36 protein-coding genes (2 of these 36 only partly in view) are annotated in these 57671 nt (G+C 42.5%); 28 read left to right on the forward strand and 8 right to left on the reverse strand.

What is annotated here, in order from left to right; genetic code table 11:
- The 3 genes in view from QM738_RS12550 to QM738_RS12560 are tightly spaced (at most 10 nt apart) and all read right to left on the reverse strand, a layout consistent with a single transcriptional unit that may run on beyond the window.
- Window positions 1-283 carry the 5' portion of an NAD(P)/FAD-dependent oxidoreductase gene (locus tag QM738_RS12550; RefSeq protein WP_462277070.1) on the reverse strand. 962 nt of this gene lie to the left of the window's left edge, so the window shows 283 of its 1245 coding nt (coding positions 1-283); the start codon lies at window positions 281-283; the stop codon falls past the left edge of the window.
- A 2-nt stretch (window positions 284-285) separates the two neighbouring features.
- Window positions 286-2253 carry a glycoside hydrolase family 127 protein gene (locus QM738_RS12555; protein ID WP_462277071.1) on the reverse strand — a complete coding sequence of 656 codons (1968 nt, stop codon included), beginning with the start codon at window positions 2251-2253 and terminating at the stop codon, window positions 286-288.
- 10 nt (window positions 2254-2263) lie between these two features.
- Window positions 2264-3277: a LacI family DNA-binding transcriptional regulator gene (locus QM738_RS12560; protein ID WP_462277072.1), complete on the reverse strand. Its 1014-nt coding sequence runs from the start codon at window positions 3275-3277 to the stop codon at window positions 2264-2266.
- A gap of 170 nt (window positions 3278-3447) precedes the next feature.
- Between QM738_RS12560 and QM738_RS12565 the strand changes: the two genes are divergently transcribed.
- The 14 genes from QM738_RS12565 (at window position 3448) to uxuA (ending at window position 26282) form a co-directional block, all read left to right on the forward strand.
- Window positions 3448-4338 (forward strand): inositol oxygenase family protein, encoded by an 891-nt coding sequence (locus QM738_RS12565; RefSeq protein ID WP_462277073.1) that lies wholly within the window; start codon window positions 3448-3450, stop codon window positions 4336-4338.
- Between the two features lie 90 nt (window positions 4339-4428).
- On the forward strand, window positions 4429-7428 hold the full coding sequence (locus QM738_RS12570; protein WP_462277074.1) for a SusC/RagA family TonB-linked outer membrane protein: 3000 nt from the start codon (window positions 4429-4431) through the stop codon (window positions 7426-7428).
- 21 nt (window positions 7429-7449) lie between these two features.
- On the forward strand, window positions 7450-8406 hold the full coding sequence (locus QM738_RS12575; RefSeq protein ID WP_462277075.1) for a RagB/SusD family nutrient uptake outer membrane protein: 957 nt from the start codon (window positions 7450-7452) through the stop codon (window positions 8404-8406).
- On the forward strand, window positions 8396-9124 hold the full coding sequence (locus tag QM738_RS12580) for a RagB/SusD family nutrient uptake outer membrane protein (RefSeq protein ID WP_462277076.1): 729 nt from the start codon (window positions 8396-8398) through the stop codon (window positions 9122-9124). The genes QM738_RS12575 and QM738_RS12580 overlap by 11 nt, the downstream gene beginning before the upstream one ends.
- A 78-nt stretch (window positions 9125-9202) precedes the next feature.
- Window positions 9203-10183 (forward strand): purple acid phosphatase family protein, encoded by a 981-nt coding sequence (locus QM738_RS12585; protein ID WP_462277077.1) that lies wholly within the window; start codon window positions 9203-9205, stop codon window positions 10181-10183.
- 20 nt (window positions 10184-10203) lie between these two features.
- Window positions 10204-11967, forward strand: a complete 1764-nt coding sequence (locus QM738_RS12590) for a hypothetical protein (protein ID WP_462277078.1) — start codon at window positions 10204-10206, stop codon at window positions 11965-11967.
- Window positions 11967-13193, forward strand: coding sequence for an acyltransferase family protein (locus QM738_RS12595; protein WP_462277079.1), 1227 nt, complete (start codon window positions 11967-11969; stop codon window positions 13191-13193). Before QM738_RS12590 ends, QM738_RS12595 begins: the two co-directional genes overlap by 1 nt.
- Before the next feature lie 51 nt (window positions 13194-13244).
- On the forward strand, window positions 13245-14876 hold the full coding sequence (locus QM738_RS12600) for a sodium/sugar symporter (RefSeq protein WP_462277080.1): 1632 nt from the start codon (window positions 13245-13247) through the stop codon (window positions 14874-14876).
- A 34-nt stretch (window positions 14877-14910) separates the two neighbouring features.
- Entirely contained in the window at window positions 14911-17127 is a 2217-nt protein-coding gene (locus QM738_RS12605; RefSeq protein ID WP_462277081.1) for an alpha-N-acetylglucosaminidase, read from the forward strand.
- A 9-nt stretch (window positions 17128-17136) separates the two neighbouring features.
- Window positions 17137-18690 (forward strand): glycoside hydrolase family 28 protein, encoded by a 1554-nt coding sequence (locus tag QM738_RS12610; RefSeq protein WP_462277082.1) that lies wholly within the window; start codon window positions 17137-17139, stop codon window positions 18688-18690.
- A 129-nt stretch (window positions 18691-18819) separates the two neighbouring features.
- Window positions 18820-21150, forward strand: a complete 2331-nt coding sequence (locus tag QM738_RS12615) for a GH92 family glycosyl hydrolase (protein WP_462277083.1) — start codon at window positions 18820-18822, stop codon at window positions 21148-21150.
- An 18-nt stretch (window positions 21151-21168) separates the two neighbouring features.
- Window positions 21169-23637 (forward strand): glycoside hydrolase family 95 protein, encoded by a 2469-nt coding sequence (locus QM738_RS12620; RefSeq protein ID WP_462277084.1) that lies wholly within the window; start codon window positions 21169-21171, stop codon window positions 23635-23637.
- 5 nt (window positions 23638-23642) lie between these two features.
- Window positions 23643-25085 carry a glycoside hydrolase family 28 protein gene (locus QM738_RS12625; RefSeq protein WP_462277085.1) on the forward strand — a complete coding sequence of 481 codons (1443 nt, stop codon included), beginning with the start codon at window positions 23643-23645 and terminating at the stop codon, window positions 25083-25085.
- A gap of 30 nt (window positions 25086-25115) precedes the next feature.
- Entirely contained in the window at window positions 25116-26282 is a 1167-nt protein-coding gene (uxuA, locus tag QM738_RS12630) for a mannonate dehydratase (RefSeq protein ID WP_462277086.1), read from the forward strand.
- Window positions 26283-26380: 98 nt separating this feature from the next.
- Here uxuA and QM738_RS12635 read toward each other — a convergent pair whose 3' ends face one another.
- Together QM738_RS12635 and QM738_RS12640 are read right to left on the reverse strand one after the other, a co-directional pair.
- Window positions 26381-27394, reverse strand: coding sequence for a 4-hydroxyproline epimerase (locus tag QM738_RS12635; RefSeq protein WP_462277087.1), 1014 nt, complete (start codon window positions 27392-27394; stop codon window positions 26381-26383).
- Between the two features lie 78 nt (window positions 27395-27472).
- Window positions 27473-28582 (reverse strand): glycoside hydrolase family 130 protein, encoded by a 1110-nt coding sequence (locus tag QM738_RS12640; protein WP_462277088.1) that lies wholly within the window; start codon window positions 28580-28582, stop codon window positions 27473-27475.
- Between the two features lie 93 nt (window positions 28583-28675).
- Here QM738_RS12640 and QM738_RS12645 point away from each other — a divergent pair, with 93 nt between their 5' ends.
- The gene (locus tag QM738_RS12645; RefSeq protein ID WP_462277089.1) at window positions 28676-29947 is read left to right on the forward strand and encodes a sterol desaturase family protein; all 1272 of its coding nucleotides are present in this window, start codon (window positions 28676-28678) and stop codon (window positions 29945-29947) included.
- Window positions 29948-29969: 22 nt separating this feature from the next.
- Here the strand turns inward: QM738_RS12645 and QM738_RS12650 are convergent, their stop codons facing one another.
- Window positions 29970-30866 (reverse strand): dihydrodipicolinate synthase family protein, encoded by an 897-nt coding sequence (locus tag QM738_RS12650; protein WP_462277090.1) that lies wholly within the window; start codon window positions 30864-30866, stop codon window positions 29970-29972.
- Window positions 30867-31014: 148 nt separating this feature from the next.
- Here QM738_RS12650 and QM738_RS12655 point away from each other — a divergent pair, with 148 nt between their 5' ends.
- Complete coding sequence (locus tag QM738_RS12655) at window positions 31015-32760, forward strand: glycoside hydrolase family 13 protein (RefSeq protein WP_462277091.1); 1746 nt, start codon at window positions 31015-31017, stop codon at window positions 32758-32760.
- A gap of 46 nt (window positions 32761-32806) precedes the next feature.
- On the opposite strand, the gene QM738_RS12660 is transcribed toward QM738_RS12655, so the two are convergent.
- A complete protein-coding gene (locus tag QM738_RS12660; RefSeq protein ID WP_462277092.1) occupies window positions 32807-33793 on the reverse strand; it encodes a LacI family DNA-binding transcriptional regulator in 987 nt (328 codons plus the stop codon).
- Window positions 33794-34058: 265 nt separating this feature from the next.
- Between QM738_RS12660 and QM738_RS12665 the strand changes: the two genes are divergently transcribed.
- The 6 genes from QM738_RS12665 (at window position 34059) to QM738_RS12690 (ending at window position 48921) form a co-directional block, all read left to right on the forward strand.
- Complete coding sequence (locus QM738_RS12665; RefSeq protein ID WP_462277093.1) at window positions 34059-37028, forward strand: SusC/RagA family TonB-linked outer membrane protein; 2970 nt, start codon at window positions 34059-34061, stop codon at window positions 37026-37028.
- A 34-nt stretch (window positions 37029-37062) separates the two neighbouring features.
- Entirely contained in the window at window positions 37063-38736 is a 1674-nt protein-coding gene (locus QM738_RS12670; RefSeq protein ID WP_462277094.1) for a RagB/SusD family nutrient uptake outer membrane protein, read from the forward strand.
- Between the two features lie 92 nt (window positions 38737-38828).
- Window positions 38829-42152 carry a VCBS repeat-containing protein gene (locus tag QM738_RS12675; protein WP_462277095.1) on the forward strand — a complete coding sequence of 1108 codons (3324 nt, stop codon included), beginning with the start codon at window positions 38829-38831 and terminating at the stop codon, window positions 42150-42152.
- A 19-nt stretch (window positions 42153-42171) separates the two neighbouring features.
- Entirely contained in the window at window positions 42172-45567 is a 3396-nt protein-coding gene (locus QM738_RS12680; protein WP_462277096.1) for a VCBS repeat-containing protein, read from the forward strand.
- 50 nt (window positions 45568-45617) lie between these two features.
- On the forward strand, window positions 45618-47378 hold the full coding sequence (locus tag QM738_RS12685; RefSeq protein ID WP_462277097.1) for a CRTAC1 family protein: 1761 nt from the start codon (window positions 45618-45620) through the stop codon (window positions 47376-47378).
- An 82-nt stretch (window positions 47379-47460) separates the two neighbouring features.
- Entirely contained in the window at window positions 47461-48921 is a 1461-nt protein-coding gene (locus QM738_RS12690) for an FG-GAP repeat domain-containing protein (RefSeq protein ID WP_462277098.1), read from the forward strand.
- A gap of 192 nt (window positions 48922-49113) precedes the next feature.
- On the opposite strand, the gene QM738_RS12695 is transcribed toward QM738_RS12690, so the two are convergent.
- On the reverse strand, window positions 49114-50049 hold the full coding sequence (locus QM738_RS12695) for a hypothetical protein (RefSeq protein ID WP_462277099.1): 936 nt from the start codon (window positions 50047-50049) through the stop codon (window positions 49114-49116).
- Window positions 50050-50209: 160 nt separating this feature from the next.
- On the opposite strand from QM738_RS12695, the gene QM738_RS12700 reads away from it, so the two are divergent.
- The 6 genes from QM738_RS12700 to QM738_RS12725 form a co-directional block, all read left to right on the forward strand.
- Entirely contained in the window at window positions 50210-52273 is a 2064-nt protein-coding gene (locus tag QM738_RS12700) for a glycoside hydrolase family 65 protein (protein ID WP_462277100.1), read from the forward strand.
- A gap of 92 nt (window positions 52274-52365) precedes the next feature.
- Window positions 52366-52929: a hypothetical protein gene (locus tag QM738_RS12705; protein ID WP_462277101.1), complete on the forward strand. Its 564-nt coding sequence runs from the start codon at window positions 52366-52368 to the stop codon at window positions 52927-52929.
- Window positions 52930-53001: 72 nt separating this feature from the next.
- A complete protein-coding gene (locus QM738_RS12710) occupies window positions 53002-54330 on the forward strand; it encodes a vanadium-dependent haloperoxidase (protein ID WP_462277102.1) in 1329 nt (442 codons plus the stop codon).
- Window positions 54331-54378: 48 nt separating this feature from the next.
- Window positions 54379-55446, forward strand: a complete 1068-nt coding sequence (locus QM738_RS12715) for a hypothetical protein (protein ID WP_462277103.1) — start codon at window positions 54379-54381, stop codon at window positions 55444-55446.
- Window positions 55447-55458: 12 nt separating this feature from the next.
- Window positions 55459-56415, forward strand: coding sequence for a hypothetical protein (locus QM738_RS12720; protein ID WP_462277104.1), 957 nt, complete (start codon window positions 55459-55461; stop codon window positions 56413-56415).
- A gap of 1 nt (window position 56416) precedes the next feature.
- A protein-coding gene (locus QM738_RS12725; RefSeq protein WP_462277105.1) for a phosphatase PAP2 family protein crosses the window boundary here: on the forward strand, window positions 56417-57671 show its 5' portion. The gene runs 293 nt beyond the window's last position; only the first 1255 of its 1548 coding nucleotides appear in the window; its start codon is at window positions 56417-56419; the stop codon falls past the right edge of the window.

The following is a 57671-nucleotide window of genomic DNA, read 5'->3' on the forward strand; positions in this document are numbered from 1 at the left end:
TCTTCCAGAAATGATAACCCCATTTCATCAGGTCAATATTCAGCCTGGGTTTAATGTAGAAAGGAGAAGTGGAGCTTAGCATCCATTTTAATCCCTGCGATATGATGCCAGGGCTTGCCAGCGGCACAAAATGACTGGGCAAGATATAGCCCATATTACCAAAAGAACATCCATCTGTAATATCACCCCGTTCGATCACTGTAACAGTGTAACCAGCTTTGTTCAGGTAGTAAGCGCTGCATAATCCAATTACACCGCCACCAACAACTGCAACATCATTCATAATCAATTATTAATTTTTATATCCTTAATTTTTGTGGGCAACCAAACCTGCATGGGGTTACTGCCACGGTTGCACCAGGTATAATAAGGAATTGCTTTTACCTGCTGTACACCTGTATTTACAGAAGCGCCGTCTGCGCTTATATTTACAACCGGCAAATTACTAACTAATGCAATTACATTTTCATCTTTAACGGTAAAATTTTGCGTAGTAAATTCCGCATTGGCGGGCAGCAGCATGTTCCAGGCCTTACCATTATTATCAGCGCCTTCAAAGCAATAGATCAACGGCCCACGCTGCAATGCCATACGGTCATTGTCCTGTTTTAATTCGTTGCGGGCGAGTATTTTTTTAACGGTTAAAGGAATGTTGAATTCCACAACATCGTTGTTCTTCCACTCTCTTTCAATGATGGCATAACCTTTTTCTGTTTTATAAGGTACACTTACACCATTTACGGTAAGTGTGTAAGGAGCAATAATATTATCCGGCTCCACAAAATTGTACAGGTTGCCCGGCACTGCAATGCCATTGATATAACCCGGTATGCGGATGTGCATGCTGTACTTTATTTTTTTTGCAGTGGTCACATTTATTTTTACGTTGCCATCCATGGGGTAGTTGGTCTGCATATTTAAACCAATACTGCCTTTTGCAAGATCAATGCTGGTATTGCTGCCTACAAATAAATTGATCCACACCCCATCACTGCTTTGCGCATAAATATAATTGCCCAGTGATGCGATGAGCCTTGCAATGTTGGCCGGGCAACAGGCGGTACCGAACCATTCTCTTCGTGTATGCCTGCCGTTAGATGCTAAAGGGTTGCCATAAAAAAAGCGGGTGCCATCCAGCGAGAGTCCATCCAGTGCACCGTTGTACAAACTTTTTTCCAGCACATCTATATACATGCTTTCGCCGGTGAGTGCATTCATGCGCTGGTTCCAGAACACCATGCCCACGCTGGCACAGGTCTCACAATAAGCATTTTCATTCGGCAGATCGTAATCGGTGCTGAAGCCTTCATTGCCGCCACTGCTGCCGATACCGCCGGTGATATACATATTACGGTACACCACATCTTCCCATACTGTTTTCATAGCGTTCATATAACCTTTGTCGCCGGTTATTTCCGCTACATCGGCTGCGCCGGTATACATATACATGGCACGTACTGCATGGCCTGTTATTTCTTTTTGTTCTTTTACCGGTACCACATCCTGTGCATAGGCAGTGTCTTTCCAGTCGGTCCAGGTATATCCTTTGGCCAGTTTATGTCCGCGTTCGCTCAATAACCAGTCGGATAATTTTACATAAGTGGAATCGTGTGTTGCTTTAAATAATTTTACCAGCGCCAGTTCCAGTTCCTGGTGGCCTGTTACCCAATCTCTTTTACCGGGGCCGAATAAACTGTTGAAATGATTGGCCCATTTTATAGCCACGTCCAGTAATTTTCTTTTGCCGGTTACATTATAATATGCAGTAGCCGCTTCTATCATGTGGCCGCAGTTATAATCTTCGTGCATGCTCATATCGGTGTAGCGGTTCTGCGGTTCGTTCAATGTGTACATGGTATTTAAATAACCATCCGGCTGCTGTGCTGCTGCTATCTTATCGATCCATTCATCTGCTTTTGCTTCCAGTGTTTTATTAGGATGTGTTTTTAATGAATAAGCAATTGCTTCAAGCGCTTTGTACACATCGCTGTCATCATAAAAAATGCCTTCATGCTTTTCGCCTTTGTTGCGGGCCACTTTTTCAAAATTGCGGATGCGGGGCGTTTTTACTTCTGTCTGATCGATACATACCGGGATGGTCACTACCGCCACTTTATCGATCTTGGGCTTCCAGAAATTATCTGTGATATTTACTTTGGAAAAATTTACGAACTCTATCTTTTCTGCATTGTTTTGCGCTTGTACCGAAAAACTTTGCGCCAGCAATGCAACTGCTATTATTTTATCTTTCATAAATGAGCATTTAATTTTTTGTGGACTTTCTAACGGTGAGTACCGAAGGTATCACGATGCGTTCGTTGGTGATGGTGTAACTCTTTTTTTCCAGTGCTTTCACCAAAGTGGCTGCAGCGGTCTTACCAATTTCGTACGCTGGTTGTGTAATAGTGGTGAGTGGTGGATTTAAAAAAGATGCCGTATCCAGGTTGGAGAAGCTGATGATCTGCAATGCTTCCGGTATTTTTATCTGCAGGTCCTCGCACACTTTATAGATGATGATGGACAGGTTTTCGATGGAACATAAAATGCCGTCAGGTTTTTTTGCCGACTGTAATTTTTTAAGCAGTGTATTATAATTATGATCCCCGTTGGTAGTGCAGCTGATCACCGATGCAGCATCGAATGGTATATCATGTTCTGACAATGCTTTTTTAAATCCTTCCATGCGGCAATTAATGATATCGAGATTGCCATCGATAGCAAGGAAGGCGGGATTTTTACAACCACCTGCTATTAAATGTTGGGCTGCAGCATAGGCGCTTTCAAAATCGTTGGTGGTTATTTTTACCGTATCAATTTCATTGAACACCCGGTCGAAAAAGATCACCGGTACTTCTTTATTGATCAGTTCGCTGATATGATCGCTTTCAGTGCTCGATCTTGATACCGACATCAGCACACCATCCACACGGCCGCTTTCAAAGTCTTTTAAAATGGCTTTTTCATTTTCAAAATCCTCGTGTGTAAGATATATTAGTACATGATAGCCTTTTTCCTTGGCCACCGATTCAATACCATTGATGGCCTGTGAAAAAAAACTGTTCACTACTTCCGGTATCACCACGCCGATGGTCTTGCTTTTTCTTTTGCGCAGGCTGCTGGCATAAGGATTGGGCGTATAGTTCAACTGTTCTGCCAGTGCCAGTACTTTCCGTTTTGTTTCGGCACTGATCTCATGACTGTCCCTTAACGCTTTTGATATAGTAGAGACAGAAAGTTGTAATTCCTTAGCTAAGGTTTTAATAGTGAGTTTATCCATTTTTTGAGCGGCAGCAGCGTGTTAATTTGATTGTAAGCTACACCATTTTTTCAGTAAAAAAGCGAAAACGGTTGCGTAAATAAATAAAGTTAAATGCATCATTTCTACCTTTTTAAACCTCAATTTAGTGTTGCGGTTTCCAGATCAATCACTAAAAACTATTGCACTATATGGCTTCCACAGCTAATCAATTGCTTCCCGGCGAAGCAAATCCCCTGCACAGTTTAGACGAATGGGAAGAGGACGTTTTAGAACGTTATCCTGACCCCAACGCTATTGCAAAAGACAAATCAACCGAGGCGTACAGGAACTATGAAGCCCCTGCCAGGGATACGGTAAAGGAATTTTATCGTTTGAATCATACGTATCAAACCTTTGATTTTGTAAAAGAAAAAAGAGAAAATTTTTTACAGTTCAATAAAAAAGAAATGCCGGTTTGGGATGCCTTCCAGTTTTTGAATCAGCTGGTGGATGATTCCGATCCTGATACGGACCTGGACCAGTTCCAGCACTTATTACAAACCTCTGAAGCTATAAGAAGAGATGGGCATCCCGACTGGATGGTGATGGTAGGCCTGATGCATGATATGGGAAAAGTATTGTGCCTTTTTGATGAACCGCAATGGGCAGTGGTGGGTGATACTTTCCCTGTAGGATGCGCTTATTCCGACAAGATCGTTTATCCTGAATTCTTTAAGAACAATCCTGATTATAACAACGAAAAGTATAACACTAAATATGGTGTTTACGAACCCAACTGCGGACTGCGTAATGTTACTATGAGCTGGGGTCATGATGAATATGTATACCAGATGATGAAAGATCATTTGCCTGAAGAAGGATTATACATGCTGCGCTACCATTCTTTTTACAGCTGGCACCGCGAAGGCGAGTACAGTCATTTACTGGACGACCATGATAAAGAAATGCTGAAATGGGTAAGCCTTTTTAATCCTTATGACCTCTATTCAAAAAATCCCACACCACCCAACTGGGAAGAGTTGAAACCTTATTACCAGCAGCTGGTGGCAAAATATTTACCCACTACTTTAAAATTCTAAAAGCATTTGAGTACTGACCATTAAAAATAAAAACCAAAACAACCAATTATGCGATTGCCTTTCAAAAAATTCCGAAAAAGCAGGATTGCTATGTTACTGCTTTTGTTTGTACTGCCATTTTGTGCAATAGCGCAGAACAGGACGATCTCCGGTATTGTAAAAGATGCCAAAGGAGCGCCTGTTGCTAATGCAACCGTGGTGGTTAAAGGAAGTAAGACCGGTGTTGCGACCGCTGCTAACGGATCGTTCACCATTAATGTTACTCCCGGCGCCACGCTGGTTTTTTCTGCTGTAAATTTTGAGACCACGGAAATAAGAGTGGGTACGGCTAACAGTTATGAAGTGATGTTAACCGAAAAACAAACCATTCTTACCGACGTTGTGGTGGTGGGATACGGTAAAGGTTCCCGTAAAACATTATCCAGTTCCATTACTACTATTAAACCCGAAGACCTGAACAAAGGTGCTATTGGTGATATCGGGCAACTATTACAGGGTAAAGTACCCGGCCTTAACATTACTGCAAGTGGTGACCCTAACAAACCTGCTGCTGTAATAATGAGAGGTGCAAGTACGGTAAACAGTCCCGGCGCTCCTTTCTATGTAATTGATGGTGTGCCCGGTGCGGATATTGCTGCCATTGCACCTGATGATATTGCTTCCATTGATGTATTGAAAGATGCTGCTGCTACGGCCATTTATGGTAACAGGGCATCGAGCGGTGTTATTATGGTAACTACCAAAAGAGGAAGGAAAGGGCAAAGTTCCGTTACTTATAATGGTTATGTAGGCGTAGAAAAAGTAAGTAATAAATTAGACCTGATGGATGCCAGCCAGTTAAGGGCTTATGTAACGGGCAATGGTGGTTCCTTCTCTCCGCTGAACGATCTTGGCGCCAATACCGATTGGCAGGAAGCGATTGAAAAAAGTTCAGCTGTATCACAAAATCACAATATCTCCTTTAGCGGTGGTGGCGAGCACAGCACTTACAGTGCCAGCCTGAACTACCTGGATAAAGATGGTATCTTGATCAGCAGTAATTTAAAAAGAGTGAATGCCCGTGTGAGTTTTGAGCAAATGGCATTGAATGATAAAGTAAAATTTGGTTTTAATGTTGCCAACTCCAGCAGCAATGCCAACTATATGCCTTTGCAGAACATCGTGTTGCTGCAGGCTGCAAAACATTTACCAATTTCTCCTGTAAAAAATACCGATGGTACTTATTTTGAAAACCTGAGTGCTACAGGATATTTTAATCCGGTAGCTATAGTTGATAATGCGCAGGACCAAACAAAATACAATACACTGATCGGTGCATTTACCATGGAAGTGAAACTGCCGTTCAACCTGCAGTACAACACCAACCTGTTCTATCAAAAATCAACTTCGCTGCATGGTGAATTCTACAGCAGCTATTATTCAAAATATCCAACATCCAACTTTTATAATAACCCTGATCCGGGTATCGGTATAGCACACACGCTGATCGGAAGCTTATTCGGCAGCAATGGTTCTGCATTGCGCAGCACCTTCAGCAATACTACTAAAACGGTGGAATCTTATTTGACCTGGAACAAGAAGATACAGAACCATACTATCAATGCTGTGGTAGGTTACTCATGGCAGGATAATGTGTATGGTGATGGATTCCAGACTTCCAGCACCAACTTTCCTGCGGATAATTTAGGTTATTACAATTTGGTATTGGGCAATCCTTATGCTATTCCTTCTTACAGGATCAACCTGGGTAATGACCTTACTTATGGAGAAACAAAACTGATCTCTGATTTCTTCCGGTTGAATTATAATTATAAAGACAAATATTTATTGCAGGGATCTGTCCGCAGGGACGGTAGCTCAGTTTTCGGTGATAACAATCACTGGGGATACTTTCCTTCTGTAGGCGCTGCATGGAGGATCACCCAGGAAGCTTTTATGGAAGATCAAAAAATATTCAGCGATCTGAAACTGCGTGCCAGCTATGGTGTTGCAGGTAACTCCAATGGTATCGGCGCTTACACAGCAAAACTGGTGTATGGCATTACCGGTACTTATTATAATAATGGTGTGCAGGCTGCAGCTTATGCGCCGGTACAAGGTTCTAACCCCGACCTGAGATGGGAAAAAACAAGCACTACTAATATCGGTTTGGATTTTGCTGTGCTGAAAGGCAGGTTGAGTGGTTCGGTTGATGTGTACGATAAAAAAACTTCTGACATGTTGTTCCAATACAGTGTTTCCGCTTCACTGGTACCTGGTGGAAGGATATGGGCAAATGGTGGCAGTATCAGCAATAAAGGTATTGAACTGAGCCTGAATGGTACCATCATTAATACTTCAAAACTCACCTGGAATTCATCACTGAACCTTGCACATAACAAAAATGAGATCACCAGCCTGCAAGGGCCGTACAGCAATGGTGATTCTGTACGTTATTCTGATCCTGAAGGTGGTGGACAAACCAACAGTACTTTACAATTGTTGAAAGTAGGTAAACCACTGGGCCAGTATTTTACATTGAACTATGCAGGTAAAGATGCAAATGGTATGTCTCAATTCTATAAAAGAGATGGAACAATAACTACTGGTACTGCAAATCCTTTGATCGGTACAGATTACTGGTACCTCGGCGATCCGCAGCCAAAATTACTGGCAGGCTGGAGCAATACATTCCGGTACAAACAATTCGATCTGAATATATTCCTTCGTGGGTCGTTCGGAAGTAAATTGTTCAACGCCACGAGAGCTGATCTGTCGCAGGTAGTGGGTGCTACGCAGAATAATATTCTCAACAGCGCCAATAGCGATAAGATCACCGATACAAAGAACTCTTTCTATTCCAACAGGTATATCGAGAGCGGCAACTATGTACGTTTAGACAATGCAACATTAGGTTATAACTTAAAAGGTGATGGTAAATATGTAAAAACGATCAGGATATATACATCTGTAAACAACCTGTTCACTATTACAAAATACAAGGGCATCGATCCTGAAATTAACCAGGGTGGTGTGTCTCCCGGTATTGATTACAACAATTTTTATCCAAAAACACGTACATTCTTATTGGGCGCAAATGTATCATTCTAATTATCTTTTAAATTTTATATAATGAAAAATATAATCAAACTTTTAACAGCCTCTTTTATAATGGCGGGAGTATTTGCCTCCTGTCATAAAATAGACGTGGCAGTAAAGGCGGAACTTACGCCTGACACTTATCCGCAAACTGCGGCCCAGCTTACTTCTGCGTCGGGTCCGGTATATGTAAGCTTACGAAGCGCTTTTGCTGTAGACTACTGGTTTACACAAAGCTGCGCCAGTGATGAAGCGGTATTGCCTACTTATGGTCCGGACTGGATCGATGGTAATAAATACCTGGAACTGCACCGTCATACCTGGACAAAAGATAATGCATGGGTAAACTCCTGCTATTCATATTGCGCCAATATGATCGGTACTGCCAATCAAACTATTTCAATTGTAAACAGTACAGCGCCTCCAAGCGATTCTAAAAATACCGGTATCGCCGAATTAAAAACCATGCGTGCATTGGCTTACTGGATGATGCTGGATATGTACGGTAATGTGCCGCTTGATACTGCTTATGGCAGCACGGTGTTAAATAAAAATGCTACAAGGTTACAGGTATTTACTTTTATAGAAAGCGAATTGAAAGCATCTATCCCTTATTTAAAAGCAACAGCCGGTACAGCCACTTACGGCCTGCCTACAAAATACCTTGCTTTTTCTTTGCTCGCAAAATTGTACCTGAATGCAGAAGTATATACCGGTACACAAAGGAATAACGATTGTATTGCAGCTTGTGACAGCGTGATCAACAGCGGACTGTATGCAATAGAACCAAGGGCTACTTACTTACAGATGTTCTATCCAACCAATGGACCATCTATGAAAGAATTTATTTTCGCGGTGCCATTTGATCCTGCTACATCCAACGGTTATATGTTCTATGCACGTTATGACCTGAACAGGAATTTAGGTATCCGTTATTTATATTCCGGTTCTACTCCCGGTGCTTTTACAGAATCCTGTTATGAATCTTAATTCAGGTAATGGATTGGTGAATAATAAACCAAGCGGACCAAGGTGTACCACCAACGAATATTACGCCTACTTTAATGATGCAAATGATATCAGGAACAAACAATGGTTGTCCGGTTTGCAATACTGGCAGGATGGAGCACCTATCATGGTAAGTACCACCAATAAAGGTTACGACCAGTTTTATGCAGGTGCAAGCCCAAGCGCAGCTTATACCTACCAGTTGAATCTTACACCATTGGCACCATCAAGGCTGGCAGCAGGTTCTTTTGACCTGGGTGCAGATGAAATTGCATGGAACACCGGTGTAAGGAACATTAAATTTTTAGCTGATTATTCCAATGCTATCAGCAGGAACCAGAATAATGATTGCCCGCTTTTCCGATATTCCGATATTATATTAATGAAAGCCGAAGCCATACAAAGAGGCGGCACTGCCACATTGGGCGCTACTGCACTTTCGCTGGTGAATGCAGTAAGGAACAACCGCACCACATCTGCTGCATTATCATCCGTAACACTGGATGATATTTATGCAGAACGTTGCCGCGAATTTGCATGGGAAACATGGCACAGGAATGATATGATCCGCTTTGGTAAATACGAAAATGCTTATGGTTTAAGCAAAACCAATACGGACACTTACAGGAGGATCTTCCCGATACCAACCACTGCGATGGCATCTAACCCTAACCTGGTGCAAAACCCCGGTTATAATTAGTCTCTTTTCATAATAGCATATTAAAGCCCGGAGTATTTTACTTCGGGTTTTAAATTTAAATTGTAGAAAATATACAGTATGAAACGCCTACTTATTTTCAGTCTTGTTATTGCATGTTTATTTTTTACAAAAATTAATGCGCAGGTTCATATTAAAAACAGTGCTCATTATGTTGCGCCGGAAAAATTAACATTGGCCCCCGGTGGATTGAATTTTATTGCTATGGGGGATTGGGGCCGCAACGGTGCCGATCACCAAAAGCAGGTGGCCGATCAAATGGGCAAGACGGCTTCGGAAATTAAAGCGCAGTTCATTGTTGCCACGGGGGATAATTTTTATCCCAGTGGAGTGGTGAGTGAATGGGATCCATTGTTCCGCTATTCCTTCGAAGATATTTATACAGCGTTTTCATTGCAATGGGACTGGTATCCTGTATTGGGTAATCATGATTATAAAACCAATCCTGATGCAGAGATCGCTTACAGCAAAATAAGCCGCCGCTGGAAAATGCCTGCACGCTATTATTCAAAGATCATCCCGGTACCGGGTGATACGGCCAGCAAGATCCTGATCTTATTCATCGATACCAATCCATTGATACCGGAATATTATTCCAATGTGGAGTATGGCCCCAATGTAAAAGTGGCCGACAGCAGCAAACAAAAAAAATGGATCGCCAAAGAATTAAGCAATGCTTCGCCGAACATAAAATGGAAGATCGTGGTGGGGCATCATCCCATGTATACCGGGGGCAGCAGGTACGAAGGCTATGATACAAAAGCTATTCGCAATTCATTAAAACCTTTGTTTGATAAATATAAAGTAGATGTTTTTTTAGCAGGGCATGAACATAGTTTACAGCATTTAGTGAGTGGAAAGATGCAGCATTTTATTTCCGGCGCTGCATCCGAAAAAACGGCTGCCAAACTGGTGCCTGAGAGCGAGATGGCTGCATCAGAATATGGCTTCATGGTTTTTTCAGTTACCGGTAAAACGCTTATTGCATATACGCTCGATTACACAGGTAAAATAATTTACAGTACCACTATTACCAAATAGCGGACAATTATTTCTTGCTGATGAAAAAAATTAAACGGGATGCTTTTATTAAAATGAACGCATTGGCAATGCTGGCGCCATTGGGCAGTAAACTGTTTGCCCGAGTGTCTATGCCGGAGCAGGATACGGCCATGATGCAAAGGCTGGTAATTGTGAATGATAAACAGGTGGCTGCATTGCTGCAATCGGTAACAGCTGAAAATTTTAATTTTGGCAGAAGGGCCGGTTCGGATCTTGCATGTCTTAGTGCATCGTATTGTTATACTGCATCCCAATATTATCAAAGCGCACAAATAATCCCCAAGCTGCGGGTAATTGTAGACGGACTGGAAAAATACCAGACAGAAGATGGTACGGTCAATATCGGTAACCTGGAATCACCGCCCGATACCGCATTTTTACTGGAACCGCTTACCATCGCAGCAGGCCTGCTGTTAAAAGATAATACCGGGGCAACAGCGACTATACAGGAAAGGCTGAAGAAATTTATAGTAAAAGCAGCCGAAGCAATTACTACCGGTGGCGTACACACGCCCAATCACCGGTGGGTGGTTTGCGCTGCATTGGCAAGAGTGAATGCATTATACCCTGCAAAAAAATATACCAACAGGATAAACGACTGGTTAGGAGAAGGCATTTTTATGGATGCAGATGGGCATTACCCTGAAAGAAGCCGTTTGTACGGAGGCGTGGAAAATAATTCTTTGCTCACCATGGGCCGCTTATTACATCAACCTGCATTGTTCAATTACGTAAGAAAGAATTTAGCATCCACTTATTATTATTTAGAGCCCAATGGCGAGTTGGTTACCACCGATTCCCGCAGGCAGGATCAATATATTGGTAAAACGGTGAACTCTTATTATCCCTATTACCGCTACCTAGCCATACACGATAATGATAAGAATTTTGCCGCTATTGCAAAACTGATCGAGCAAATGAAAGGATTTGAGGAGGATATTGTCAATCGTTCTTTATGTTATTTTTTAGAAAATGAATTGTTGCAGCAGCAATTACCTGCGCCTGCACCACTGGAGGAACACTACGAAAAATTCTTTACAACCTCGCAATTGTTACGGGTAAGAAAAGGGAACAATACCACTACTTTATTTGGCGGCATCGACTGGCCCATCATTATTGCGTCGGGCAGGAGCAACAGCCCCAACTTTTTTTCTTACCGGAAGGGGAATGCCATTTTAAAATACCTGCGTTTATCATCCGGCTTTTTCAGTATGGGATATTTTTACAGTGAAGGCATTAAAAAAACGAGCGGTAAGTATATACTGCATAAAAAAATAGCTGTTCCTTATTACCAGCCATTGCCAAAAAATAAAAGAAAAGTTGACGGCGATTATAAACTGTCGCCCAGCATTGATGACCGTTTCTGGAATAAAATGGATTTTGCAGACAGGCCGGTAAGTAATGTAAAAACACTGGACACCACTATCAGCTTTTCGCAGGCGAATGATACCAACGAACTGGAATTCAGCATAACAGGGCTGAACGGTGTACCCGTAACAATTGAACTTTGTTTTGCCGAAGGCGGCACACTCACAGGTGTTATCACCAATGCCGAGGGAAATAATTTTTTAGAAACCGGTACAGGCAAATATGAATCGGGCGGTGATACGATCACATTTGGTCCGGGTAATGTAACACATAAAAACGTCACCAATTTGGAAGGGGAAAGATACAGCACGCATTTTGGTAATTTAAAGACCAAGGGCATGTATGTGTACATCACCGGCACCACTCCCTTCAACCATAAACTGGTGTTCAGTTAATGATGGAGCAGCAAAACGATACTATTAAACCTGCAAAAGCAAGGCTGCTTTCACTGGATGCATTGCGTGGCTTCGATATGTTCTGGATCATCAGCGGCGAAGGTATTTTTCATGGCCTGGCAAACGTAGTTCAAACAAAACATCAGTTGTACCGCGATCCAGCTAACTGGCAGATAGCAACTGATAACACTTTAAATTTGGGGGAACGCATTTCGGTAGGTATCAGCAATCAGCTCCACCACAGCCCCTGGAATGGCTTTACATTCTATGATCTCATTTTTCCTTTATTCATTTTTATAGCAGGTATTTCTATGCCATTTTCTTTTGGCAAAGAAAAATACAATAGTAACGATACAGGATATACGCAAAATAACAGCCCAAAGAAAAATATCTACCGGTCATTAATAAAACGAACCCTTATTTTGATCTTTTTGGGTATGGTGGTGAATGGTTTGTTCAAATGGCAGGGATATGAAAATACAAGGATCGCAAGCGTACTTGGAAGAATTGCATTAAGCTGCTTTTTTGCCGCCATTATCTATTTGAATTGTTCATTGCGCTCACAGATCATTTGGTTTGCAGCTATATTACTGGGCTATTGGGCTGCCATGATACTGATACCCGTACCCGGTTATGGTGCAGGTGTATTAACACCCGAAGCAAACCTGGAAGCCTATATCGACCGGTTATTTTTGCCAGGCAAGCTGCACCGAAAAATATACGATCCGGAAGGATTGTTATCCACGATACCAGCGATCGCTACTGCTATGCTGGGCATTTTTACAGGACAGTTACTGCGGCTGCAACAACTAACTTCAAAAAGAAAAACTGTATGGCTGCTGGCGGCAGGTGCAGCAATATTGTTGCTGGGATGGCTATGGGGCTTTGTTTTTCCTGTAAATAAAAATATGTGGACCAGCTCTTTTGTTTTGGTTGCAGGCGGATGGAGTATTTTATTATTTACACTATTCTATTTTGTCATTGATGTGATAGGCTTTAAAAAATGGTGCATGCCTTTTGTATGGATAGGCTGCAATTCTATCCTGATCTATATGGCGGCGCATGGGCTGGTAAATTTTGAAGCCACTTCCGTTTTTTTATTTGGCGGAATGTATGATAAACTGCCGGAGGTATGGCATGATGCAATGCTGTGGACCGGTGTAGCGCTCATACAACTGGCAATATTATATTTTTTGTACCGGAAAAAATGGTTTTTGAAAATATGAGGCCTGCATATTTATTGCAGTACTCTGTATAACGATTGCAAACAGAAACGAATGAATACATTACAAACAGCAGACTACATTGTTTTCTTCATCTATTTTATCCTGGTGTCGTTTTACGGCATTTACATTTACAAACGGAAGAAGAAAGCAGCGACGAGTTCCAAAGATTTTTTTCTTGCAGAAGGATCATTAACATGGTGGGCCATCGGGGCGTCACTGATCGCTTCCAATATATCTGCCGAGCACTTTATTGGTATGAGTGGATCAGGGTTTGCTCTGGGGCTGGCTATTTCCACTTACGAATGGATGGCTGCTGCAACATTGATCATTGTGGCAGTATTCATCATTCCCATGTATTTGAAGAATAAGATATTTACCATGCCACAGTTCCTGGCGGCCCGGTATAACGGTACCGTTAGTACGATAATGGCGGTAATATGGTTGCTGGTATATGTATTTGTAAATCTTACTTCCATCATTTACCTCGGCGCATTGGCCATTTCTTCTATAGCACCGATTGATTTTGAATGGTGCGTGGCAGGATTAAGCGTTTTTTCTGTGATCGTAACACTGGGTGGCATGAAGGTGATCGGTTATACCGATGTGTTCCAGGTGCTGGTGCTCATTATTGGCGGGTTGGTTACCACTTATCTTGCACTCACCTTGTTATCAGAACAATTTGGATTTGGAAAAGATATTTTTAAAGGGCTTTCTATCTTGCGCAAAGAAGCACCCGATCATTTTCACATGATCTTTGATAAGAGCAGTCCGCATTATAAAGAGTTGCCCGGCCTTTCTGTGTTGATCGGGGGCATGCTGATCAATAACCTGGCATACTGGGGCTGCAATCAATATATTGTGCAACGAGCATTGGGCGCTGATCTTAAAACAGCCCGTAAAGGAATTTTGTTTGCCGCATTCTTAAAAATGCTGGTGCCGGTAATAGCAGTGCTGCCGGGTATAGCTATGTATGTAATGCATCACAATGGCATGTTCCAGAAAGAAATGGTGGATGCTGCTGGAACGATCAAACCGGATCATGCTTATCCCACTTTAATGAATTTATTACCTGCAGGATTAAAAGGTGTTGCATTTGCAGCCTTAACAGCTGCTATTGTTGCATCGCTGGCGGGTAAGGCCAATAGCATCTCCACCATTTTTTCATTGGATATCTATAAAAAATATTTCAATGAAAATGCTTCTGAAAGAAAACTGGTATTGACCGGCCGCTGGGCGGTTGTAATTGCGATGCTCATAGCGGCAATAGTGGCGCCGGCATTAAAGTCGCTCGACCAGGCTTATCAATTCATACAGGAATATGCAGGGTTCTTTTCACCGGGTGTGCTCGCTATTTTCTTATTGGGGATGTTCTGGAAAAAAACTACCACTGCGGCAGGACTTGCAGGTGCAGTGTTAACCGTGCCGATCTCTACCGTATTAAAATTTCTTCCTTCATGGACCAACGGATCCTTTCCTGATTTCCCTTTCCTGGACAGGATGACCATTGCTTTTTTTGCAATAGTGATCATAATGGTCACCATCAGTTTAATAAAACCCAAACCTGCCGGTGATACGCATACAATTGAAATGGATACCTCATTGTTTAAAGTAACACCGGGTTTTATTGTGGGTTCTGTTATTATCTGTGGGGTATTAGCGGCATTGTATACCGTATTCTGGTAGAACGACAAATGCATGGTAATTTGATAAAGCATTTATGAAAAAAAAGAATAAATATTTTTTAAGTCTTTTGCTGCTACTCAGTTTTTCAACTGTGGTAACAGCACAGTTGGATATAAATGCTGCAAAAGCATTATTGCAGCGCACTGTTCCAAAGCATGCATCACAATTTATTGTTGAGCCTATGGGGCAGCAAGATGCAAAAGATGTTTTTGAAATTGAAAGCCGCAATGATAAAATTGTGTTGAAGGGAAATGACGGAGTAGCGATTGCATCTGCATTATACTTTTACCTGAATGAATACTGCCATGCGCAAATTACCTGGAATGGTACCAACCTGGATCTCCCTGCAAAATTACCCGCAGTAAAAACAACCGTACACAAAACCTCTCCTTATGAATATCGCTACTACCTGAATTACTGCACTTTTAATTACAGCATGAGCTGGTGGGACTGGGCAAGATGGGAAAAAGAAATTGACTGGATGGCTTTGCACGGTATCAATATGCCGCTGGCTATTACCGGCGAAGAATATACCTGGTACCTGGTGTATAAAGAAATGGGTTTTACAGATGATGACCTGAAGGATTTCTTTTGCGGGCCATCTTATTTCTCCTGGTTCTGGATGGGCAATTTAGATGGCTGGGGTGGACCATTGCCATTGAACTGGATGAAAGATCATTTTGCATTGCAGCAAAAAATAGTACAGCGGCAAAGAGCATTGGGTATGAAACCCGTATTGCCTGCATTTACAGGGCATGTACCCGCAGCATTTAAAAGAAAATTTCCTGCTGCAAAATTAAAGACCACCAACTGGACCAATGGTTTTGCAGATACTTACATACTGGATTCGGAAGATCCGCTATTTGCAGCTATCGGTAAAAAGTTTTTGCAGAAGCAAACCGAATTGCTAGGCACCGATCATTTATATTCTGCTGATACATTTAACGAGAATGAACCGCCCAGCGACGATCCGGATTTTTTAGGCAAGCTGAGCGCCCGGGTGTATGATGGCATGCACGCAGCAGATACTGCGGCTGTATGGGTGATGCAGGGCTGGCTGTTCTACAGCGACCGGAAATTCTGGAAAGAGCCGCAGACAAAAGCATTACTGGAAGCTGTACCCGAAAATAAAATGATATTGCTGGACCTGGCCACTGAAATAGAACCGGTATGGAAACGGACAGCGGCCTTTTACGGTAAACCCTGGATATGGAATATGCTGCACAATTTCGGCGGCAATACCACGCTGTTTGGCAGAATGGAAACTATTGCAACAGAACCTGCGAAAGCATTACAGGATACAAAGAGCGGGAAGATGAAAGGGATCGGGTTAACAATGGAAGGCATTGAACAAAACCCGGTACTGTATGAACTGATGACACATAATACCTGGCGGGATGAAATAATAAATGTGGATGAATGGTTGCCCGGTTATATTTTCAACCGCTATGGCGTTAAAAATAAAGAGGCATTGCAGGCATGGAATATTTTAAGAAAGACGGTATACACTGTTCCGCAGGAAAAATATAAACGGGATGGGAATGAATCCATCATACAGGCAAGGCCTACCATGGATTCATCCAGCCGCTGGGCCAATACCCGGCTGAACTATGATGCAAAAGAATTGCTGCCTGCATGGGATGCGATGATGAAGGCTTTGCCGGCATGTAATAACAGCGATGGATTTCAATATGACTTGGTGGATATTGCCCGCCAGGTACTGGTGAATTATGCAAGTCCGCTGCAACAAAAATTTGTAAAAGCGTTCAATGAAAAAAATGCTACAGTTTTTTCGCAATACAGTAAACAATTCATTGAACTGATCGATGATGTGGACAAACTGCTCGCTACGCGGAAAGATTTTTTATTGGGACCATGGATCGCCGCTGCACGAAAATGCGGGCATGATGATAAGGAAAAAGCATTGTACGAAATGAACGCAAAAGACCTTATCACACTATGGGGCGATGAGAATTGCCCATTGAATGAATATGCCTGCAGGCAATGGAGTGGTTTGCTGAGTGATTTTTACAAACCACGGTGGCAGCTGTTCTTTATAGCAGCAACAGAAGCATTAAAGAATAAAAGGGAAATGGATAAAACGGCTTTTATGCAACAAATAAAAAAATGGGAATGGCAATGGGTAAATGCAGGAAAGGATTATCCTGTAAATCCAAAACCAGGTCTTACGGGTACAGTAAAAGCAATGTATAAAAAATACAGGACTGTAATAGCAGCAGCCTACCCGTAAATGAATAGCATGAAAAGAATGTATTGTTTAATTGTTTTAGTGACTGTGGCCTTAAATATGCAGGCACAACAAAAGATATTTAATATACTGCAGTTTGGAGCAAAGGGGGACAGCATCACTGATAATACCATGGCTTTGCAAAACGCCATCGATGAAGCTGCTAAAGTTAAAAACGGTAAAGTAATTGTACCTGCAGGAAAATTTGTTATTGGTGCGATCCATTTAAAAAGTGGTGTGGAATTACAATTACAAAAAGATGCATTTTTATTGGGCAGCACCCACCGGCAGGATTATGGTAAGGGCAATGCTGAAGCGCTGATAACTGCAAAGGGACAAAGCAACATTGCCATTACAGGAAAAGGTACGATTGACGGAAGGGGATATGAGGTGGTAAAAGACCTGCTGCCGCAATTGGCCAACGGAACTTTTGAAGATAAGCAGTGGAGGGTAAAAATGCCGGAAGAAAAGAACCGTCCCAAGCTGATCACTTTTATAGAATGCAATGATATAAAAATAACCGGTATCACTATAAAGAATGCTGCCTCGTGGGTGCAGGAGTATCGCCGCTGCAATAAACTGCTTATAGACCGGGTAACGGTATTAAGTAATGAGTATTGGAACAATGATGGTATCGATATCAACAATTCAAAAAATGTAAATATCACGAATTGCAATATCAATGCAGCAGATGATGCGATATGTTTAAAATCGGAAGGAGAGATAACCGATAGTTGCGAAAATATTTACATAGCCGATTGTAAATTGCGCAGCAGTGCCAATGCATTCAAGATCGGCACAGGATCGAGGGGCGGCTTCAGGAATATTAAAGTACGCAACCTGGATATTTATGATACCTATCGCTCTGCTATTGCAATAGAAACAGTAGATGGTGCTTTTTTAGAAGATATTGATGTAAAGAATGTAAAAGCGATCAATACTGGCAGTGCCATTTTCATACGATTGGGACATCGTAATAAGGACGACCAATACAGTACGGCAAAAAATATCCATATTAAAAATGTATATGTGCAGGTGCCGGAGGGCAAACCGGATAAAGGATATAATATGGAAGGGCCATTATTGAAATATCCTCCCACCTATAAACCTATTAGTGGTATGATACAAAGTGTTTCACCGTGGAATCATTCCGGCAAGGATAGCACGGCAATTATTTACCGGCACAATGTATTTCCTTCTTCCATAACAGGATTGCCGGGGCATGTGGTGGAGAATGTAAGCATTGAAAACGTGGAAATTGATTATTCAAGCATTGCCGACAGGTCAGTGAATTATATGCAGCTGGATTCTTTTCATATCATTACCGAAGCTGAAAAGGATTACCCTGAATTCTCGATGTTTGGCGAATTGCCGGTATGGGGTTTTTATGTAAGGCATGTGAATGGGCTAACCATGAAAAATATTTTGGTGAAGATGAACGGTAAAGAATTTCGCAATGCATTTTTATTCAATGATGTAAAGAAGCTGCAACTAACAAAAGTAGCGGCAGCAGGCAATACCGTAAAACCAGGTATTTTCTACCATGATGTTGAACCTGTTCAATAGCAATATTGTAAATATAGTATGCAACATTCCTTTCAATCCGTTCCATAGGAACGCTTCATGGGTAGAAAAAATATTTATATTTTTTTTTCGTTCCGTAGGAACGTTTGGTGCAGGTGTAAAACATAATTAATGATCAGTAAAGATATCAAGTTTAAGAGTGCGACGCCGATACAGCTCAATAGAATTACCAGCGCTGGTAAAATTAAAAAAATAATTGCGTCAGCAATTCTGTTTGCTGTGTGTATAATATCGCACGCACAAAACCTGCTGCAATATGTACAACCATTATCCGGCACCGCGTCTTCTACCACCATCGCGGCATTAAAACACAGCGAGACCGGCAGCGAACAGAATGCAAACACGATCCCTGCGGTCACAGTGCCATTTGCTATGACGCAGTTTACAGCACAGACCCGGCAAACCGAAAATAAATGTATACCGCCTTATTTTTATAAAGACAGTTTGTTCAGCGGCATTCGAGCCACACATTGGATCAGCGGCAGCTGCACACAGGATTATGGCAGCTTTACCGTAATGCCTGTAGTGGGCAGGTTAAGAACAGCAGCTGGCGATTACAGTGTGCCGTTTAAACATGCAGATGAAATTGCGACAGCGGCATATTATAAATTACAATTGCCGGCAGTTATAACAGAAGTAACTGCAAGTGAAAGGTGCGGTATAATGCGCTTTACTATGTTGCAGGATGATAGTTTGTATTTACTCGTTACTCCCAACACAGATTATGCAACCTGTACGGCCACCATCACTGCCAATACAATTACTGCCAGCAATACGGTGCATCGTATTTACCAGGGCTGGGGTAATAAAGCGGGTTTTGATGGATGCGCTTTTTTCAGGACCAATAAAAAAATAGTGGTTTCAGGTGCCTATGAAGGTGCTGCAATTATCAATACACAAAGCATAACGGATAAAAAGAATGCCGGTGTGTACATAGGTTTTTATTTAAAGAAAGGTGAGGCAGTGGAATTATCTGTTGGCACTTCTTTTACCAGTATACCCGGAGCAAGAAACAATTTACTGCAGGAAGTGGGAGATAAAAATTTTGATGCCGTGTACACAGCTGCTCAAAATGCCTGGGAGCATGCGTTGCAGCAAATTGAGGTAACAACTAAAAACGAAAAAGATAAAAGAATTTTTTATACTGCTATGTACCATGCTATGCAGCATCCGAGGTTGATGAGTGATGTGGATGGAACGTATCCAAAATTTGCCGGTAATTATGAAGTAATGAAAATGAAGAAGGGGGATTATTACGATGATTTTTCGATGTGGGATATTTACCGGGCGCAATTGCCTTTGCTGGAAATACTTGATCCGGGATTGACCAATCAATTAGTGCAGTCTGTTGTATTAAAAGGAGAGCAGGGCGGTTGGTTGCCCATTTTTCCCTGTTGGAATAGTTATACGGCAGCCATGATCGGCGATCATACAACAGCGTTCATTGCATCGGCGTATAATAAAGGAATAAAAGAGTATGATGTTAATACCGCTTATAAACTGATGCGCAAAAATGCTTTTGAAACACCGGCGGATATTAAGGAATACAGGAACGGTATGGGCAGAAGGGCGCTTACATCCTATTTAAAATATGGTTTTATACCGATGGAAGACAGTGTGCCGGATGCGTTTCATAAAAAAGAACAGGTGAGCCGCACCCTGGAATATGCATTTGATGATTATGCATTGTCGGTGGTGGCAAGGGGGTTGAATAAAAAAGAAGATCAGCAAATATTGCAGCAGCGTTCGCAGAACTATAAAAAGCTATTTGATAAAAATGTTGGCATGGTCCGCGGAAGAAACAGCGATGGTACATGGACCGAAAGTTTTCATGCAGATAAAAGAGAAAGCTATATTACCGAAGGCACGCCAAGGCAGTACAGTTTTTATGTGCCGCAGGATGTGAATGGACTGGCAAATTTGATGGGTGGTGCCAAAAAAATGGAACAGGCGCTGGACAGTCTTTTTGAAAAAAAAGAATACTGGCACGGCAATGAACCCGGGCATCAAATACCTTTTATGTATAATTATACAGCGGCGCCTTATAAAACACAAAGGGCAGTACAAAATATTTTGCAGGAAGAGTACAGCGATGGACCCGGTGGACTGAGCGGCAATGATGATGCCGGGCAAATGAGTGCCTGGTATGTATTTGCAGCGATGGGCTTTTATCCTGTTAACCCGGTATCGAATGATTATATTTTATGTACGCCTTTATTTGACAGCATCACGATCAATCTGCGTAACAAAAAGCAATTTAAAATAGCCTGCACCAAACAATCAGCCGGTTCCATCTATATCAAAGCAGTAGAATGGAATGGCCGGGTGTATGATAAGAATTTTATTAATTATGCCATGATACAAAATGGTGGCAGGCTTGAAATATATTTGCAGGATAAGCCAACTTTATGGGGCGCTGGTATAAATGCACGGCCCCGGTAAAACAGTGGTATGATACCAATGAAAAAAAAAATATTTTTTACGCTGCTTAGTTTATTACCGTGTATCGTATTTGCACAGGACGATCAATTATGGTACAAACAACCTGCTGCGGTGTGGACAGAAGCATTGCCCGTGGGCAATGGCCGCCTGGGCGCCATGGTATTCGGCAGGGTGGAAGAAGAATTGCTGCAACTGAACGAAGCAACTTTGTGGAGTGGCGGACCAATATATGATCATGTAAATCCCGAAGCACCGCAATATTTACCCAAAGTGCGGGAAGCATTATTTAAAGGAGACTATCCCAATGCAAACAACCTCGTAAAAAAAATGCAGGGGTTGTACTCAGAAAGTTATATGCCGCTGGGTGACCTGCTGATAAAACAGGATTTTGGCGGGCAGCCGGTATCGGCTTACCAGCGCAGCCTGAACATACAGGATGCAGTTGCCACCACTGTATTCACGGTAAATAATGTACAATATAAGAGAGAAATATTTGTTTCGGCGCCATCGCAGGTGATCATTGTAAGATTAACCGCCAGTAAAATGGGGCAACTCAGTATTGATATAAAAGCATCCAGCATATTGCATTTTCACAATGAGATGAACGGCAGCAACGGGATATTAATGAAGGGAAAAGCCCCGGCACATGCCGACCCTAATTATTACAGGGAAAATAAAGAACCGGTGATATGGGATGATACAGCTGGCTGCAGGGGTATGCGTTTTGCACTGGCCGTGAATGCAAAGAATACAGGCGGAACAAGTACTGCTGATACTTCGGGTATTCATATCCGCAATGCAAATGAGGTGATTATTTATGTTTCTGCTGCCACCAGTTTTAACGGCTACGATAAATGCCCGGACAGGGATGGGAAGAATGAAATTTTGCTGGTGGATAATTATTTAAAGGCCGCTCTTGCAAAAAAATACCGTGATACTTATTCAGAACACCTCCGTGACTTTCACCAATATTTCAACCGGGTATCATTGCTGCTGAATAATGGCAAGGGCAGCAGAACAGACCTGCCTACGGATGAAAGAATGGAAGAATACAATAAAGGTAATGAAGATCCCGGGCTGGAGGCATTGTATTATCAATATGGCCGTTACCTGCTCATCAGCAGTTCCCGCACGCCCAATGTACCTGCCAACCTGCAGGGTATCTGGAACAAAGAATTAAGAGCGCCCTGGAGTTCCAACTACACTACTAATATTAATGTGCAGATGAATTACTGGCCGGCAGAAGCGGCCAATCTTTCAGAATTCACACAGCCCCTGTTCGGTTTGATCAGAGAACTATCAGTTACGGGTAAACGAATAGCGAAAGAGTTTTACAATGCTGATGGCTGGGTCACACATCATAATTCGGATATATGGGCACTGAGTAACCCGGTAGGCAATATAGGCAAAGGTGATCCTAAATGGGCCAACTGGGCCATGGGCGCCAACTGGCTCAGCCGCCATTTATGGGAACATTATTTGTACACTGGCAACATAAAATTTTTACGCGACACTGCTTATCCGCTAATGAAAGGCGCTGCACAATTCACGTTGAACTGGCTGGTGCCGGACAGCAGCGGCCACCTCGTGACCGCCCCATCCACCTCGCCGGAGAATGATTATTATTATGGCGAAAACAAAAAGACCGGCCTTTCGGTGGCCACCACCATGGATATGGGCATCATCCGTGATCTTTTCAGTAACCTGGTGGAAGCGGCCAAGGCATTGAATACTGACCAGGCTTTCATTGATACCATTAAACAAACCACTGCAAAATTATATCCCTTTGCCATTGGAAGCAAAGGACAATTGCAGGAATGGTATAGGGATTACGAGGATGTTGATCCGCATCACCGCCACGTATCGCATTTGTATGCTTTGTATCCTGCCAACCTGATCTCGCCGGTAACAACACCGGAACTATCAGCAGCGGCTAAACGTAGTTTGGAGATACGGGGCGATGAAGGAACAGGCTGGAGCCTTGCATGGAAAGTGAATTTCTGGGCGAGATTACTGGACGGAGATCATGCGCACCTGCTGTATAAGAACCTGTTGCGCCTTACCAAAGAGAATAATACCAATTACAGCAAGGGTGGTGGAGCCTATCCCAACATGTTCGATGCACACCCGCCCTTCCAGATCGATGGCAATTTTGCAGGCGCTGCCGGTTTAATGGAAATGCTGCTGCAAAGCCAGGGTGGCGAAATATTTTTATTGCCGGCATTACCTGCTGTGTGGAATGAAGGCAGGGTAAAAGGATTGGTGGCTAGAGGCAATTATGTTGTTGACATTGCCTGGAGTGACAATAAAATAAAAGTTGCTACTTTGTTATCCAGGGAGGGGGGCCTTTGTACTATAAGAACAAACCAACCTGTGCTGGTAGTGGGTGCAAACGCGGTATCAAAAAAATCAGGTATCGGTTATGTTCAGACCTTTAAAACTGTAAAAGGCAAGACCTATACCCTGGTAGCAGGGATGTTTAAATAAGAATTATGAAAAGTACAATATTTATTGCGGGTGTCTTTATGCTGTTTTTCTGCACAGCATCTTATGCTCAAAAAGTGTACAATATCAAAAACTTTGGCGCTAAAGGGGATGGTAAAACAGATGATGCTGTTGCCATTCAGAAAGCGATCGATGCCTGCAGTAAAACCGGTGGTACTGTTTTTATTCCGGCGCCTTTTACTTTTATCACCGGACCTTTTAACCTGAAGTCTAATATTGAATTCTTTGTGGAAGGCGGTGCTAAAATATTAGCCAATCCTGATGAAAAAGTATATATCAAAAGCGCCTTCAGGGATAATCCCGGCGAAGGAACTATATGGATCGGCGCAGAAAATATTTCCAATCTTACTATCAGCGGAACGGGAGAGATAAATGGCAATGGCATTTCATTCATGGGTGCCGAGCTGGAAGATTCGTATGTGTTAAAACCATTTAATATAAAAGATCCGAGGCCGCATGTATTAACAATTGCGGGGGGGCATAATATCCGCATCAAAGATGTGCATATCGGCAACTCCGCTTACTGGACGGTGCATTTGATCGGTTGCAATGATGTTACCATCAACGGCATTACTTTGCTCAACAGTTTAAAAGTGCGCAACAGCGATGGTATCGACCTGGACCATAGTAAAAATGTACGTATCAGCAATTGCTATATCGAAAGTGGTGATGATTGCATCTGCTTAAAGAACCGCCGGGAATATGAAGAATTTGGTGTGTGTGAAAATATCACCGTCACTAACTGTACTATGACCTCCAGGAGCTGCGCTATTAAAATTGGTAGTGAGAATATGGATACAATAAGGCAGGTGATATTTGATAATTGCATCATTAAAAAAAGCAACAGGGGTGTGGGCATCCAAAACCGGGATGAAGGGGTGGTTACCGATATATTATTCTCCAACATGATCATTGAAGGGCATCTGTTCAGTGATGTATGGTGGGGAAAAGCAGAACCCATCTATATTACAGCATATCGCCGTGCCAGCGGCAATCATAAAGATGCCAACTGGCGTTTTCCAAAAGGCGCCACCGAAGGCAGGGTGGGAGCGGTAAAAAATATTTTTTTCAGCAACATTAAATGTACCAGCGAAAATGGGGTGTATATTAGCGCCGAAAGCAATGATAAGTTATCCAATATTGTTTTTGATAATGTGGATGTTTTTATAGACAAGACAACCAATATTGAAGGCGGTGTGTACGATAGGCGGCCCTGTGCGGTGGAAGGATTTGTAAAAGGAAGCACGGCGGGTTTTTATTTTGATGCGGCCTTAAGCATCAGTGTAAGGAACTGCAGCGTGCAATGGGGCAATAATAAACCGGCTTATTTTACTTATGCCCTGGAGAGTAAAAACATAGATGCACTGAAATTATTCAATGTGGAGGGTGTATCGGCTTTTCCCGGCAAACTGGAAGCAATAAAAAAATGATCATTATAAAATACAAGCTTTTTAGAACCTATGTTTAGTATGCAGCAAACCATGCGCTGGTATGGTCCCAACGATCCCGTAAGTTTAACAGATATCCGCCAGGCAGGTTGTTCTGGAATAGTGACGGCTTTGCACCATGTACCTAACGGTGTGGTATGGACGAAAGAAGAAATTGAAAAAAGAAAAAAACAAATTGAGGCAGCCGGTATGGTGTGGAGTGTGGTGGAAAGTGTGCCGGTACACGAAGCCATCAAAACACAATCAGCCAATTTTGAACAGTATATTGAGAATTATAAACAATCGCTCCGCAACTTAAGTGCCTGCGGAATCCAAATTGTTACCTATAACTTCATGCCGGTGCTTGACTGGACGAGGACAGATCTCAGCTATACTGTTGAAGATAGCAGCAAGGCCCTGCGTTTTGAAAAGGCGGCTTTTATTGCATTCGATCTTTTTATGCTGAAAAGAAAAAATGCGGAAACGGATTATACGGCTGCTGCGATTGAAAAAGCCAAGGCACGTTTCGACGCCATGACAGCAGAGGAAAAAACATTGCTGCAGAAAAATATTATTGCAGGCCTGCCCGGCAGCGAGGAAAGTTTTACGCTGGAACAATTTCAGCAGGCGCTGGATGCTTACGCAGGCATTGATGCCGATAAGCTAAGACAACACCTTATTTATTTTTTGCAACAAGTAATACCTGTGGCAGATGAATGTGGTGTAAAGATGGTGATCCACCCGGATGATCCGCCTTATCCTATTTTGGGTTTACCAAGAGTGGTGAGCACAGCTGCTGATATTGAAGCATTAATAAGTGCAGTACCATCACTTAACAACGGTCTTTGTTTTTGCACCGGTTCATTTGGTGTAAGGGCGGATAATGACCTGCCTGCAATGGTGCAACAATTTGCACCGAGAATAAATTTTATCCATTTACGAAGTACAGAACGCAATAGTGAAGGAGACTTTTTTGAAGCCAACCATTTAGAAGGCGATGTGGATATGTATGCAGTGGTAAAAGAGATCGTAGCAGTGATGCAGCAGAGAAAAATTTCCATTCCCATGCGCCCCGATCATGGACACCAGATGCTGGATGATCTGAATAAAAAAACAAACCCCGGTTATTCGGCAATAGGAAGATTGCGTGGCCTTGCAGAATTGAGGGGATTGGAATTAGGTATTGCAAGGTCTGTTTAAATCGAATAATTTCACGCAAAGACGCAGAGAATTAATACTAAAGCCGCAAAGCATCTTTGCGGCTTATTTTTTACTTTGCTTCTTTGCGTGAAACTTCCTCATAATACCTGGAAGCCCAAAGCATACGGATCATCATCCGTATCTATCGTGATGGTATTCTCTCCATAAATTTTCGCCCAGCCTTCAATGCTCGGCCGGATGGCCTTTTTACCGGCAATGCCAAAAGCATCCGTTATCTCTTCCTCAATTCTGCCAATGAATTTACTGCCGATAATGCTTTCGTGAATGAATTCATCACCCGCTTTTAATTTGCCTTTTGCATACCATTGCGCCATACGTGCAGAAGTGCCCGTGCCGCAGGGGCTGCGGTCGATCGCTTTATCACCATAAAAAACGGCATTGCGAGCGGTGGAAGTGGTATCCAGTACAGCACCGGTCCATAAAATATGGCTGCAGCCTTTAATGGTATCATTTTCAGGATGCACAAATTCGTATTTTGCGTTTATTCGTTGCCGTAACTCTCTTGCCCAACTGATCAGTTTATCGGCGCTGTAATGTTCAAGCCCTTTAAAATTTTTCTGCACATCCACAATGGCATAGAAATTTCCGCCGTAGCTCACATCTATCACCAGTTCGCCCAGTTCCGGGCAATCCACTGTTAATTCAGTTGCAGCCAAATAAGAAGGTACATTCGTAAGTTTTACCGACTTCACTTTACCATGCTCTTCCGTATAAGCAATATTTACCAATCCTGCAGGCGCTTCCATCCTGATCACCCCTTTTTGTTTGGGTTGTATCAATCCAGCTTCCACTGCAATGGTAATAGTGCCAATAGTACCATGACCGCACATCGGCAGGCAACCGCTTGTTTCAATGAACAATACAGCTACGTCGTTTTGTGGATCATGTGGCGGGTATAAGATACTGCCGCTCATCATATCATGTCCCCGGGGTTCGTACATCAGTCCTTTCCTTATCCAGTCGTATTCCTTTAAAAAATGCTGGCGTTTTTCGCTCATGCTGTTGCCATTCAATACAGGGCCGCCGGCTTTTACAAGGCGTACAGGGTTGCCACAGGTGTGCGCATCAATGCAATTAAAAGTTTGCTTCATTATTAAAATTGATTCGTAATATACATTTACAAAAATAAGCCAACATCCTATTACTCACTATTTACCACTCATCACTCACTATTTCTTTATCGCAACACCCACCATACTATCAGCCGTGCCATAATATAAAAAATATTGCTGCTTAAAATATACCAGCCCTTCAATGAACGTGGTGCCTGCTGTATACTGCCCGCTGATCTCATGCGGCAGATCCGGCTTTATAAAATAAGTGTTGCATCTTTCCAATAATTTTTCCGGGTGCGCTGCATCAAATAAAGCCTGCCCGCCACAATAAATTCCTTTCGGCAGCGCAGGGTCAGCATCATCGGTGGTGGCATTCTTTCCATTGTATAATAATACGATCCCTTTTTTCGTAAGTACGGCAGGCGGGCCGGGTTCCACCACATGACTGTCGAACATTTTTTTTCTTGCAGTGAGTATGGGCAATAATTCCTGCTGATCGTTGGTAACTGGTGTCCAGTTAATAAGATCGGTGGAAGTGGCAAGATAGACAGGTCCTTCTCCCCAATACATCCAGTATTTTCCATTAATGGTTGCTGCAACAAATTTTTCGTCTTTCAATGTTGTAACAACGGATCCTGATTTGCTCCAGGTATTTACAAACTTACCGTTATAAGCATGTAAAAATGCGGGGCCTTGTTTTTTCCAGTGCAACAGGTCAGGAGAAGTAGCTACGCTGAGTCTCGCCACATCCCGGTTCCAGCTGGTGTATAATACAACATAATCACCGTTAGGTGTTTCGACAATGCGGGGATCTTCGCAACCACCGGGGTGATCGTACTGCATAAAACTGCTGCTGTCGGGATATAATACCGGTTCAGGATGTTTTTTAAAATGAATCCCATCATCACTCTCTGCCAACCCTATCCGGGAGGTGCGCATACCAATACCCACACCCGGCACGTCTTCGGCCCTGAACAGAATATATACTTTTCCATTTCTTACTACAGCCGCGGGGTTGAACACATCCGCCTTCTGCCATTGCACCAAACGCTTTTGCACAGGGCAGTTAAAAGTATAAGTAGAATCTGCCTGCATAATGGGGTTGCTGGCAGGTTTTTCAAAAGGGCCTAATTGCCAGCTATTTGCGTTGTTAAGTGGCTTAAATACAGGCTGGCAGTAGCTATTAACCCCTATCAAAACTGTGAGAATTAATATATTTTTCATAACTTGTCGCCTTTAAATTCAGCAATTTAGTATACCCTTTACCCGTTTATAAAGAGTTTTGTTTTTACTGTTACAAAAATAACCCAGCAAATTATGGAACAATACGGAAAGATACTGTTAATAGCTATGCCTGCATTTTTGCTATTGGTATTATTTGAAAAATGGTATGGCTGGCGTAAAGGCAAAGATACGGTGCGTAACCTCGACATGGTGTCCAGCCTCAGCTCCGGCGTTACCAATGTTACCAAAGATGTGCTGGGCTTAAGCTTTGCCATTATCTCCTACGAATGGTTGCTGAGCCATTTTGCAAAAACACATATCAAAGCCACCTGGCTGGTATATGTAGTAACATTTTTGGTGCTGGATTTTGCAGGATATGTAGTGCACCTCATCAATCATAAAATAAATTTTTTCTGGAACAGCCATATCATTCACCACAGCAGCGAAGATTTTAACCTGGCCTGTGCATTGCGCCAGAGCATTTCGGTGTTCTTTAAATTATTCGTGGTATTGTTATTACCGGCCGCTGTATTGGGTGTACCTGCTGAAGTGATCGCCGTAGTGGCGCCGCTGCATTTGTTTGCACAATTCTGGTATCATACGCAGCATATTGGCAAAATGGGATTTTTGGAACATATCATTGTTACACCCTCTCATCACAGGGTGCACCATGCTATCAACAAAGAATATATTGATAAGAACCTGGGACAGATACTGATCATCTGGGATAAGATATTCGGCACTTTTCAAAAAGAATTAAAAGAAGTGCCACCGGTATATGGTATCACAAGACCGGTACGCACGTGGAACCCTATTAAAATTAATTTCCAGCATTTATGGTTGCTTACAAAAGACGCCATACGCACTAAGAGTTTTAAAGATAAGATACGGGTTTGGTTCATGCCAACAGGATGGCGCCCTGCGGATATGGAAGAAAAATATCCCCTGTATAAAATAGAAGATGTGTACAATTTCGAAAAATACAACAGCACCGAAACAAAACCATTGGTGATATGGGTTTGGATACAGATGATCATATTACTGGTTATGGTAAGCTATCTGTTTGGTAATATTGCTGCCATTGGTACACCGCTGATATTTGTATATGGCCTCTTTATTTTTGTATTTGTATATGCGCTTACCGAATTGATGGATGGCAACAAATATGCGCCTGTGTGGGAATTGGTGAAAACGATAATGGGAGTGGGGCTGGTATTTTTAATGGAAGACTGGTTTGGCGCCGGTAAATATTTTTCTTTGATCAGTTATGTGCTGATAGAATATTTTGCCATCTCTCTTTTTGTAACGATATGGCTATCGCAAAAAAATAAAGCAGTCAAGCAACAACTGAATATTGCTGCTTAACTGCCCGGTAAATATGATGCGGTTATAATGACGGCCTTGTGGCAATACCATCATTGATGATCTTTAAAATGCGCTCTCTTTCTTCACCCACTAATGTAAGGCGGGGCGCTCTCACACTTTCGGAACCAATGCCGGTTTGTGTTTCAGCCAGTTTAATGTATTGTACCAGTTTGGCATGTATATCCAGTTCCAGCAAGGGCATGAACCAACGATAGATCTTTGCCGCTTCTGCAATTTTTCCTGCTTTTACCAGGTTAAAAATTGTTACTGTTTCCGCAGGAAAAGCGCAAACCAAACCTGCCACCCAACCATCGGCACCTAAGCAAAGTTCTTCCATCGCTAAAGTATCCACACCGCATAAAATTTTATAACGGTCGCCAAAGCGGTTGATCATCCTGGTTACATTGGTTACATCACGGGTGCTTTCTTTTACGGCCTGTATATTTTTGCATTCGGTCAGGTCGGCAAACATATCCAGTGTTACATCTGTTTTGTAATCCACCGGGTTATTATAGATCATGATCGGCAGGTCGGTGGAATCGGCAATGGTCTTAAAATACGTAACCGTTTCACGATGATCGGTCTTATAACGCATAGGAGGTAATGCCATTAAACCTTTAGCACCCCATTGTTTGGCGTAGGCAGCCTGCTGCAAAGCATCCCTGGTGGCGCCTTCAGCAATATTCAGTATCACGGGTATCTTGCCGGCACATTTTTCAACGGCAAATTTTATCAGGGTTTCTTTTTCATCGGTGGATAATACGCTGGCTTCGCCCAGTGTACCGCCCAAAATAACGCCGTTAACACCGGCTGCTATCTGTGCATTTAAATTCTTTTCAAATAAAGGCAGATCCAGCTTATCGTCGCTGGTAAATTTGGTGGTTAATGCAGGAATAACGCCGGTCCATTGAACGCTCATGTTGATGTTTTTTTAATGAGGCCTAAAATTAATGCACATCAACCGATTCCGCAAACGATTTCTGTGCCGTATAGCGCAATAATTTTCATTAATAGCGGCCCAATTTCTATATTACATTGTTGTTCCGTTTATAGAACGATTTATTGTTATGGAAAGAATACTTTTTTCGGCCATCTGTTGCCTTGCAGGCATTGCGCCATTGATCATATCCTGTAATTCGGGGGCAGTTAAAGAAAAAGAAAATACCAGTACAGCTTCCGATAAAAAGTGGTGGAAGGAAGCCGTGGTATACCAGGTATATCCCCGCAGTTTTAAAGACAGTGATGGTGATGGCATCGGCGACCTGAAAGGCATTATTTCCAAACTCGATTATATTAAAAGCCTGGGTGTGGATGTGGTATGGCTGAATCCCATTTACTCATCACCCAATGATGATAACGGCTATGATATCAGCGACTATCGCAATATCATGAAGGATTTTGGCAGTATGCAGGATTTTGATACGATGCTGAAAGGTATGCACGACCGTGGTATAAAGCTGGTGATGGACCTGGTGGTGAACCACAGCAGCGACGAACATGAATGGTTCAAACAGAGCCGCAGCTCCAGGACTAGCCCATACCGCAACTATTATCACTGGTGGGATGCAGAACGGGGGAAACCAAACTCACGGTATAGCCTATTCGATGTTAATCATGATGCGTGGAAATACGATTCGCTTACCAATGCTTATTACCTGCATTATTTTTCGCGTAAGCAGCCCGATCTTAACTGGGAGAATCCACAAGTGCGCAAAGAAGTGCATGATATCATGAAGTTCTGGCTGGATAAAGGCATTGATGGTTTCCGCATGGACGCATTCCAGTTTGTGGCAAAGGATACAACTTTTCCCGCCTTTCCTGCAGGATATGAAAAGGATTTTATAAAATATTATGGAATGGTAAATCCCATTCATGATTATATCAAAGAGATCCATAAAGAAGTATTCAGCAAATACGATATGATGAGCGTGGCAGAAGGCGCCGGCAATTCTTTTGAAGATGCGCATAACCTGGTGGATGCCGACCGCAATGAACTGGATATGGCTTACGCGTTTGATGCGGTTGATCTTGCAAAGCCCGAAGGATACAGCGTAGTGAAACTGAAAGAGATCTTCACCAAATGGGACAGCGCTTTTGCAGCAAAAGGCTGGTTATCTATTTATCTCGCCAATCACGACCAGGCAAGACTGGTAAGCCGTTTTGGTAATGATACGCCGGAGTTCAGGGAACTATCCTCCAAGATGCTGTCTACTTTTTTAATGACCATGCGGGGCACGCCCTATTATTACAATGGCGATGAATTGGGCATGACCAACATCCGCTTTGATGATATACACGATTATAAAGATGTGCCTACATTGAACGAATACCAGCACCAGCTGAATATTGGCGGCGATATGAAAAAGTTCATGGAAACATTAAAATTCAGTTGCCGTGATAATGGCCGTACACCGTTTCAATGGGATGGTACAGCTAATGCAGGATTTACCAGCGGTACTCCCTGGATAAAGGTAAATGGCAATTATACCCTCATCAATGCGGCGGCACAGGATAAGGACAGCAACAGTTGTTTAAACTATTTCAGGAAATTAACTGCTTTGCGTAAACAAAACTTAGTGCTGGTGTATGGCAAATACAGCATACTGGATAAAGATAACCCTGCTGTATACGCTTATACAAGAGAACTGGAGGGGAAAAAATTATTGATACTGCTCAACTTCAGCAGCAAGCCCGCAACTGTAAATACCGGTATTGATATAAGCAAAGCCAAATCATTACTCAACAACTATAGCACAGCCACTGATGCAAAACAACTGCGTCCATACGAAGCCGTTATCTACGAACTAAAATAAAACCACATTCACCATTCCTCACTCACAACTCACCACTGACCACTCACTACAAAGATCCTCCCTCCACCATTACCGCCTCCGTAGTAAGCTCCTGTATAAAAGTGCTGCCGCCCAGGCAGGCCATCATACTGGAAAAAGCAAGCTTACCCAGCTTATAGCCACTGGTCTCCACGTAAGTTATTTCGGGATGGTATAATTTAGGTGCAATGCCATTGCTGATGGTGATCACCGCTACATCCTCCGGTACTTTTATCGCTTTTTTCTGAATGGCTTTCATCACGCCGACCAATATCTCATCGCTCATACAAAAAATAGTATCAGGCTTCTCTTTTAAATATTGCAGTGTTAAAGCCTCTGCTTCATTTGAACTGGAAGCATGATCGGTAATGAGCTTTATTTTATTCGCTTTTTCATTGATCGTATTTTGAAATGCTTCCAGTCTTTTTTTTGTCATTAAAAGATGCGGATTACCAAACAAACCCAATACTTTTTTCTTTTTCTTATTTACGATTGCATTCGCGGCCATGGTGGCAGACAGTGCATCGGCCACGCATACTTTATTGCAACTGGCATTTTCCGGCACCTTATCAAAAAAGATCACCGGTATATCGATCTCTTTCAGTTTTAAAAACGGTTCAATATTCACTGTATCGGGAGAAAGGCACATGAATAAACCTGTTATCCTGTTCTGCCTGCACAGTTTAAGATTATTCACTTCTATCATCGGGTCATCACCGGATTGCAATATCATCAGTGAATAACCATTCCGCCTGCTTTCTTCTTCTACCGAAGCAATAAAGGAATTATAGAACCAGTTGGAAATAGAAGGAACGATCAGTCCGAATAATTTACTGTTACTGGTACGCAGGTTAATCGCATTCACATTGGGTTCATAATCCAGTGTGGCAGCGAGTTCGATCACTCTTTGTTTGGTTCTGTCAGAAATATCCGGGTGATCTTTTAAAGCCCTGGAGATAGTAGAAATACTAAGCCCAAGGATCTCGGATATTTTCTTTAAGGTGGTATTATTCATATAAGCAGCGGGTTTATAGCAGCGGACAGCAAAAATATTTGCACAACAACCGTTTTCGCAAACAATTTCGCAAACGTTTGCGGCGAAATTATGATTTTATCGTGTATTTCATACATTAATAAATGTAGCTTTATTTTGGAAATTTAAGAATTTATTAACCTTTCGGTTGCTGATACGATGCTACATGTAACTACCTGCATGCAATTGCAAGGGTATATAATGATTGTTTCCATCACCCATTGTTCATTCCAAAAACCAAACGATTATGCTCCTTGCTATTATGAGGAAAGCTGCACTGCTGCTGCTTGCAGTGATTGGGTTTACAGCTTTTGCTAAAGCCCAGACAGTTACCGGTACTGTAACTGATTCAAAAGGTGAGCCTGTATCGGGTGTTTCCGTTACAGTAAAAGGCACCACCAAAGGTACATCCACCAATGCTCAAGGCGTTTTTACATTAAATGGGGTAGCCAGTGGCGCCACATTAGTATTTACAGGTTCGGGCTTTGCTTCGCAGGAAGCTAAAGCGGGCAGCGGACCGGTAAACATTACCCTTGCTGCAAGTATCTCTAACCTGAATGAAGTAGTGGTGATCGGTTACGGCACTGTTCGTAAAAAAGATGTAACCGGCGCGGTAGCTTCTGTACAGGCAAAAGATTTTAACCAGGGTGTTATTGCTGCACCCGATCAATTGCTGCAGAATAAAGTTGCCGGCCTGGAAGTTACCAATACTTCTGGTCAGCCTGGTGTGGCCGCTACTGTTAAGATAAGGGGTAATAACTCTATCAGGGCAGGCGGTAACCCATTATATGTAATAGATGGTGTTCCATTAGATGGAAGATCGGCAAGACCAAACTTTGGAACCGGCGTTTTCGGTTCTACTCCTGATGCCAATCCATTGATATTTGTAAATCCTAATGATATACAAAGCATAGATGTATTAAAAGATGCTGCTTCTGCAGCTATTTATGGTTCACGTGGTGCTAACGGTGTAATTGTTATCACTACAAAAACCGGTAGCTCAGGTGCTTCTAAAATTGAATTCGGATCAAGCTGGAGTGTAAACGCCGGCCTGATGAAAAAATATGAAGTACTGGATGCAGGCGAATTCAGGAGTGCATTGTCCAAATATGCAATCACCGGCCAGGATAAAGGAGGCAATGTGGATCCTTTCAAAGAATTGATGAATAAAAAATTATCTCAAAGCTATAACCTGGCTTTAAGCGGCGGTAATGAAAATGGTAAATTCAGGGCATCTTTCCTGGCATCATCTTCAAATGGCGCTTTCAAAAATTCTCAACTGGATAAATATGTAGGCAACTTCAGTGGCCAGTATAAATTCCTGGATAAGAAACTGACCTTAGGATTTAATTTAACTGCCGGTCATACTACAGAAGATGTGATCGCTGTTTCAAATACTGCAGGTTCACAGGGTAATATCATCAGCTCTGCTTTACAATGGAACCCAACCACTCCATTTAAAGATGCGAATGGTATCTATATCTATCCTACCAATGGTTCCGGTAATCCCATCGCATTACTGGATGGATATAATGATGTGGTACATATCAATTCTGTACTGGGCAATATTTCTGCAGGCTATAAACTGATGGACAACCTGGAATATAAATTCCTGTATGCTATTAATAACAGTGTGGGAGACAGGTATACCAACATCTATGGATTCCTGCAAGGTTATGCTGGTTTGTCAGGACAGGGATTTGGCGCTATCTCCGGCCAGAAATTGAGCTCTCAAACGATCACGCATACACTATCTTATAAAACAGCACTTTCCAAAAACCTGAATTTTGATGCGGTAGCAGGTTTTGAATACTGGAAATCTAATTTCTCTAATAACTCTTTCTCTGCTTCAGGTTTTAATACCAACCTGGACCAGGCAACTAAAATAGACATTCCTTATACAGCTATGCTGCAGGATGGAAGGTCTCAGAGTGCACCATCAATCTATATCGATCCAAAGATCGAGTTGCAGTCTTATTTCGGAAGAGTTGGATTTAACTACTCTGATAAATATTATATCTCTGCATCTGTAAGGGCGGATGGTTCCAGCAAATTTGGTGCGAATAACAAATACGGTTATTTCCCTGCCATTGGTGCAAAATGGGCCATCAGCAATGAAGATTTCATGAAGAATAACAGCACCTTCTCCAATGTGGCTTTAAGGGCTTCATGGGGTATCACCGGTAACCAGGAATTCCCAGCAGGTGCAGCACAGGAACAATTCCTGTTTACACAAAACAATACCGTAAGCCAGATCAATGTTGCCAACCCCGATCTGAAATGGGAACAGACCAATTCTTTCAACGCAGGATTGGATCTTACCAGCAAGAACGGAAGGATATTCGGAAGCATCGATTATTATTACAAAAATACCAGCAAGATATTATATCAAAGCACCGCTATACAACCAGCGCCTGCTTCTGTATATTTTATCAACCTGCCTGCTAACCTGATCAATGATGGTATTGAATTAAGCCTGGGTGCAACAGTGATCGAAAAAGGTGAGCTGAACTGGGATGTAAGAGTGAACTATTCGCACAATAAGAACAACCTGAAAAACTTTACACAGAACGGACAGGATATTAAAATTCAGACCGGCCAGATCAACGGACAGGGTGTATCCGGAACATTGGGACAGATCATCACCAACAACCAACCGGTGAATGAATATTACCTGAAAGCTTTTGGTGGATTTGATGCAAGCGGTAACCAGATCATTGGTGCTAATCCCGCATTTGCAGGTAATCCAAATCCTGAAAATAACTACGGTATCAGTTCAACATTAAGGGTTAAAAAATTCACTTTTGTTGTTAACTGCGGTGGTGCAAGCGGGTTCCTGATCTACAACAATACTGCAACCAGTGTTACCAATATTTCCGGTATTGCCAACGGAAGGAACATTGATAAGAATGCTTATAATTCTGCAGAAAAAACAACCAGCCCGGTAGGTGCTTCAGACAGGTTCCTGGAAAAAGGCAACTTCTTTAAACTGAGGAACGTTTCATTAACATACAACATTGGTAACCCAGGTAAATATGTTAAGAATCTGAATGCATTTGTAAGCGCAAGCAACCTGTTCGTGATCACTAAATTCTCAGGATTCGATCCGGAAGTTAACGTAGATAAGAGCAATAACAACTATCCATCACGTTCCATTGAGTATATCCCTTATCCAACAGCAAGGGCTATATCATTTGGATTTAAATTTTCACTATAAGATCCATTATAATTCATTATAAAAAACAAAAAATATGAGAAAGTATAAAAATATAAAATTCTTATCTCTGCTTTTACTTACTATGGTGAGTTGTACCAAGCTGGATGAGAATTTGAACAGCCGGTTGACGAATGGCCAAACCGCTAATGCATTAGGTTCGGCCGGTGTGGGATTGTTACTGCAGGGTGCCTATGCCGACCTGGGTGGACCATTTACTGCGCAGGATCTTTTGTTCTGCCTGGAAGAGAACGTAACAGACGAAGCGCTGGTGCCAACAAGAGGTGGTGACTGGGATGATAATGGTGTATGGCGTGTATTGCATAACCATACCTGGAATGCCGATCATGCTTATGTGCTGAATGTATTCAACGCATTGAACAAACTGAATTTTGATGCAACGAATGTGTTAGGCTTCAATCCATCTGCATCGCAGGCTGCACAGGCAAAATTTTTAAGGGCATTGGCATTGTATTACCTGCTGGATCTTTATGGACAATATCCTGTAAGGAACCCCGGTGATAATTTATTGAATGCACCTACTGTAAAAAGCGGCGCTGCTGCATCGCAGTTCATCATTGATGAACTGGTTGCTGCTGTACCTAACCTGCCAACTACCGGCGGTCCGGGCATAGCTACTAAAAATGCAGGCAATACATTGTTGATGAAATGTTACCTGAACAGGGGCGCATGGGCCAACAGGGCTGCACCCACCTTTGCGGATGCAGATATGCAGCAGGTGATCACCATTGGTAACAGTATCATCTCCAGCGGTAACTACAGCTACATGAGTGAGTATTTTAAGAACTTTGATGTTAACAACGGTTCTTCTACAGAAAATATCTTTACGATCGTGAACAGTTCAGGTTCAGCTTCTAATGTAAGTGATGTACGTGGCGAATGGTGCAGAACATTGCACTACAACCAGGAAACAAGCACCAATCCAAATGCAGGATGGAATGGTTTTACCACCATCAGCGATTTCTATAACAGCTTTGGTGCGGTAACACCAATGGTAGGTGTAACTAATTATGCAACCGATAAAAGCGGCCGTTATGCAGATACTGCTGTTGACTCAAGGGTGGGCGGAAGATATTATCCCGGTGTAACCAACGCATCAGGTCAAAGGCCGGGCTTCATGATCGGTCAGCAATACAACGAAAATGGTGTTGCATTAAAAGACAGGAAAACCCCTGCCAATAACCTGGCATTCGATCCTGCTATTGCAAATGATCAGAAAGAAACCGGCAATAACCTGGAGATCACCGGTATCCGTGTTGAAAAATACGGACCTGATTTCAGCAATGGTTCTGCTTACTATCAAAACAATGCAGGTAATGATGAAGTGATCTTCCGTTATTCTGATGTGGTATTGATGGTGGCTGAAGCTAAGATGCGTGCAGCTACACCAGATGCTGCAGGAGCATTAACATTAGTAAATGCATTAAGGGTAGCAAGGAAAGCTGCACCAATGGTAGGTCCGCTGGTGCTGGCCAATGCTGCTAACGTAGAAGATCCTAAAACATTGCTGGCAGAAAGAGGAAGGGAACTGTACTGGGAAAAAGTGCGCAGGACTGACCTGATCCGTTTTGGTATGTTCCTGAAAGTATGGCAATACAAACCAACAGACGATGCTAAATATTTAGTATTCCCTGTACCAAGCCAGGCGCTTGCAGCTAACCCTAACCTGGTACAAAATACCGGTTATTAATAACAGCAGGTTTAACCATATTATAGTATAACTTTGAGAAAGGTCAATTTAAATTGGCCTTTCTTTTTTAGATTGCTTTCTGAAAATCCTGTATGATGAATTGGTGCACCCGATGTTTTATTCTTGCCGGCATACTGCTTTTAAATTCCTGTGCAAAGCACGAACAAACTATGTTTGAACTGGTGGACGACAGCGGAATTAATTTTGTGAATGAAGTAAATGACGGCAAAAAAGAGAACAGTTTTTTATTCCGTAATTTTTATAATGGCGGCGGAGTTGCCATCGGCGATATCAACAATGATGGTTTGCCGGATGTTTTTTTAACCTCCAATGCGGGCGCTAATAAACTGTACCTGAACAAAGGCCATTTAAAGTTTGAAGATATATCCCAGGCCGCCGGAATAATAGCAGATGATAAATGGAATACGGGTGTTGTATTTGCCGATGTGAATGGCGATGGATGGCTCGATATATATGTGTGCTCCTCAGGCCACATGCAAACAGGTAACAGGAAGAATAAATTATACATTAATAATCACAACAACAGCTTTACAGAAGCCGCAGCGCAATATGGGCTCGACATTTCTGCCTACACTACACAGGTTTCTTTTTTTGATTATGATATGGATGGCGACCTGGACTGTTTTATGATCAACAACAGTCCTATACCTGTCAACCAGCTTGAATTTGCCAACCAGCGTGACCTGTTTGAAAGCAAGTGGCCGGTGGGAGATTTTTTAAAAGGCGGCGGTGATCATTTATACCGCAATGATAACGGGCATTTTACTGAAGTAACACAGCAGGCCGGCATTCATGGTACATTGATAAGTTTCGGCATGGGCGTATCTGTAGGCGATATTAACGGTGACGGGTATCCTGATGTGTATGTGGCCAATGATTCGTACGAAAGGGATTATATGTACATCAACCAGGGGAACGGTATGTTTAAAGATGAACTGGAAGATAAAATGCAGCATACCAGTTTTTCTTCGATGGGTGCCGATATTGCAGACATTAACAATGATGGCTACCCGGATATTTTTACAACCGACATGCTGCCGCTTTCGGATTACCGTATCAAAACAACCGGCGCTTTTGATGATGTGGATATGCTACGCCGAAAAGTAAATGCAGGGTTTTATTATCACTATGTAAAAAACTGTTTGCAGCTCAATAATAAGCAGGGCGATTTTATTGACATTGCCAACTACGCAGGTGTAAGTGCAACCGACTGGAGCTGGGGCGCCCTGATGTTTGACATGGATAATGATGGCTGGAATGATATTTATGTATGTAACGGGGTGAACCACGACGTTACAGATCTGGACTTCATGAATTTTTTCGCCAACGATGTGGTACAGAAAATGGTACTGACGGGTAAAAAAGATGAAATAGACCAGGTGCTGAAAGAGATACCGAAAACACCATTGAAAAATAAAGTATACCGCAACGATCACCAGTTGAAGTTTACAGATATCGGTGACCAATGGGGATTTACACAGCCCACTTTCTCCAACGGCGCCGCTTATGCCGACCTGGATAATGACGGAGATCTCGATCTTATCATCAACAATGAAAATCAACCTTCTTTTGTATACCGGAATAATGCAAGGGAACTCAATAAAAATAATTACCTGGAAATTACACTAAAAGGAAAAGGACTGAATCCATTTGCAGTAGGCAGTAAGATACAGGCTTATGCAAACGGGCAGGTATTGACCCGTGAAGTGATCCCCAGCCGGGGTTTTCAATCATCTGTTGATTATAAACAGGTGATCGGTATCGGGAAATTTGCTGCGATCGATTCACTGGTGATCACATGGCCCAACCGCACTGTAAAGAAGATACTTCATCCTGCGATCAATCAAACTTTGGTGATACAGCAGAATGATGAAAAGGATGTGATGCAGGCAACGCCGGCTGTTGCAGCGCAAACACTTTTTTCGCCTATGCCATCCAGCTTTGATAAACACGAAGAAGATAATGTGGTGGATTTTTATACCGAAAGAAATATCCCACGGATGTTATCAAGAGAAGGGCCAAAGGCTGCCACCGGCGATGTAAATGGCGATGGACTGGAAGATGTGTATATCGGCGGCACACCGGCACATCCCGGCCAGCTATACCTGCAAAATGCTAATGGAGGATTTGTAAAGAAAGAAGAAAAAGCCTTTCAGCAGTTCCTGTCATTTGAAGATGCCGCAGTGGCATTGTTTGATTGCGATCATGACGGCGACCTGGACCTGCTGGTTTGCCCGGGTGGCAACAATAACGATCTTATGAGCAGGGAACTGCAATTGCGCATGTTTAAAAATGATGGCAAGGGAAATTTTTCTATCGATGATAAAGCATTCCCTAATGTATCGATGAATATTGCAGTATCAGCTGTAAATGATTTTAACGGTGACGGGTACCCTGATATTTTTATCGGCGCAAGAAATTATCCGAAAGTTTATGGCATGGACCCTACCAGTTTTTTATTTGTGAATGATGGGAATGGCCATTTTACAGATATAGCTGCCACTAAGAACCCGGAAATAGCTAAAATAGGAATGGTGACCAATGCAGTATGGGCCGACGTGACCGGCGATGCTGCAAAAGAACTGGTGATAGCAGGAGAATGGATGGCGCCAAGAATATTTACCTATAAAAAAGACCGGTTTGAAGAAGTGAAGACCAACCTGGATAAAATGCTGGGCTGGTGGCAAACCATTTGTGTGGCAGATGTAAATAATGATGGTAAGCAGGATCTTATTATAGGTAATATCGGCGAGAATTTTTACCTGCAACCTGCAGATAAAAGTCCAGTAAAATTATGGCTGGACGATTTTGACCAGAACGGCACCGTAGATAAAGTGATCACGTATACCGTGGATGGCAAGGATAAACCGGTAGTAGTAAAGCGTGACCTGGAAGAGCAATTGCCCATCATAAAAAAACACAACTTAAAGCATATTGATTATGCAAAAAGATCGATACAGGAATTATTCCCGGCAGATGTATTGAGTAAAGCGATAGTAAAACAATTTGATTATTGCTCATCAGTGATCGCCATCAATAACGGCAATGGAAATTTTACCATGCAAAAATTACCGGCGATGGCGCAGCAGAGTTGTGTAAATGCAGTGTATTGCACCGATGTAAATCATGATGGTTTTCCTGATCTTATTTTAGGTGGCAACCAGTTTGGTTTTTTACCGCAATACGAAAGGCTGGATGCAAGTTTTGGAGATGTGCTGATCAATGATGGTAAAGGTAATTTTACCTGGCAGGATCCATTTGTAACGGGCTTGCATTTACGTGGGGTGATAAGGGATATTCAAAAAGTAAAAATGAATAAAACGGATGGCTTGTTATTCCTGCAGAATAATGATTATCCCATGCTGTATAAAATGAATACGCAACCGGGCAAATAACGCTGAAACGAATGAATAATTGAAAAGAAGGGCCATCATAATAAAACATAGTACAGTTGCTGTAATAAAAACCTCCCGTAATTGGCGGGCATTTGTTTTTATATGGCTCATCATTGCATCCTGCAGTCAAAAAGAAAAAAACAAACAGGGAGCAACATTGTTCCAGGCAATGGATAGTACCGGCATTGTGTTTAATAATAAAGTGCAGGACAACGACAGTATCAACATCCTCAATTACCGTAATTTTTATAATGGAGGCGGTGTGGGCATTGCTGATATTAATAATGACGGATTGCCGGATGTTTTTTTTACAGCTAACCAGGGCGCCAATAAATTGTTTTTGAACAAAGGCAATTTTAAGTTTGAAGATATATCTGCAAAAGCAGGATTTACAGACAAGCAACAGTTCAGCACCGGCGTGGTGATGGCAGATGTAAATAATGATGGCTGGCTGGATATATATGTTTGTAATGCCGGCAATATGAATAATACTGGGTTGAGAAAAAATCAATTGTACATCAATAATCACGACCTCACATTTACCGAACGTGCGGAAGAATTTGGATTGGCTGATTCCGGTTATTCCACACAGGCCAGCTTTTTTGATTATGATATGGATGGCGACCTCGATTGTTTTATCATCAATAACAGCCCGGTAGCAGTAAGCAGTTTGGGCTATCCGCACCAGCGTGACCTGCTGGCGAGCAAATGGGCGGTAGCGGATAATCTAAAAGGCGGTGGTGATCATTTATACCGCAATGACAATGGGCATTTTACAGAAGTAACACAGCAGGCAGGCATTCATGGAACGCTGATGAGTTTTGGATTGGGTATAACTGTTGGCGATATCAATGGCGATCATTACCCGGATATTTTTGTATCCAACGATTTTTTTGAAAGAGATTATTTATACATCAATCAAAAGAACGGCACATTTAAAGATGAACTGGACGACCGGATGCAGCATACCAGCTATGCCTCCATGGGTGCGGATATCGGTGATATCAACAATGATGGCAATCCTGATATTTTTACAACAGATATGTTGCCCGCAGATGATTATCGTTTAAAAACCACGTTGAGTTTTGATGACATCGATCAATACCGGTTGAAAGAAAGAAATGATTTCCATCACCAGTTCTTACAGAATACGTTGCAATTGAATACGGGTGATGGCAGGTTTATGGATATTGCCAATTACAGCGGCGTTAATGCATCGGAATGGAGCTGGGGCGCATTGATGTTTGATGCAGACAATGATGGCATGACAGACCTGTATGTATGCAATGGTATTTTTCGTGATCTTACCAACCAGGACTTCCTGGATTTTGATGCCAATGCCATCAAAGAAAAAATGATCACAACAGGAAAAAAAGATCTTACAGAACTGGTGAATAAGATACCTTCTATTGCGGTACCTAATAAAATGTACCGGAACCTGGGCAACCTGAAATTTGCGGATGAAGGCGCTGACTGGGGCTTTGCACAAAATTCTTTCAGCAATGGCGCTGCCTATGCCGACCTGGATGGCGATGGCGACCTGGATATCGTGGTGAACAATGTGAATGAACCGGCGCTCATCTTTAAAAATAACAGCAGGGAACAGAATCACAATAATTATATCGGCGTTTCATTGCAGGGGATCGATAAAAATAAATTTGCGGTAGGTACAAAGATCATTGTATACGCCGGTAAACAACAACTGAGTAAAGAAGTAATACCCAGCCGCGGTTTTCAGTCATCGGTGGATTATAAACAGGTGATTGGTATAGGAAAAAATACAGCCATAGATTCTATGGTGGTTTATTGGCCCAACTTTACTTACACTACCATCATCAATCCTGCGATCAATAAAACGATCGTTGTACTACAGCAACCAAATGAAAAAAAAACTGGGCATCCTGCCGAAGAAAAAATAAAACCTATGCTGCTGCAGGTAACACCCGGTTTTGATAAACACCAGCAACCGGATTATACCGATTTTTACCAGGAAAAAGCCATACCGGAAATGTTATCGCACCAGGGCCCCAAAGCTGCGGTGGCGGATGTGAACGGCGATGGCTTGCAGGATATTTTTATAGGCGGTACGCCGCTACATAACGGTCAACTGTACCTGCAAACAGCCAATGGATTTGTAAAAAAAGATATTCCGGGTATGCAGCAGTTTGCAACATTTGAAGACGCAGCCGTATTATTTTTTGATGCTGATGGCGATGGGGATATGGACCTGTTCATTGGTGCAGGAGGAAATAATATTGCGCCGGGTGGAAGAGAATTGCAACACCGGTTGTTTATAAATGATGGCAAAGGCAATTTTACTATTTCGTACAATTCATTTCCGTTGAATAAAGATAATACGGGTGTTGCACTGGCGTATGATTTTGATGGGGATGGCGACCTGGACCTGTTTGTTGGTGCAAGATCCGTAACGCAGGAGTATGGCATCACGCCGCAAAGCCATGTGTACCTGAACAATGGCAAAGCTATTTTTACAGAACTACCAGAAAATAAATTAAGCGGTATCAATAATGCAGGAATGATCAGCAGTGCAGTAATGTGCGATGTGGATGGAGACAAAACAAAAGAACTGGTGATTGCAGGGGAGTGGATGAGCCCGCAGGTGTATGCTTTTAAAAAAGATCATTTTGAAAAGCTGGCAACCAACCTTGATAATTTATACGGGTGGTGGCAGGCTTTGGCAGTGGCAGATATGAATGGAGACGGAAGAGAAGACCTGGTGCTGGGTAATATAGGAGATAATTTCAGTTTGCACCCCGGTGAAAAAACTCCATTGAAATTGTGTTATGGTGATTTTGATGATAACGGAACAATCGATAAGATCATTACAAAAACGGTGGATGGAAAAGACAAACCTGTGTTCATGAAAAAAGACCTGCAGGATGAATTGCCCTCTTTAAAAAAGCAAAACCTGCATTACACTGAATATGCCACAAAATCTTTGCAGGAATTATTTACACCGGAGCAATTGAAAAAAGCAGTGATGAAACCGATCAATTATACCGCTTCAATCATTGCTGTAAACAATGGGAATGGTACATTTACCATCCGGGAATTGCCGGTGATGGTGCAGATGTCATGCGTAAAAGCAATAGTATGCAGCGACCTGGATAAAGATGGGCATCCCGATCTTGTAGTAGGGGGCAATGAATTTAATTTTCAGCCGCAGCTGGGCAGGCTGGATGCCAACAAAGGACAGGTTTTGATCAATGATGGGAAAGGAGATTTTATACTTTTAAAAAATGCCGAAGCAGGCTTGTCATTAAAAGGAATGGTAAGAGATATACAACCGGTTGTGTTTAAAAAAGAAACGGCATTCTTATTCCTGCAGAATGATGCAGTACCGGTTTTGTTTCAATTGCAGGCGCCGGTGGCGGGTAATAAAAAAGCGAATTAATATTCATGTATACCAGGATAAAAAATATTTTTAAGATTACTTGTTTGGGTATGGTAGCGGTTGCTGCTTCATGCAGCAGGCATGATGAGAAGCCTTCTGTACCTGTACCGGTGATGTTTGAAACATTGACGGATACACAAACGGGATTGCATTTTGCCAATACACTTACGCCCAACGATTCGTTCAATATGTTTCATTACATGTATTTCTACAATGGTGCAGGCGTAGGCGCAGGTGATTTTAATAATGATGGAAAAACAGACCTTTTCTTTGCTGCCAACCAGGTGGATAGTAAGTTATACCTGAATGACGGCAATTTTAAATTCCGCGATGTAACAGCAGCAGCACAGATACCACAGGACAGATCGTGGAGTACAGGCGTTTCCGTTATAGATATTAATAATGATGGCCTGCTGGATATTTACATTTGTAAAGTGGGCAATTATGAAGTACTGCATGGAAAGAACCAGTTGTTGGTTTGTAAAGGAATAAATAATGGCATTCCTGTATATGCAGATGAAACGGATCAATACGGGTTGGGATTTTCCGGTTTCAGTTCGCAGGCAGTATTTTTTGATTATGATATGGATGGCGACCTGGATATGTTCCTGTTGAATCATTCGGTACATCAGAACGGCACTTTTGCACCACGGGCTGATTTTTTGGGCACCTATAACGCATTGTCAGGTGATCGACTGTACCGAAACGATGGCAATAAACATTTTACGGATGTAACTAAAGAAAGCAGGATCAACAGTTCGGCCATCAGTTACGGATTAGGCATATCTGTTGCTGATATCAACCTGGATGGATGGCCTGATCTTTATGTAGGCAACGATTTTCATGAAAATGATTACCTGTACATCAACCAGCACGACGGTACTTTTAAAGAAGAATGCCAGCAGGATTTCATGCATACCAGCCAGTTTACCATGGGCGTGGATGTGGCGGATGTAAACAATGATGGATATCCCGAGATCATTGCAATGGACATGCTACCTTCTGATCCTTATATCTTAAAACGGTCATTGGGCGAAGATGAGTATGATATCTTTCACCATAAGATCGATATCGGGTACATGTACCAGTACACCCGCAACAATTTTCAATACAACCGGCGCAATGGTATGTTCAGCGAAGCTGGATTGTATTCCGGCATCTATGCTTCCGACTGGAGCTGGGCGCCGCTGTGGATGGATTTTGATAATGATGGATTGAAAGATCTTTTTATCTCCAACGGCATCCCCAAAAGAATGAATGATATGGATTATGCCAATTTTATTTCGGATGGGGAGATACAAAAACAATTGCATGCCAGCAAAAGCGGCGAGAAGGATATGGCGCTGGTCAATAAATTTCCCGAGATAAAAATTCCCAATCGTTTTTTCCGCAACACCGGCGATCTTCATTTTGAAGATATGAATGCTGCAGTGGATGGATCGCTGCCTAGTTTTTCTAACGGGGCGGTATATGCCGACCTTGATAATGATGGCGACCTGGATGTGGTGGTGAATAATGTGAACCAGCCTGTACTGGTATACCAGAATAAAAGCAATGATAAAAAAGACAAGCCTTATGTTTCGGTAACACTGAAAGGAGCAGCAACTAATGTAAATGCGATTGGTGCTAAAGTGGTACTATATGCAGGCGGTGGTATCAGGACCTATGAAAAAAATCCTGCAAGAGGTTTTGAATCCAGCATGGAAGAACCACTGCATATTGGATTGACCAATACAAAAGTGGATTCTGCATTTTTAATATGGCCGGATAATAGTTTTCAAAAGATTGATTCTTGCTTTAAAGCAAACTGAACTTACATTTAAATATGAAAAAGGCCTGCCTCATTTCAATTATACTAAAATAACCAGTTACTGGAAAAATGAAACGAGGCCGATGGAAGACATTACAGAACAAACCGGGTTGAATTATGTGCATAAAGAAAATCTTTTTGTAGAGTTTAACCGGGAATTTTTAATTCCGCACATGGTATCAACGGAGGGGCCGGCCCTGGCAGTGGCGGATATCAATCATGATGGGTTGGAAGATGTTTTTGTAGGCGCATCAAGAACCTATCGCAATGCCATTTTTTTACAACAACCCGATGGTAAATTCAGCACCGTGGCGCAACCCTCTATGCTATTGGATAGCATGAGTGAGGATGTGGCCGCTAAATTTATTGATGTAAATAATGATGGCCACCTGGACCTTGTAATTGCAAGTGGTGGTAACGAATATTATGGAAAGGATGAACATTTAAAACCACGGGTATATTTAAATGATGGCAAGGCGAATTTTGTAAAGCTGGAGAATGCATTCGGGGAAATTTATGAAACGCAATCCTGTGTTGTTCCTTACGATTTTAACGGGGATGGTTTTATGGATCTTTTTTTGGGTGGCAGGGTAGTTCCTTATAATTATGGAAAAACACCCCGTTCTTATTTATTACAAAATGATGGTACCGGGAAATTCAAAGATGTAACAGATCAATATGCTGCTGAGCTGGCCAATGAAGGGATGGTAACAAATGCTGTATGGTTCGATATTGATAAAGATGGTGATAACGATCTGTTGGTTTGCACCGAGTGGGGCGGCATTGATGCTTTTATCAATACCAGCAGGGTATTTGCAAAAAAATCTTTAAGCCCCAATAAAGGTTGGTGGAATTTTTTATTACCGGTTGATATCAATAAGGATGGCAACACCGATCTGATAGCAGGCAACCTGGGATTGAACTCCCGCATGCATGCTTCTTCAGAACAACCGGTACGGATCTACTATAATGATTTTGACGGCGATGGAAAAAATGAACAGATACTGACCTATTATGTAGAAGGCAAAGAAATTCCCTTTGCCACAAAAGATGAATTGCAGAAGCAATTACCCTTTTTAAAAAAGAAGTTTTTGTACGCGGCTGATTTTGCCAAAGCCAACCTGGATGAGATCTTTCCTTCTGATAAACTTAAAGAAGCGCAGGTATTGACTGCCGATTATTATGCCAATGCCATATTGATCAACAAAGGCAATTTAAACTTTACCACGCAGGCGCTCCCCTGGCAGGCGCAGCTCAGTTCTTATCGCACGGCTGCAGTAGTGGACGCCAATGGAGATGACCTGCCGGATATTTTGCTGATGGGTAATTACTATGACAACAATATCCAGATGGGCAGGAATGATGCTGACTTTGGAACGCTTCTTATCAACAAGGGCAATAATAAATTTGAAACGGAAAATATCAATGGCCTGCAGGTAAAAGGGCAGGTGCGTCATATTGAACCCATCACTATCAATCATAAGCCAGCTTTTATACTGGCGAAGAATAACGATAGCTTGCGAGTTATCCGGTTTGCGAAATAGCACACGGTCAGACGTGGGCGTCAGACCGTGCCTTTGCGTCTTTGTGGCAACTATTTCACAGCGCAGCGGTGAAAGAAAAATAAACTTTACGTTATAGGATGATACAAAATAAGACACGGTCAGACGGGGGCGTCAGACCGTGTCTTTGCGTCTTTGTGGCTACCGTTTTCACAGCGCAGCGGTGAAAAAAAATTACATCACCGGGTAATACAGCCGTGTTATCCACTTCGTAGTATCTGCTTCCACAGCCCTGTTGGTAATGAGTAATTGAAATGGAATAGCAGGACTGGTCCGCCTGGCATCTTCCCTGTAAATTTCCAGTTGTTTCATAGCATGACGGATGGCATAAGGACCGCCTTTGATATCACTGATCAGCATCTTGCCACCCGGCGGCATCATCTTAATATGGATATCACCGGTTTCAGGAACGGCCTTGCTAACGGGAAGGCCTACCATAAATTCATAATGTGCAGCATCGATCTGTTGCACATTCAGCATCGGCGAATTGGTAGCGCTTGCATGTTGACTCATCGCATAATCTTCCAGTTTTTTTACCTGGCTGTAAATAGCGGCCACACTGGGTTCACCGATACTGCTGCTCCTGGTACTGATCAGCAAAGAATCTTTTAAATGGATCTCTGTTACTTCAATGCCATAGATATTCAACGGATGTTCTAAATAAGTTTTCATTTCGTCCAGTATGCCGGCCATGCTTTCCTTTAACCTTTTTGCTGCATAATAATATCTTATCCTGCTGATAGGATCGGACCCTGCTTTAAAATTAGCCACCCAATACAAAGAGGAAGAATCTTTCGTCATTTCCAGCGGTATCAGGTTACTTTGGGTATTGATCTTATCCGAACTGATCCCGATCACATTGCCATTGAAGATGATCTTGTGTACACTGAAGTTGAAACCCTTGTACAAAAAACCGCTGTCTTTTTTAACCGCAACAGCCAGGAAACATTGGTTTAATTTTTCTTCATCGGTCAATAGTTTTGCAACAGCTGCACGAAAGGTCTTGATATACCTTACTTCAGATACCGTAATGGTGGCAGGAATGAAAATATAGATACTTCCAATGGCAATACAGGTAAGTAATAAAAAACCAATGATCCATTTCTTCATAGTAATAAGCAGGGCAAGTTTTTAAAAAGGAAAGTTAAGCAAAACAACTGCTCATCAGGCAATTCAAGGTATTTTAATTGAATGCAAACGATTGCTGTTTAAAAGTAGGCACACCATATTTCTTTGCAAAAGCGATACCTTTAAACAATAAATTTCGATTATGCTAAAGCTATGTGGAACCACTGTAATTCCCCAAAACAAAAGAACCATCCTTATCACAGTATTACTGATCTTCTCCCATGCTGTTTTTGCACAAGACGCCTGGAAAATTACGGCGGGTAATATAGATACTAAAAATTATTACGGAGTAACGGTTGCCAATGGTATGATCGGGATCGTAAGCAGTCCTGAAGCATTCAAAGTAAAAGATGTGGTACTGGCCGGCGCTTACGACCTGTACGGCCGCGGCCGGGTAAGTAATTTTTTGCGGAGTTTCAATCTCCTGAATATGTATATGGAAATAGATGGAAAAAGATTGAGCAATGCAGATGTGACCAATATGCAGCAAACCCTGGATATGCAGCATGCCAGCTTCACCGTTTCTTTTGAATATAAAGATGCTGCAACCATCAGTTATACTTACTATGCATTAAGGCAATTACCTTATTCGGTATTGATGGATATCAGCATCACGGCCAAAAAAGAGATCAATTTAACAGGCGCCAGTGTAATGGAAGCGCCGGATGCTTTAAAAGAGGTGCAGAATTATTACAATGAAATTGACCGGCCACATACTACCATCAGTTTGCTTACATCTACCGCTAAAAGCCCTACAGGTAAATTGCTGATGTGCGCCAGCAATGCCTTTATATTCAGCGAAGGGCATGGCAATGAGCCACGGGTGATACACGAAATGTGGGATAACAACATGCACCTGATGAAATTCTCTAAAAAGATAAGTGCGGGTATGCAATACCGTTATAGTGTGGTAGGCAGCTCTATCACATCGGCACATCACAACGACCCGCTGAACGAAGCAGAACGGCTGACCATATTTGCAAAGCTGCAGGGCAGGGACCGGCTGGTAGCAATGCACAATAGCGCCTGGGCGGAGTTATGGAAAAGTGATATCATCATTGAAGGCGATGCACAAAGCCAGCAGGATGTACACAGCATGTTATATCATTTGTATTCTTTTGTACGGGAAGGCACCTCTAACAGTCCCAGCCCGATGGGATTAAGTGGTTTAGGTTACAACGGTCACGTATTCTGGGATGCGGAATTATGGATGTATCCTGCAATACTGCAGTTGCATCCCGAAATGGCAAAAAGTATGATCGAATACCGGTACGAAAGACTGGAAGCGGCCAAACGCAATGCATTCGGCAAAGGATATAAAGGAGCGATGTATCCCTGGGAGAGTGCAGAAACCGGTGTGGAAGAAACACCGGTATGGGCATTAAGCGGACCATTCGAACATCACATCACTGCCTGTGTAGGCATTGCGGCATGGAATTATTATTGCGTAACACAGGATAAAGAATGGTTGCTGCAGAAAGGATGGCCCATATTAAAGAACACGGCAGATTTCTGGGCCAGCCGGGTAGAAAGAAATGGACCCGGTCATTACGATATAAAAAATGTAGTGGCGGCAGATGAATGGGCGGAGAACGTAGACAACAATGCATTTACCAATGCCGCTGCAAAAGCCAATTTAAAATATGCAACGGAAGCAGCAAAGCTGTTGGGTATAACAGCCGATGCCGACTGGATGAATGTGGCGAACAATATTCCCATTATAAAATTAAATGACGGTACCACGAGTGAACATGCTGCTTATAAAGGCGAAGGCATTAAGCAGGCGGATGTGAATTTACTGGCTTACCCGCTGAAAGAAATTACAGACAACAAACAGGTAAAAAAAGACCTGGATTATTATTCTGTAAGAGTGCCCAATGAAGGAACACCGGCCATGACGCAGGCCATCTTTGCATTGCTGTATGCAAGGCTGGGAGAAACAGGTAAAGCATTTCATTTTTTTAAGGATGCGTATGTGCCGAATTTAAATCCACCCTTCAATGTAATTGCCGAAACAAAAGGTGGCACTAATCCTTATTTTGCAACGGGCGCAGGCGGCATCCTGCAATCGGTATTGAATGGTTTTGGAGGATTGGAGATCACATCTTCGGGAATAATACAGCTAAAAACCACTTTACCCAATCAATGGAAAAGCCTCACGATCACAGGTGTGGGCCCACAAAAAAAAGTTTTTGTAATAAAATAAGCGATTTCAAACGTTTGCGGTGAAAAATTGCCTAAAAAACAGGCTGGCACTGAATTTTAACTGGATAAATATCCCTATTTTGCAGATAGCTGATGAGAAGACTAGCCACCATACTTTTATTACTGGTGTTTGCCTTTAACCTGTTCGGGTACAGGCTGTTCGTTTCTTTTATGGTAAAACAGGCCGACCATTCCCTGGAGCTGGCGCTGGATGAAAATGACTACAACGAAAGCGAACTCATCTCTGTAAAAAAATCCATCAACCTTCCTTATTACAACAATACAAAAGATTTTAAAAGGGCATACGGCGAAGTAGAAGTGAATGGCGTGTATTACCAGTATGTAAAATCCAGGATCTACAATGATTCGCTGGAAATGCTCTGCATACCTAATGTATCCAAGCAACAATTGCTGAATGCAAAAGACGATTTTACACAAACTGCATTCGACCTTCAGAAGGATACCAACAAAAAAACAGAAGGCAACGGTAAACTGTTCTCATTTATCAAATTACTCAGTGAATATGATGCTAACGCCGCATGGCAACTGGCTTCCAACTCGGTAAATATTGATCTTCAAACAACGGCTTATTATAAAGCCAACGCTGGTACGCTGCACAAAGCTACCATTGAACAACCTCCGGATACAATGCTCTAATACTATTGCCATACCGGCATCCCTGCTGAACAATGCTTAAAAGCTTCAGCAGTATCATCTATTAAATTTTATATGAAAAGATTATTTGCAGCGCTTGCTGTAGTATTGTGTATTGCTGCATGCAGCAGTCACAAACCCGTGCAGGCCACCTATTTTAACGATGCATTCAGTTATTCAAAAACTGTAAAACAACTGAACGAAGTGGTGAAATTTGTTGGCTTTCCGCCTATCGTGGCATCCCGTAATTATGTGTACGCCAATATTGCGGCGTATGAATGTATTGCAGCGGGATACCCCAAGGAATATTATTCGCTGGCAGGCCAGCTGAATGGCTTAACAGCAATGCCAAAACCTGCGGCTGATAAAAAGATCGATTTTGAATTTGCATCCCTGCTTGCTTTTTGCAAAGTGGGTGAAGCAGTAACCTTCCCCGAAGGAAGTATGAAAGAATACGTGGATAGCTTAAAATCCACTGCAAAGGATGATGGCATGCCCATTGATATGTTCAGCAATACCGTATCATTTGCAGATACCATTGCCAAAACCATACTGGCATGGAGCAAAAAAGATAATTATGCGCAAACACGCAGTGCCTCACGGTATACCGTACTCGATTCTCCGGGTAGATGGGTGCCCACACCGCCTGCTTATGCAAGCGCAGTAGAACCCCACTGGAGAGAAATAAGGACCATTGTAATGGACAGCGCCAGCCAGTTCACACCACCACGCCCTATACCTTTTAATGTTACGGATAAAAACAGCGCTTATTATAAACAGGTGATAGCATTAAAAAATGCAGTGGACAGTTTAAGTGAAGAACAAAAACACATTGCCGAATTCTGGGACGACCTGGGTGGTAAACTGAATGTAGTGGGGCATATCCAGTTTGTAACCAAAAAATTCTCACCGCCCGGCCACTGGATGAATATTGTAGGCATTGCTGCACAAAAGGCCAAAGCAAGTTTCAGAAAAACAGTGGCAGCTTATACACTTACCTCTATTTGTATGTTTGATGCCTTTATACAATGCTGGGATGAAAAATTCCGCAGCAATACCGTAAGGCCCGAAACAGTGATCAATAAATACATTGACCAGGACTGGAGACCTTATTTACAAACGCCGCCATTCCCTGAATATACCTGCGGGCACAGCACCGTATCTGCTGCATCAGCCGAAGCGCTCACCAAAATGTTTGGCGACAATTTCAATTATACCGATACCAGCGAACTGGAATTTGGTATTGCCAACCGTTCATTCAGATCGTTCAGGGCTGCAGCAGAAGAAAATAACCTCGCCAGGTTCTATGGCGGTATCCACTTTCACCCGAGTTGCCTGGTGAGTACGGAGTACGGAAGAAAAGTAGGCGACTTTATAACAGGAAAATTAAAACTCGAAAAATAAACCGTTGATTGTATAAACCAATTTCTAACCAAACTAAAAACTGTCAAAATGAAAAAGATCTTTACACTTGCTGCAATCATTTGTATCGCTCATCACACTGCCCATGCACAGGGCTGCGTGGCTATTAAAGGAACAGCAGGTATCTGCAGTAAACCATCTGATGCTAAAGGATGGGAACTGAACCTTAACAACCGCTATTTTAAATCCTACAAACATTTTGTGGGCACAGAAGAGCAAACACAAAGGGTTGACCAGGGAACGAATGTGATCAACCATTCTTATGAATTGGACATTACAGCAACACGTACCGTTAATTTAAGATGGTCGCTGGGGCTTACGCTGCCGATCATGTCGTTCAAACGCAGTTCTTTATACGAACATGGCAATAGCGGCCGTTTCAACACCGGTTCATTCGGTATCGGCGATTTCCGCTTTGCAGCATATCGCTGGATGTTCGATCCTAAAAAATCGCACAAAGGAAATGTGCAGTTAGGTCTTGGTATCAAACTGCCTACCGGTAATTATAATTACCAGGATTATTTCCATACAGCAAAAGCCGATTCATTGGTGTTAGGTCCCGTTGACCAATCCATACAACCCGGTGATGGTGGTACAGGAATTACTTTTGAACTGAATAGCTTTTATAATTTCACGCACAAGTTGGGTGTATACGGCAGCTTCTTTTATCTCTCTAATCCAAGAGAAGTGAATGGTACTTCTACAACAAGAGGTGGTGTTGCATCAGCATCCGCAAAAAAATATAATACCGATGTAATGAGTGTACCCGACCTGTTCATGACCCGTGCCGGTGTAAGCTACATGGTGCACCAGTTTAATTTTGCCGGTGGCGTAAGAGTGGAAGCTTTACCATCAAAAGACCTGATCGGTGGGAGTCGTGGATTCCGCAGGCCAGGATATATCGTGTCTGCAGAACCGTCAGTAACATGGGTAACAAAAAAAGTAAGCTTTAACCTGGCTGTACCATTTGCATTGAAAAGGAACCGTACACAAAGTGATGCAGATAAAAGGCAGACCATCGATACCGGTACCTTCAAACAGGGTGATGCAGCATTTGCAGATTACCTGATCAGCGCCGGTATGACATTTAAATTATAAAATCCTTACAAAATGACCAGACTTATAAAACGAAATAAATATTTACTTCTTCTCATTTTTTGTTTACAGGTAAGCAGTGGCTTTGCACAAACCGACCTGGATGCGATCATGATGGGTAAAAAACAATTGTGTATCGGCCCGGCATTCACTTATTCCAGCTGGAAGAATTACTGGGAAGGTACATTGAAAAGAGATAACCAGAACCTGGGCACTGTATCAACAAAAATGTATAGTGTGATGGGAGCTTACGGTATCACGCCCAAACTGAATGTATTGTTTGGCGCACCGTATGTTAAAACAAAAGCATCTGCAGGTACGCTGCACAGCATGAAAGGTTTGCAGGACCTGAACCTTTTTGTAAAATGGATGCCGGTAGAACAGGAGTTAGGTAAAGGAACTTTTTCGGTATACACCATTGGCGGCGTTTCATTCCCGTTGACCAATTATGTGGCCGATTATCTTCCCTTATCCATCGGCCTGCATAGTAAAACGGCACTTGTAAGGTTGATGCTGGATTACCAGGTGGGCAATCTTTTTGTAACCGGTTCCGGAACTTATGTTGCAAGAGATAATATAAAGATAGACCGCACTTCTTATTACACTACCGAAATGCACCTCACCAATGAAGTGGAGATGCCGGATGGTGCCAGTTATAATTTCCGTGCAGGATACCGCAGCGAAAAATTAATTGCAGAAGCAGTACTGAACGGCTGGCGCACACTGGGTGGTTTTGATATTACCCGCAATAACATGCCCTTCCCCAGCAATAAAATGAACGCTACTACTATTGGCGTTAACTGCAAATACGTAGTTACAGCCGATCATAAACTGTCGTTGGTAGGCGGCGCCAATGCCACCATTGCAGGAAGAAATATGGGACAGGCCACCACGGTATATGGTTCGGTATTTTATATCCTTGATTTCAACCACGCTAAAAAAGCGGCTAAAAAAACTGCTAAAACTAAATAATATGAAACAGAAATTTTTTCAGTTGATACCGGTTGCAGTGGCGGCAATGATATTAGTGAGCTGTAATAAAAGCATTACAGGCAGAACGGATGACGCCCCTGCATTGAACCCCACCAACAACGACCTGAATGCAGGTATATGGAAACCCATACTGCTGACAGGGCCAACAGAGTTTGCAGTGGCAGCACCTATTGCAACCAATACGCCTGAATATATAGCACAGATGAATGAAATAAAAAGCTGGCAGGCAAATATCACCCCCGAAGAAAAAGCCAGTGTAAAATACTGGGGCGCCGGTGCAGTGATGCGCTGGAATGAAATATTAAGAGAGCTGGTGGCAAAGCATAATTTACCGCCTTATCAAAACCCCGATGGCACTTATCCGTTCCCCAACGCTAATAACCCTTTGGCATACCCGCAATTCCCGTTTTCTAATCCCCCTTATGCGGCACGTGCTTATGCTTATGTAAGTGCAGCGCAATATGATGCATTGGTGGCAGCATTTTATTATAAAAAACTGTACAACCGTGCAGCGCCTTATAAAGTAGATGCCACTATACAAACACTCATTCCGCAATCAGATCTTCCTTCTTATCCATCCGAAGATGCAGTGGTGGAAGGAGCGGCCACAGAAATGCTGAAACTGTTATTTCCCGGCGACCAGGATTTTATACAGCAGAAAGCAGAAGAGCATAAAAGGGCCAGGTTGCTGGCAGGTGCTAATGTACGCAGCGACCTGGAAGCAGGCGAAGCGCTGGGCAAAGCCGTGGCACAAAAATTTGTTACCCGTGCAAGGGGCGACAGGGCAGGCGCTGCAATTGGCACCCAGGCACAATGGACACAGTTTGAGACAGACGCATTGGCAAAAGGAGAGATACCATGGTACAGCCTGGAGTTACCTAAACGTCCGCCGATGTTACCGATCTTCGGAAAGGTGAAAACATTTTTATTTGATTCACTGACCGCGGTATCATTACGCCCCGGTCCACCACCATTGGTGAACAGCCAGCAGATGAAGGACGAGATAGCAGAAGTGGCTGACTTTGTGAACAACCCAACGAGAGAGCATACACGAATTGTGCACTTTTGGGCAGATGGTGTAGGCACTTACACACCACCCGGCCACTGGAATGCCATAGCAGCAGAAGATTTTATAGCAAAAAGTTTCAGCGAAGTAAGATGGGCCAGGAATATGGCACTGATCAATATGGCTTTGATGGATGCGGCAATTGTATGCTGGGATACCAAGTATTTTT

It is taken from the genome of Ferruginibacter sp., assembly GCF_049840995.1.
Taxonomy (GTDB): Bacteria; Bacteroidota; Bacteroidia; order Chitinophagales; family Chitinophagaceae; genus Ferruginibacter.

Bases quoted from the DNA above. Each gene is read 5' to 3' on its own strand.
- QM738_RS12660 (WP_462277092.1), bottom strand. From the start codon at position 33,793: ATGAATAATACCACCTTAAAGAAAATATCCGAGATCCTTGGGCTTAGT.
- QM738_RS12575 (WP_462277075.1), top strand. From the start codon at position 7,450: ATGAAAAATATAATCAAACTTTTAACAGCCTCTTTTATAATGGCGGGA.
- QM738_RS12640 (WP_462277088.1), bottom strand. From the start codon at position 28,582: ATGAAAAATATATTAATTCTCACAGTTTTGATAGGGGTTAATAGCTAC.
- QM738_RS12665 (WP_462277093.1), top strand. From the start codon at position 34,059: ATGCTCCTTGCTATTATGAGGAAAGCTGCACTGCTGCTGCTTGCAGTG.
- QM738_RS12595 (WP_462277079.1), top strand. From the start codon at position 11,967: ATGATGGAGCAGCAAAACGATACTATTAAACCTGCAAAAGCAAGGCTG.
- QM738_RS12700 (WP_462277100.1), top strand. From the start codon at position 50,210: ATGCTAAAGCTATGTGGAACCACTGTAATTCCCCAAAACAAAAGAACC.
- QM738_RS12585 (WP_462277077.1), top strand. From the start codon at position 9,203: ATGAAACGCCTACTTATTTTCAGTCTTGTTATTGCATGTTTATTTTTT.
- QM738_RS12690 (WP_462277098.1), top strand. From the start codon at position 47,461: ATGGAAGACATTACAGAACAAACCGGGTTGAATTATGTGCATAAAGAA.
- QM738_RS12565 (WP_462277073.1), top strand. From the start codon at position 3,448: ATGGCTTCCACAGCTAATCAATTGCTTCCCGGCGAAGCAAATCCCCTG.
- QM738_RS12715 (WP_462277103.1), top strand. From the start codon at position 54,379: ATGAAAAAGATCTTTACACTTGCTGCAATCATTTGTATCGCTCATCAC.
- QM738_RS12675 (WP_462277095.1), top strand. From the start codon at position 38,829: ATGATGAATTGGTGCACCCGATGTTTTATTCTTGCCGGCATACTGCTT.
- QM738_RS12580 (WP_462277076.1), top strand. From the start codon at position 8,396: ATGAATCTTAATTCAGGTAATGGATTGGTGAATAATAAACCAAGCGGA.
- QM738_RS12635 (WP_462277087.1), bottom strand. From the start codon at position 27,394: ATGAAGCAAACTTTTAATTGCATTGATGCGCACACCTGTGGCAACCCT.
- QM738_RS12720 (WP_462277104.1), top strand. From the start codon at position 55,459: ATGACCAGACTTATAAAACGAAATAAATATTTACTTCTTCTCATTTTT.
- QM738_RS12615 (WP_462277083.1), top strand. From the start codon at position 18,820: ATGATCAGTAAAGATATCAAGTTTAAGAGTGCGACGCCGATACAGCTC.
- QM738_RS12705 (WP_462277101.1), top strand. From the start codon at position 52,366: ATGAGAAGACTAGCCACCATACTTTTATTACTGGTGTTTGCCTTTAAC.
- QM738_RS12625 (WP_462277085.1), top strand. From the start codon at position 23,643: ATGAAAAGTACAATATTTATTGCGGGTGTCTTTATGCTGTTTTTCTGC.
- QM738_RS12570 (WP_462277074.1), top strand. From the start codon at position 4,429: ATGTTACTGCTTTTGTTTGTACTGCCATTTTGTGCAATAGCGCAGAAC.
- QM738_RS12560 (WP_462277072.1), bottom strand. From the start codon at position 3,277: ATGGATAAACTCACTATTAAAACCTTAGCTAAGGAATTACAACTTTCT.
- QM738_RS12610 (WP_462277082.1), top strand. From the start codon at position 17,137: ATGAAAAGAATGTATTGTTTAATTGTTTTAGTGACTGTGGCCTTAAAT.
- QM738_RS12670 (WP_462277094.1), top strand. From the start codon at position 37,063: ATGAGAAAGTATAAAAATATAAAATTCTTATCTCTGCTTTTACTTACT.
- QM738_RS12605 (WP_462277081.1), top strand. From the start codon at position 14,911: ATGAAAAAAAAGAATAAATATTTTTTAAGTCTTTTGCTGCTACTCAGT.
- QM738_RS12650 (WP_462277090.1), bottom strand. From the start codon at position 30,866: ATGAGCGTTCAATGGACCGGCGTTATTCCTGCATTAACCACCAAATTT.
- QM738_RS12685 (WP_462277097.1), top strand. From the start codon at position 45,618: ATGGTAGCGGTTGCTGCTTCATGCAGCAGGCATGATGAGAAGCCTTCT.
- QM738_RS12645 (WP_462277089.1), top strand. From the start codon at position 28,676: ATGGAACAATACGGAAAGATACTGTTAATAGCTATGCCTGCATTTTTG.
- QM738_RS12620 (WP_462277084.1), top strand. From the start codon at position 21,169: ATGAAAAAAAAAATATTTTTTACGCTGCTTAGTTTATTACCGTGTATC.
- QM738_RS12655 (WP_462277091.1), top strand. From the start codon at position 31,015: ATGGAAAGAATACTTTTTTCGGCCATCTGTTGCCTTGCAGGCATTGCG.
- QM738_RS12695 (WP_462277099.1), bottom strand. From the start codon at position 50,049: ATGAAGAAATGGATCATTGGTTTTTTATTACTTACCTGTATTGCCATT.
- QM738_RS12555 (WP_462277071.1), bottom strand. From the start codon at position 2,253: ATGAAAGATAAAATAATAGCAGTTGCATTGCTGGCGCAAAGTTTTTCG.
- uxuA (WP_462277086.1), top strand. From the start codon at position 25,116: ATGTTTAGTATGCAGCAAACCATGCGCTGGTATGGTCCCAACGATCCC.
- QM738_RS12590 (WP_462277078.1), top strand. From the start codon at position 10,204: ATGAAAAAAATTAAACGGGATGCTTTTATTAAAATGAACGCATTGGCA.
- QM738_RS12600 (WP_462277080.1), top strand. From the start codon at position 13,245: ATGAATACATTACAAACAGCAGACTACATTGTTTTCTTCATCTATTTT.
- QM738_RS12710 (WP_462277102.1), top strand. From the start codon at position 53,002: ATGAAAAGATTATTTGCAGCGCTTGCTGTAGTATTGTGTATTGCTGCA.